Source organism: Janthinobacterium pasteuri, assembly GCF_051380775.1.
In the GTDB taxonomy this organism is placed as follows: domain Bacteria; phylum Pseudomonadota; class Gammaproteobacteria; order Burkholderiales; family Burkholderiaceae_D; genus Janthinobacterium.
In genome coordinates this window covers 166,303-222,758 of record NZ_JBNYXS010000005.1, presented here as the reverse complement: position 1 = coordinate 222,758, position 56,456 = coordinate 166,303, and the positions used below count along the sequence as shown (strand labels likewise).

Below are 56,456 nucleotides of genomic sequence, written 5' to 3'. Positions count from 1 at the left end.
AGGGTCGGCATGGCAAACTCGGCACCGGCCGCCGTGGAGGCCGGCCAGCGTTGCGTGACGCCCTTCTGTTTCGTGTAGAAACGCACCGATTCCGGGCCATGCGCGTGGTGGTCGCCAAACAGGCTGCGCTTCCAGCCGCCGAAGCTGTGGAAGGCCATCGGCACGGGGATCGGCACATTCACCCCGACCATCCCCACCTGCACCCGGTGCGTATATTCGCGCGCCGTGTTGCCATCGCGCGTGTAAATCGCCGTGCCATTGCCATATTCGTGGGCATTGACGAGATCGAGCGCCGTGGTGAAATCAGGCACGCGCACGATGCACAGCACGGGGCCGAAGATTTCCTCCTTGTAGATCGTCATCTCGGGCGTCACATGGTCGAACAGGCTGCCGCCGAGGAAAAAGCCGTTTTCATGGCCGGGCAAGACGAAACCGCGTCCGTCGGCCACCAGCTTGGCGCCTTCTTTTACGCCTGTGGCGATGTAACCGGCGATCTTTTCCTTGTGCACTTGCGTGACGACAGGCCCCATCTCGGCCGACAAATCCATGCCTTGCGTGATTTTCAAGGCTGCGATACGGGGCACCAACGCCTCGACCAGCTGGTCGCCCACATTGCCCACCGCCACGACGACAGAAATGGCCATGCAGCGCTCGCCGGCCGAACCGAAGGCGGCGCCCATCAGGGCGTCCACCGTTTGCGCAATGTCCGCGTCGGGCATGACGACCATGTGATTCTTCGCGCCGCCCAGCGCCTGCACGCGCTTGCCCTGCGCGCAGCCGGTGGCATAAATATACTCGGCAATCGGCGTGGAACCGACAAAACTGACGGCACGCACGTCCGGATGGCGCAGCAAGCCGTCCACCGCTTCTTTATCACCCTGCACGACATTGAAGACGCCGTCGGGCAAGCCCGCGTCCGTCAATAGCTGCGCCAGCAGCAGGCTGGCCGACGGGTCGCGTTCCGACGGTTTGAGTACGAACGTATTGCCGCAGGCAATCGCCATCGGGAACATCCACATGGGTACCATGACAGGGAAGTTGAAGGGCGTGATGCCGACGCAAACGCCCAGCGCCTGGCGGATGGACCAGGCATCGATGCCGCCGGCCACTTGCTCCGAGTATTCTCCCTTCATCATTTGCGGGATGCCGCACGCAAACTCCACCACTTCGATACCGCGCGTGACTTCCCCTTTGGCATCCGTAAACACCTTGCCGTGCTCGGCCGTGATCAGCGCGGCCAATTGATCCGCATGTTCTTCCAGCAATTCCTTGAACTTGAACATGACGCGGGCGCGGCGCAGGGGCGAGGTTTGCGACCAGGCGGGAAAGGCCGCGTGAGCAGCGGCCACGGCCGCGTTCAGCTCGGCGGCAGTCGCCAGCGACACCTTCGCCGTGACCGCGCCCGTGGCGGGATTGAACACATCGCTCGTGCGCTCGGAGCGTGAAGCCATGGGGTTGCCACCAATAAAGTGGCCAATCTGTTGCGTTGTCATAGCGAATTCCTTGATTATTTGGTATGCATCAGCCACTCATGGGCCGGGTCATTTTTAAAGTGCCACACGCGTTTCGGGCCGGCCATCACGTTCAGGTAATAGCCGTCGTAGCCATACGGCACGGTCACGGGGTGGTAACCCCTGGGCACCATCACCACGTCGTGGTTTTCCACGGCCATGGCTTCGTCGATGGAACGATCATCCGTGTAGACTCTTTGGTAGGCAAAGCCCTGCTGCGGATTGAGGCGGTGGTAATACGTTTCTTCCAGCGAACTTTCCAGCGGCACGTTGTCACTGTCATGCTTGTGCGGCGGATAGCTGGACGAGTGGCCGGACGGCGTGACCACCTCCACCACCAGCAAGCCATCGGCCTCTGCCGTCTGCGGCAGGATGTCGCACACATAGCGGGTATTGGCACCCTTGCCGCGCACGGAGCGCGTCATGCTGGACGGTTCGATCAGGCGCGCCGGACGATGCGTTGTGGCTGGCGCGCTGCACAGGGCCACTTCCGCAGCGCTCACGGCCGTAATGCTGACCATCGTATCGAGTGGGGCATACACGGCATACGGCGAACGCTCCTCGAAGACGCTGGCGCGCCCGCCGATGGCTTCCCAGCTCTGCTCGCCCGCCTGGACGGTGACCGTGCCCGTCAGCACGACGACGCACAGTTCGCGGCTGCCCGTCTCCAGGCTGATTTGCTCGCCAGCTGCCAGGCGGTGCGCGGCAAAGCCCACATGCGTCCAGCCGGCCGACTCGGGCGTGACTTCGACGATGGTGGAACCAGGCCGGGCCTTGACCAGCAGCGGGCTCATGCTGCCTCCCGGCCCAGGCGGGGAATGGCGTCGACGAGCTTGGCCAGGTAATCGTGGCCCATCTTCGCGTATTGGTAACTGGGCGCGACGGCCGGGTCCTGCTCCGCCTCCACCACCAGCCAGCCCTCGTAGCCGTGCAGATACAAACGCGTCAGGATGGCCGGAAAGTCGATGCAGCCGTCGCCAGGCACACTGAAGGCGCCATTGATGACGGCCTGCAGGAAACTCCATTGGCCATTGCGGGCCAGTTTCACCACGTTGGGGCGCACATCCTTGCAATGCACGTGGCAGATGCGATCGATGTGTTTGTTCAGCACTGCCAACGCGTCGCCGCCGGCAAAGGTGATGTGCCCCGTGTCGAACAGCAAACCGACCTCGGCCCCCGTCAGGGCCATCAATTGATCCACATCGGCCGCGGTTTCCACGTAGGCGCCCATGTGGTGGTGGTAGGCCAGCCGCACGCCATGCGCCAGCAGATGGGCGGCAAAGGCCGTCAATTTGTCGGCGTAGTCCTGCCATTGCTGTGCAGACTGAAAACGCGGGCGTTTGTACAGGGGGCGGGCTTCGCCCTGGATGGCGTCCGCTACTTCGCCGTAGACCATGACGCTGGCGCCGCTGTCGGCCAGCAGGCGCAAATGCGGACCGACGGCGGCGATCTCGTCTTCGACCGAGCGGTGCGCCAGGCGGCCCGAATACCAGCCGGAAACGCAGGCGAGATTGTATTTTCCCAGCACGGCGTTCAGGGCCGGGGCATCCTTGGGAAACTTGTTGCCCAGCTCGAAACCCACGTAGCCGATTTCGGCGCCCTCTTTCAGCGCTGTCTCCAGGGGCGTCTCGCCGCCCAGGCTGGGCAAATCGTCGTTCATCCATGAGATCGGGTTGATGCCGATCCTCACATTCCAGGTTGGTGCGTTCATTTTTGTTGTCCTTGGCGGTCAAGTTCATAACGGATGCGGGCAGCTTGCACGCTGGCTTGCGTGGAGACCTCGGGCACGGCCACTTCCCACCAGCAACCACCCTCTTCTGTCGTGCGCGTATCGTCGGTCTTGATGCAGATCAGATACGTGCGGCTGGCGGCGCGGGCGCGCAGCATGGCTTGTTCCAGTGCAGCAATCGAGTCCACGTGTTCGCTCAAGGCGCCCAGCGATTGCGCATGCAGGGCAAAATCGATCACGGGTGCGCTGTCGGGCAACATATTGTTGAACGAGGCATTGCCGCACGCCTGCTGCAATCGGTTGATGCAGCCATAACCGCGGTTGTCGAGCACGACGATGATGAGTTTTTTATCCAGCATGACGGAAGTGGCGATTTCCGAATTCATCATCAGATAGCTGCCATCGCCCACCATGACGATCACCTCGGCATCGGGCTTGGCCATCTTGACACCAAGGCCGCCGGCGATCTCGTACCCCATGCACGAGTAGCCGTATTCCATGTGGTAGCCGCCCGGTGTTTCCGTTCGCCACAGCTTGTGCAGTTCGGCTGGCAAGGTCCCGGCCGCACAGACGACGATGTCGCGGGTGGCGGAGTGCCTGGATGAACGCTGCACGGCGCCGATGACTTCGCCGTCGTACGGCAAGCCGGCCACCTCACGCTGGCCCGTAATCGCCGCCACTGTCGCGCGCCATGCGTGGCCCGCCTGTTGCGCACGGTCCAGCCATAGACCCGCGCTATTCCAGCTGCCCAGCAGTCGCGACAGTCCCTGCAAGCCCAGTGTCGCATCCGCCTGCAGGCCCAGGCCACGACGCTTCAAGGCGTCAAAGGCATTCACGTTCAGGCTGAGTAGTTGCGCTTGCGCAAACAGGGAGTTTGAGCCGGTGGTGAAATCCTGCAAGCGCGTGCCGATGGCCAGCACCACGTCCGCGTCCGCCGCCAGGCTGTTCGCGGCAGGCGAGCCCGTCACGCCGATTGCGCCCAGCTGCAAAGGATGGTTCCATGGCAAGGCACTCTTGCCCGCCTGGGTTTCCGCCACGGGAATGCCGTGGCGCTCAGCGAACGCCTGCAAGGCGGCGCTGGCCTTGCCGTACAACACACCGCCACCGGCCACGATCAGCGGCTGTTTGGCATTTTTCAATAGCAGCGCCGCTTCTTCCAGTTCGGATTCCACCGGCGGCACGGCGCGAAAACGCACGACTCTCGGTTCGAAAAAATCGGCTGGATAGTCATACGCCATCGTTTGCACGTCTTGCGGCAGAGACAAGGTCACGGGACCGCAGGCGGCCGGGTCCGTCAAGGCGGCAATGGCGCGCGGCAAGGCGGTGAGCAACTGTTCCGGATAAATAATGCGGTCAAAATAACGCGACAGCGGCTTGAAGGCGTCGTTCACCGACACACTGCCGTCGCTGGCATCTTCCAGCTGCTGCAGCACCGGGTCCGGTGCGCGCGAGACGAACACGTCGCCTGGCAGCAAGAGCACGGGCAAGCGGTTCACATGCGCCAGGGCGGCGGCAGTCAGCAGATTGGTGGCACCGGGACCGATGGAACTGGTGACGGCCATCATGCGCCGGCGCATGTGGGCTTTCGCATAGGCAATGGCCGAGTGCGCCATCGCCTGTTCATTATGCGCGCGGTAAGTGGGAAAGCTGTCCCGGTACTGGTACAGCGCTTCGCCCAGGCCCGCCACATTGCCATGGCCAAAGATGGCGAAGGCACCGCCAAACAGGGGCTGGCCGTCATCGGTACGCAATACCGACAGATAGCGCACCAGCGCCTGCGCCATGGTCAAGCGGACAGTGGCGCTCATGCTGCATGCTCCAGGTGTTTGCGCGTACGCTGCCACAGGCCAATAAGCTGTTCGAAGTTGGCGCGCACTGCGGCGATCAGGCCCGCATCGTCGATTTCGCCTGCCAGCCAGCGGCGGCTCGGTTCCTGGAAGATGGTGCGTCCCACCATGAAGCCGCGGCAGGTCGTGCTGGCACTGGCTTGTTCAAAACTGGCGGCGAGTTTTTCGATCGGAGCATTCAAGCCCAGCAAGACGACGCCACGGCAATACGGATCGCGCTCGTGCACCAGGGCATCGATGGCTTGCCATTGCTGGGCTGACATGCTTTCCAGCTTCCACCATTCCGGATAAATGCCCAGGTTGTACAGGCGCTTGACGGCGCGCCAGACGGTATCGTCGCGCTGCGGCAGGGATTCCGACGGTATCACTTCGAGCAACAGTTCGTGACCGCTCACTTGCGCCGCGTCATACAGGGCCTTGATCTGCGCTTCCTGTTCCAGCCGGTTTTCCACGGCATCATCGGGGTGCAGCTGCACCAGGCATTTGATCACGTGTTCCTTCGGCCAGCTGAGCAAATGCGAGCCGATGGAACGGCCCCAGTCGAATTGCAGCGGATTCGATCCCGGCAATTCCACGGGCCGCCCGATCCACCAGCCCCGCCCTGTCGCATCATTGAGCGCGTCGACGCCATAGCGGCCATCGATCAGCACGCCCGTCTTGCCGGATAACTGCAAGGCCGTTTCCGTCTGCGCCACGGCTTGCACCATCAATTGCTTCAGGGCTAAGATACGCGATTCGGCGGCGCCCGCTTGTTGTGCCAGCTCGAAGAACTGCGTGCGATGATCGAACGCAAACACGCACAACTCATCCCATTGCTTGCGCGCTACCGTCGTGCGGTGCAGGCGCGACAGGGTCGCATCCTGGTCTGGCTGCGTCAGTTTCGCCGCATTGGCCAGGAAATAGTCGAGTTCGACTGGCGACGGCATGGCCGGCGCGCAAGCGTGGCGCGACACGACGAGGGCGCCGCAGCCATTCGCGTAGCGGCAGCACGCTTCGTAATCCTCGCCGCGCAGCCAGCCCTTCAGGAAGCCCGAGAGAAAAGCGTCGCCCGCACCCAGCACGTTCAGCACTTCCACGCGCACGCCACGGTAGTTATACGCCGCATCGAGACTGTGCGGAATGGTCGCGTCGATGACGGCGCTGCCCAGCGGGCCCCGCTTGACCACCAGTGTGGCCAGGGTGGCGGCCCGCACGGCGCGCAAGCTGGCCATGATATCGGCACCGCCGCCGGCAATCATGAATTCCTCTTCCGTGCCGACGATCAAGTCGAACTGCGGCAGGATCGCTTGCAGGTGGCTGGTCACGCCGTCGTTCGAGACGAAGCGCGTTTCGCCGTCCGCCTTGCCCGACAAGCCCCACAGCACGGGCCGGTAGTCGATGTCGAGTACGGTACGCACGTTGTTGGCACGGGCCAATTTCAGCGCTTGCATACTGACGGCGTGCATGGCGGACGTGGAAAAATGCGTGCCGGTGATCAGGAGCGCTTTGCTCGAGGCAATGAAGGCCGCATCCACCGACGACTGGTCGATGGCCATGTCGGCGCAATTTTCCCTGTAGAAGATCAGGGGGAAAGTGTTTTTATCCTTGATACCCAGCATGACGAGGGCCGTCAGGCGGTCGCGGTCGATGCCCACATGGCTGACGTCGCAGCCCTCCTTCGACAAAGTATCGGTGAGGAAACGTCCCATGTGGTCGTCGCCCACTGTCGACAACATGGCGGACTTCAAGCCCAGCCTGGCCGTGCCGAAGGCGATATTCGCCGACGAGCCGCCCAGGTACTTGGCGAAACTCGTCACGTCTTCCAGGGTGCTGCCGATCTGCTGCGCATACAGGTCCACCGCCAGGCGGCCCAGGCAAATCACGTCCAGCGCGCGGCCCTGGGCAAATTGTGTCGGGTTATTCATGGTTATCCTTAAATCGTGACACCGTCGAGTTCAGCCATCAGCGTTTGCATTTCCGCACCGCCCGCCATCATGTCGAGTACTTCATCCTTGGAAACGGTTTCCTTGGTGTAAGTGCCCAGCGATTTGCCCCGGTTCAAGAGGGTGAACGAGTCGCCCACTGGGTAGGCATGATGCACATTGTGGGTAATAAAGATCACGGACAAACCCCGTTCGCGCGCCTTGTAGATCAGTTTCAGCACATTGAACGACTGCTTCACGCCCAGGGCCGCCGTTGGCTCGTCGAGGATCAGCACGCGCGCGCCGAAGTGGATGGCGCGGGCAATGGCGAGGCATTGCCGCTCGCCGCCCGACATGGTGCCCACGGCCTGGTGCGGGTCGCGCACCATGATGCCCATCTCGGCCAGCTTGTCGCGCGCCGTGGTGGCCGCGTACTCCATATCCATCACGGGCAGCACGCCGAACATTTTCCTGATCGGCTCGCGCCCCATGAAGAAATTGCGCGCGACCGACAGCAATGGCACCAGCGCCAGGTCCTGGTAGACGGTGGCTACGCCCAGGTCCAGCGCCTCTTTCGGCGAATTGAAGCTGACGCTCTTGCCGTCGACCAGGTAGTCGCCGCTGGTGGGCCGGTGCACGCCGGCCAGGGTCTTGATCAGGGTCGACTTGCCGGCGCCGTTGTCGCCCAGCAGGCAATGCACCTCGCCCGGTTTCAAACGCAGGGTGACGTTTTGCAGGGCGATGACGGAGCCGAAACGTTTGCTGATATTTTCCAGCGCAAGGATGTATTCGCTCATGGCTTATCTCGCTTCCGTGACACGGGCACGGACAAAGTTGTTGAACAGTACCGCGATCAGCAGCATGACGCCGAGGAAGACGCGGAACCAGTCCGAATTGATGTTGGTATAAGTAATGCCAATCTGCACCACGCCGAAGATCAGCGCACCGAAGCAGGCGCCGACGACGGAACCGTAGCCGCCCGTCAGCAAGGCGCCGCCGATGACGGCCGCGATGATGGCTTCGAACTCCTTTTGCATGCCGCGGTCGGCGGCGGCCGATCCCACGTCAAATACTTGCAGCGTGGCAAATAAACAGGCGCAGAAAGCGGTGAAGACAAACAGCGATACCTTGATGGTTTTCACCGGCACGCCCACATTCTTGGCAGCGTTGGCGTCGCCGCCGACGGCGAAAATCCAGTTGCCGATGCGGGTACGGGCCAGGACGAAGCCGGACACCAGCGCCAGGCCGGCCCACCAGACGATGACCTTGGGGATGCCCTTGACCAATGGCGCGCCATTGTCGAGCGCCGTGATCCAGCCCGCCTTGGCCATCCAGGCGAACAGCGAAGTGCCCACTTCGCCATGGAACAGCGTCAGGGCCAGCCAGTCGTCGGCGGCCAGCGCGCCGATGCCGCTGACGATGGTGCGGTTGGCAAACATGATGGAGAGGGCCAGGGTCAGGCCGCGCAGGATGAACAAAAAGGCCAGGGTGACGATAAACGACGGCAGGCGCGTCTTGATGACCAGGTAGCCGTTGAGCCAGCCCAGCGCCATCGACCCGGCAAAGGCGAACAGGATGGCGGCCCACACGGGCCAGTGGAAATAGACGGAGGGGATGGCGATCATCATGCCGGCAAAGCCGATCATGGAGCCGATCGACAGGTCGAATTCGCCGGCGATCATCAATACGCAGGCGCCGATGGCGATGATGCCCAGGTAGGCGGCCACTTGCGCCCAGTTGATCACGCCGTCGAGGTTGAACATGCCAGAGTCGCCGGCCGTCAGGATGAAGAAGGCGAACACCAGGATGGCGCCCGAGATCGAGGCGAACTCGGGACGGCTGAACAGCCGCTTGAGCCAACTGACCTGCCCCACGCGCTCATCGGCACCCTGTTTTTGCGGCGGCGTGCCCGAGGCGGCCATGCCACCCTGCTCCACGCTTAATTTCACGCTACTCATGCTATGTCTCCCTTGTTTTATAGCAACCTGCCAGCCTCGACAACAATTCCAGGGCGGCAGGACCCGCGCGCCGGCAAGCTAGGCCTGCGCGCGGGGAAAACGACCAAGAACACCTATCAAAATCTACTGCGCGTCGCGATTTGCGGTCTCCGATGCTCACTGCCTCGGCGGCCCCGTACATTCGCACAGTTCCGCTTCTCAACCACAACTCCCATCCGCTCGCTACGGTTTTGTTAGGCGTTGTAAGGTATTGATGGAATTGAAAAGCGGGGGCTTAACGGAACTGGCCGGCGTATTTCTCCACCTTGCCAATATTGTCCTTGGTGACATAACCAGGACCGGAACCGATATGGCGCGGGCCATACGATGGTGCCAGGCCATATTCGGCCAGGCGCGCCTTGAACTTGGCGTTATTGATCAGCTTTTCGCGGACCTTGGCCAGGTCCGTGGTCTTGTCCTGCTTCATGATGGCCAGCACGGCAACGGGAATATAGCCTTGCAGGTAGGGTTGCTGGTCGATGGCGAACTGGATGCTGCCATCCTTGATGCCTTTCGAGATTTCATCGGACAGGTCGAATGTGGCGAACCACATCTTGCCCTTCAAACCCATTTTTTCCAGCGCCTTCAGCGAGGCATGGGCCGAGGTGGGTCCCAGCGCCAGCACGGCCTGGGTTTTCGGGTTGTTGCGCAGATAGGCGCTCAACTTGCTTTCGATGGTGGTCGGATCTTCGCCCGCATCCAGGGTGGCGGCCTTGAAATCGACGCCGATGGCCTCGGCAAAGCCGCGGCAGCGCTCGAACGACGACGGGTTCGTCGCGTAATGGTTGACGCAGACGAAAGATTTGATGCCGGCCGCCTTGGCTTTTTCGCCGGCACCCTTGCCTGCCTCGTATTCAGGCTGGCCCACGTGCATCACGGCGCCCAGCTGCTCGCTTTGCGCCAGCGTGCCGGAATTAATCGTGACAAACGGAATCTTCTTGGCTGCCACCAGGCCCAGCGGTTTTTGCAGCACGCTGAAGTCGGCGATGCTGACGATCACGCCGTCGTAGTTGCGGGCGGCCGATTGCTCGACCAGGCGCGCCATGTCGGCCAGGTCGCCATTCGGCGGGTTGCGGTAGTCGACGGTGACATTGAAGTCTTCGCCTGCTTGCTTGACGGAATTTTTGATCGTATTCCACCAGGAATCGGAATCAGGCGCATGGCTGATCAATACGAATTTCTCGCCCGCCGCGTGGCTGGCGCTCATGCCCAGACCCAGTCCCAGGCCGAGGCCCAGCATGGCCAGGCTCTTCAGAAATCCCTTACGCTTATTGCTTTGCATGAATGTCTCCTTGAAGGATTAATTTTTATAGTTGCCAGCTTTTGTCGCGTGTCAGCGGGGAACCGGACAACCGGCAAGACCCGATGCACTGCGCACAGCTTAGGCCACAAAAAAGACAAATGCAATAAGATTTTCAAAATATATTTAAATAGAAAATCATTTCTATTTTCTGCATTCACTCCTATAATTCTCGCCAGAACCAGCCGTAGCAATTACGCGGCCCAGCAAGCACACAGAGGAAAAAACCATGGCAGCCACCGCCCCCATTGAACAGCTGATGCAGCACATTGCCGCCGAGTACGACAACCTGTCGCGCCAGTTGAAAGTCATCGCCCAATACATCGAAAAGCACCGCGCCAGCCTGATGCTTGAGCGCATCAGCGACATCGCCACCGCCTGCGATGTGCAGCCATCGGCCATCGTGCGCTTCGCGCAGCGTTTCGGCTACACGGGCTTTTCCGAAATGCAAGATGTGTTCCGCCAGGCTTATACAGACCAGGCCGGTGCCACGCCCGACTACCAGCAGCGCATCCGCAAGCTCATTTCCACGCGCGACGCCGCGCTCAGCGCAGGCGACCTGACACGCGAATTCGTCGGCGCCAGCCGTGCCGGCCTCGACGACCTGGCTGCCGGCCTCGACGACGCGCAGCTGGAAGCGGCCGTCAACCTGCTGTTGAAAGCGGAAAACATCTATGTGATCGGCGTGCGCCGGTCCTTTCCGATCGCCTCCTACATCGCCTACGCGCTCGAACACACGGACAAGCGCGTGCACCTGATCAGCGGACTGGGCGGCATGCACCGCGAACAGATGCGCAGCGTGCGCGAACGCGATGTGGCGATCGCCATCAGTTTCTCGCCTTACGGCAAGGAAACCCAGCAGTGCATCAAGGCGGCGCAAGACAAGGGCGCCAAGGTCCTGGTGATTACCGACAGCAAGCTGGCGCCGCTCGCGCGGACCGCCGACGCGCTGCTCACCGTCACCGAGGGCAGCGCCTTCGCCTTCCGCTCGCTGACCAGCACCATCTGCCTGTGCCAGGCGCTGTTCATCGCGCTGGCATACAAATTAGAGCTCGACATCGAAGAAATCCACACCCCAGGAGAACATGATGATTGAAGTAGCGTTGTTCGGCGCCGGACGCATCGGCAAAATCCACGCGGCCAATCTGGCTGCCCAACCCGGCGTGCAGTTCAAGTACGTGGTTGACGTCAACCAGGAAGCGGCCGCCGCGCTGGCAGGTCTGCACGGCGGCAGCAGCGCCACCGTGGAAGCGGCGCTGGCCGACCCGGCCATCAAGGCCGTCGTCATCGCTTCCAGCACGGACACGCACGCGGACCTGATCCTGCGCTCGGCCGCCGCCGGCAAGGCCATCTTTTGCGAAAAGCCCGTCGACCTGACCCTCGACCGCGCGCGCGCCTGCGCCGCCGCCGTCAAGGAAGCCAGGGTCATGTGCATGCTGGGCTTCCAGCGCCGCTATGATCCCACCTTCAATGCCGTCAAGACGCGGATTGAAGCGGGCGAAATCGGCACGCCAGAGTTGCTCATTGTCACCAGCCGCGATCCGGGCCCGCCACCCGTGAGCTACATCAAGGTCTCGGGCGGCATCTTCAAGGATATGCTGATCCACGATTTCGACATCTTCCGCTGGATACTCGACGATGAAGCCGTCAGCGTGCACGCCACGGGCAGCTGCCTGGTCGACCCGGCCATCGGCGAGGCGGGCGACCTTGACACGGCCGTCGTCACCATCCGCACGGCCAAGGGACGCTTGTGCCAGATCAATGCCTCGCGCCGCGCCGCGTACGGCTACGACCAGCGCTTCGAAGTGCTGGGCAGCGCCGGCATGCTGCAAGCGGGCAATCACAAACCGACGGAAGTGACGGCCTATGGCGCCATCAACGTCAGCGTGGACAAGCCGGAAGATTTTTTCCTGGAACGTTATCGCGTGGCCTATGCGCAGGAAATGGCGCACTTTTTTGATGCCCTCAGCCACGGTACGCCGCTGCGCACCACCGTGCACGATGGCTTGAAGGCACTGGAACTGGCCGAAGCGGCCACGCTGTCGTGGCGCGAACAACGCGTGGTCAATTTATAAACCAATAATAAAAAATATCTGGAGACAGCATGTCATCCCCAACATTAAAAGTCGGCATCGTCGGCCTGGGCCGGCTGGGCCAGCGCCACGCCATCAACCTGGCACAGCGCGTGCCGAATGCCGAAGTGGTCGCCGCCTGCAGCCCCGTGCCGGCCGAACTGGACTGGGCTGCCAGCCAGCTGGGCATCACCACCGGCTACGCCGACTACGACGCCCTGCTGGCCCATCCGGGCCTGGACGCCGTGTTCCTCGTCACGCCCACCTCGCTGCATGCGGAGCAGATCATCGCCGCCCTGCGCGCCGGCAAGCACGTGTTTTGCGAAAAACCGCTGTCGCTGGACCTGGCCGACTGCCTGAAGGTGGAAGCGGAAGCGGCGCGCCATCCGCAGCTGACCATCATGATCGGCTTCGTGCGCCGTTTCGACGCCAGCTACCACGACGCGCAGCAAAAGATCGCCCAAGGTGTCATCGGCAAGCCGTATCTGGTGCGTTCGCAAACCTGCGACCAGAACGACCCCAGCGGCGCCTTCATGCGCTTCGCCCCCACCAGCGGCGGCATCTTCCTCGATTGCAGCGTGCACGATATCGACCTGGCGCGCTGGCTGCTGGGCAACCCCGTGCCCAAACGCGTGTATGCAAGCGGCACCAACGCCATCCACACGGGTTTGCAGGCGTTCGGCGACGTCGATAATGGGCTGGCAACGGTCGAGTTTGCCGATGGCAGCATGGCCAGCTTCATGGCGTCGCGCACCATGGCGCATGGCCATGAAACCCTGACGGAAGTGTTCGGCACGGGCGGTCGCCTGGCCGTGGGCAGCAATCCGCGCCTGAACAGGGTGGAAATTTCGGATGCGCATGGCGTACGCAATGAATGCACGCCAGACTTCTATGCCCGCTTCGCCGACGCTTTTCTGATCGAGGCGCAGGAGTTCACGGATGCGGCACTGGGCCGGCGTACCTTGTCATTGACCTTGCACGACGCGACGGAAGCGACGCGCATCGGCCTGGCCATGACGCAAGCGATGCGCGAAGCGCGGCCCGTGGAATTCTAGGCGTTTGCAAACAGCTCAGGCAGCCGGCGCAGGAAACGGTTGCCTGGGTTCCACGGCCAGCCGCAGGCCCATGGCATCGAGGATGGCCGTCAAGGTGCTCAAAGAAGGATTGCCATCGGGCGACAAGGTGCGGTACAGCTGGGTGGGATTGAGCCTGGCCGCCTGCGCCACGGCCGGCACGCCGCCAAAGGCACGCGTCAATTGACGCAGCATGGCCAGCAGTTCGCCGTGATCGCCATCGACGAGGATATTGTTGATCAATTCAAGGGCGAAGGCGGGATCGTCGCGGTACAGTTCGGCCATTGCCTCGTCATGCGAGCGGTCTCTTGCTGGTTTGCTCATGACCTGTTTCACATCCTCTTGCATGTCCTCTCTCCTTCCAGTCGTGCCAGCAGGCACAGGCGTACTCGATATATTTCGATTGCGTACGTTTGCCTCCACCGCACAGCAATAAAATGATCTGCTCGCCGGCAAGGGCATAGTAAATACGGTAGCCGGCACCCACATCGATGCGCAACTCACACACGCCGTCATGGCAGAACTTGTGGTCGCCAAAGTTGGCCGCTATCAGACGCAACACGCGCCGTACAATGGCCACTTTAGCCGTGCTATCGCGTTGCCGCTTCAGCCATTCCGTATATAAATCTCTGCCCGATGATGTCAGGTAGTGCCGGATCTCGTACATCATATTCGTCCATAAACGAATAAAAATCAAGGAAAAAATCACGCGCCCATGCAAAAAAGAAGATCACGTCATCTTGCTACCAAAACCGCACGCGCAAGCCGCGAATGCCGGGTTCACTGAGCTACATCAAGGTGTATTTCTCTCATTGTTATAAGGAAATGATGTCGCGAACGCGTGACGCACCCCGGGCTTAATGCGCTATACAATAAGCGCCTGCCCAAGCGCAAAAACAGGCCGCCATGACGAACAACGACAACAACTCCCCTTCCCTCGCCGGCGTGGCCGAACGCTACGTCAAGCTGGTCCTGGCCATGGGCCAGCACGATGCCTCGTATGTAGACGCCTATTACGGCCCGCCCGCATGGCAGGCTGAAGCGGTCGAGCAGCAACAGGGTTTGAGCGACATCAAGGCTGCTGCGAATGACGCGCTGGCCCTGCTGGCTGACGGACACTGCCTGCGCGCCCACAACCTGCGTAAGCAGTTGCAAGCCGTACTGGCCAAGGCAGACATGCTGCAAGGCGCATGCCTCGATTTCGATACGGAAAGCGCGCGCCTGTACGATGCCGTTTCACCCCACCACAGCCGCGCATACTATGAAGAACTGGTGGCGCAGATCGACACCCTGCTGCCCGGTTCCGGCACCGTCAGCGAGCGCGTGAACGCGTTGCGCGCGCAACTCGTCATTCCCGCCGACAAGCTGCGCGCCGTCATGGAGGCAGCCATCCGCGCGGGCCGCGAACGCACCTTGCAGTACATCGCCCTGCCGGAAGGCGAAGATTTCGTGCTGGAATTTGTGACAGATAAACCCTGGAGCGGCTACAACTGGTACAAGGGTAATTACCAGAGCGTGATCCAGATCAATACGGACTTGCCCGTGTATATCGATCGCGCCGTCGACCTCGGCTGCCATGAAGCCTATCCGGGCCACCACGTCTACAATGTGCTGCTCGAACGCGACCTGGTGCGCGGCAAGGGCTGGATGGAATACTGCATCTATCCGCTGTATTCGCCGCAATCGCTGATTGCCGAAGGCACGGCCAACTACGGCATCGAACTGAGCTTTACGGATGCGGAGCGACTGGACTTCGAACAGCAGGTGCTGTACCCGCTGGCCGGTCTGGACCCTGCTCTGGCGCCCCGCTATGCGCAACTCAATGCGCTGCTGGCCAAACTCGGCTATGCCGACAACGACATCGCGCGCCAGTACCTGGAAGGCGGCATCACGCGCGAAGAAGCACTGGAATGGCTGGTCAACGTCAGCCTGTATCCGGCCGAGAAATCCGCGCAGCGCCTGCAGTTTTACGATGCCATGGGTGCTTATGTCATCAACTACAACCTGGGCCAGGACATGGCGAAAGCCTATGTCGAACGCCAGGGTGCCACGCGCGCCGCCCATTGGACCGCCTTCCGCGACCTGATGTCTTCACCGCGCGTGCCCAGCGCGCTGCTGGAATGAAACGCTGGCGATAAAGGAGAAACGCATGCCCCACTACACCACGCACACTGCCAGCGCCCTGCTGCTGGCCCTGTCCTTCAGCAATGTGGCGTGGGCCAAGGATGTGGACGTCGCCACGGCACCGGCGCTGAATGCGCGCCAGCAGGCGCTGATGGCGACAGTCGTGGGCAGCGCCGCCCATCCGCGCATCCTGCAGGTGCGCCTCGATGAACTGCATCCCACCCAGCCGGCCATCGGCTACGACCAGGTGTACTACAAGCTGGGACGCTATGCGGCCGAAGAAAAGCACATCGACGACATCGCCAAGCCGAAGAAATTTGCCGACCTGTGTGTAGCCAATGGCCAGGGCGACGTCTTGCCCAACACGGCCAATGTACCTGGCGCCACCCTGGCTGCGCCACCGGCCAGCTACCGCTGCAAGGCGGCCGTGGGCAGCCGTCCGGGCGACATGAAGAGCGTCGTCATCGGCCCGCGCGGCAGCGTGTACCTGACCGATGGCCACCACACTTTTTCCACTTTCCGGGATGCCGATGGCGGGCGCAATCATCAATTGAAGGTCTGGGTCAAGGTCAGCGACAATTTCAGCGCCTTGAGCGTAGCGGCCTTCTGGGCCCGCATGCGCGAAGAAAACAAGGTATGGCTGAAAAATGGCCGGAACCAGGCCATCACGCCGCAGCAGCTGCCGTCTGCCATCGGCTTGCGCACGCTCGGGGACGACCCGTACCGCTCGCTGGTCTACTTTACGCGCGAGATCGGCTACGAGCCACCCGACAAGGCCACGGAATTTCTCGAGTTTTACTGGGCCGACTGGCTGCGCCAGCAGGCCGGGGTTGACCTGGCAAGGACCGACAAGGGCGATGTCGCCAGCTATCTGGCCACCATCAGGACCGCATCGGTCGCGATGACGGGCCTGAAAGCCACGGACATCGTCAGCGGCGGCAAGACAGCGCAAGCGCTGGGCTGGACCGGCGTCTTCAACCAGGCCGCGCTGAACGAGCTGGTCACGCCAATGGGCAAGCTCAGCTACGCCATCGCGTACAGGAAATCGCTGGCAAAATAATCGCCCTGCATCAACAACAACGGCCCGATTGTCACCTGGACAAGCGGGCCGTTTTCTATGGCAGATGCTGCTTACGCGATGCGTTCGCCATTGGCCGGATCAAACATGGCCGCCTTCGACAGGTTGAACGACAGCTGCATGGTCTGCCCCGGCAGCACCGCTTCGCGCGGATGCGTGCGGCAAGTCACGGCGGCGCCATTCAAACGCGTCGTCAGCAAGGTATCGGGGCCGGTCGGCTCGACCAGGTCGATCAGGCAGCCCAGTTCCTGGCCCACGTCGCCGTGCGCACTGCTCATGTCCGTGATCTGCTCCGGGCGCACGCCCAGGATCACGTCGCGGCCCGCATAGCTGCGCAGCTTGTCGGCGGCAAACGGCAGGGCCAGGCGCATGCTCTTGCCCGCATTCTCGATGGAGACAAACACCTCGCTGCCCTCGATGACAGGCTTGACGGTGACGAAGTTCATCGATGGCGAGCCGATGAAGCCGGCCACGAACAGGTTGGCCGGATTGTCATAGATTTCCTGCGGCGTGCCCAGTTGCTGCACCACCCCATCCTTCATGACGGCGATCAGGTCGCCCATGGTCATCGCCTCGATCTGGTCATGCGTGACGTAGACGATGGTGGCCTTCAGGCGCTGGTGCAGCAGCTTGATTTCGGCACGCATTTCCACGCGCAGCTTGGCGTCCAGGTTCGACAACGGTTCGTCGAACAGGAACAGCGAAGGCTTGCGCGAAATGGCGCGGCCCATGGCCACGCGCTGGCGCTGGCCGCCCGACAGCTGCGCCGGACGACGGTCCAGCAAATGCGTGATCTGCAGGGTTTCGGCGACACGGGCGACGATTTCTTCCTGCTCGGCCTTCGGTACTTTTTTGACATTCAAGCCAAAAGCGATATTCTCGCGCACCGTCATCGACGGGTACAGCGCGTAGGACTGGAACACCATGGCGATGTCGCGGTCCTTCGGCGGCAGGTCGTTGACCACCTTGCCATCGATGAGAATTTCGCCCGAGGTGACGCTTTCCAGGCCGGCCACCATGTTGAGCAAGGTCGATTTGCCGGAGCCGGAGCCGCCGACAAGGATCAGGAACTGGCCATCCTTGATCTCGATGTCGATGCCCTTGAGGACTTCGACGCCATTCGTGTACACCTTGCGGATACCGCGTATCGATAAACTTGACATATTATTTCCTTAACCTTTGACTGCGCCTGCGGTCAGACCGCGCACAAAATAACGGCCTGCGACCAGATAGACCAGCAGGGTAGGCAGCGCGGCAATCACCGCAGCGGCCATGTTGACGTTGTATTCCTTCACGCCCGTGGACGTGTTGACCAGGTTGTTCAAGCCCACCGTGATCGGCTGCGAATCGCCGCTGGCGAAGACGATGCCGAACAGGAAGTCGTTCCAGATCTGCGTAAATTGCCAGATGATGCAGACGACGAAAATCGGACCCGAAATCGGCAGCACGATCTTGCGGAAGATCAGGAAGAAGCCGGCACCGTCGATGCGCGCCGCCTTGATCAATTCTTCCGGCACGCCGATATAGTAGTTACGGAAGAACAGGGTCGTGAACGCCGTGCCATACACCACGTGCACGAAGACCAGACCCGTGGTGGTGTTGGCCAGGCCGAATTCGCCCAGCAGGCGCGCCATCGGCAGGATCACCACCTGGAACGGGATGAAGCATCCCACCAGCAAGGCGGCAAACAGCATTTCCGAACCACGGAAGCGCCAGTGCGCGAACACATAGCCGTTGAAGGCGCCCAGGAAGGTCGAGATCAGCACGGCGGGAATCACCATCTTGATCGAGTTCCAGAAGAACGGCTGCATGCCGTCGCAGGTGACGCCCGTGCAGGCTGAAGACCAGGCCTTGGACCAGGAATCGAACTGCCACACGTGCGGCAATGCCAGCAGGTTGCCGCTGCGGATCTCGTCGAGCGACTTGAATGACGTCGACAGGGTCACGTACAGGGGCACGATGTAATACACCGCGAACAGTATCAGCAGCAGGTATACCACCACCCGTCCCAGGGTGAGTTTGTTGTTACGTGTAGGAGTGTGTGTCATCTCATCGCCTTTGCGCTGCGCGTTTCCAGGTACATCAGCGGCACGAGCACGGCCACGATGGTGGCCAGCATCATCATGGCTGATGCAGAGCCCAGGCCCAGCTGGCCGCGGGTGAAGGAAAACTGGTACATGAAGATGGCTGGCACGGACGACGAGTTGCCAGGTCCGCCAGCCGTCAATGCGATGACCAGGTCGAAGCTCTTGATGGCGATATGCGCGAGGATCAGCAGCACGCTGAAGAACACGGGACGCATGGCGGGAATCACGATGCGCCAGTAGATCGTCGGCAGGGATGCGCCATCGACTTGCGCCGCCTTGATGATTTCATCATCGATGCCGCGCAGGCCGGCCAGGAACAGTGCCATGACAAAGCCTGACGACTGCCATACGCCGGCGATCACCACCGTGTAGATGGCCATGTCGGAGTTCACCAGCCAGTCGAAGGTGAACGACGTCCAGCCCCAGTCATGCATGACCTTTTCCAGGCCCAGGCTGGGATTGAGCATCCATTTCCAGGCCGTGCCGGTGACGATGAAGGACAGCGCCATCGGATACAGGTAAATGGCGCGCAGCGCGCCTTCGGCGCGGATTTTCTGGTCCAGCAGGATCGCCAGGAACAGGCCGATGGCGATGCTGCAACCGATGAACAGGACACCAAAAATGCCCAGGTTCTTGAGCGAGGTCCACCAGCGCTCATTGTCGAACAGCTCAATGTATTGCACCAGGCCGGCGAACTCGTAGTTCGGCATCAGCCGCGATTCGGTCAGCGACAGCCAACCGGTCAAAAAGATAAAACCATAGACGAATACCAAGCTGGCGATGAGCGTGGGGCCCAGCACCATCTGCGGTATCCATCGGTCGAATTGCTTGCGTATGGACATAAGAGAGCCGTAGAGAAAACTGCGTGTGGCGCCGGCCTGGTCGAACGCCAGGGCGGGCGCCTGCGATGCATGCGATGCAGCGGGCGCCGGCGGGAATGCCGGCGCCGTCGTGATTACTTCACTTTTGCCGCTTTGGCCAGGGCAGCAACCGCATCTTTCGAGCTCATGTTGGTATTCATGAACTTGGCGATGACGTCGGTCACGGCGCCTTGGGTGGCCGATGGCAGCGCCATGCCGTGGGCGAACGATGGCACCAGGCCGCCGGTCTTGTTGGTGGCGTCCATGTCTTCCATCGATTTCAGGGCACAAGCGTCAAACTTGTCCTTGGAAACGCCGGAACGCACGGGGATGGAACCCTTGTTCAGGTTGAAGATCGACTGGAACTTCGGATTCATGATGGCGTTGGCCAGAGCGATCTGCCCTTTCTTCGCATTCGCATCCTTTTGCGTAAACATGGCAAACGAATCGATGTTGAAGGTGTAGGCCTTGTCCGTGCCAGGCGCTGCCACGCACAGGTAATCCTTGCCCGGCACCTTGCCGGCAGCCGTGAACTCGCCCTTGGCCCAGTCACCCATGAACTGGAAGCCGGCCTTGTTGTTGATGACCATGGCGGTGGCCAGGTTCCAGTCGCGGCCTGCCGCATCCTTGTCGATGTAGGTCTTTACCTTGCCCAGGGTGTCGAACACCTTGAGCATGGTCGGGCCGGTCAATTCCTTCTGGTCCAGCTTGAGGATGGCTTTTTTATAGAATTCGGTACCGCCCACGCCCAGCGCGACGGATTCAAACACGGTGGCGTCCTGCCAAGGCTGGCCGCCGTGGGCGATCGCGATGCCGCCCGATTTCTTGATTTTCTCGGCCGCGTCGAAGAACGCATCCCAGGTGGTCGGGGTGGTGGCCACGCCGGCTTTTTTCAGCACTTCCGGGTTGACCCACATCCAGTTGACGCGGTGCACGTTGACAGGTGCGGCAACGTAGTGGCCCTTGTATTTCATGATGTCGGCGACGACTTTCGGCAGCACGGCATCCCATTTGCCTGGAATGGCGGCATCATCGATATTGGCCAGCACGCCTTCCGCGCCCCACTCCTGGATCGATGGACCCTTGATCTGGGCGGCCGTTGGCGGGTTGCCGGAAATGACGCGGGTTTTCAGTGCGGTCGCGGCGTTTTCGCCAGCGCCACCAGCCACGGCGAAGTCTTTCCAGCCGAAGCCGCTTTCCTTCACGATTTGCTGCAACTGGCCCACGGACTTCGCTTCGCCGCCGGAGGTCCAGTAGTGCAACACTTCCACGTCGGTCGCAAAGGCGCTGCCGGCAAATGCCAGGGTGGTCAGTGCGGCCAGTTGGGTAATCTTGAATTTCAGTTTCATCTCCACATTCCTTTTTTGATCAAGCTTTTAGGGGGCTTCGGCATACGGGGGCCGAAAAAGGTGAAATCTGCGCCTGTATCGGCGCTCTTGTGCTCAGACCCGCTTACAAACGGGCATCATCTTCAGTGAAAAGACGGCGCCGTGATCCATGACATGCCTACATTGTATTTATATCACGGGACGGCGCCAAAAACGCATCCGCGAAGGATGCGCCAGGTTGATTTAGACTGACAACGCCTGCAAACTTAGAACCAAGTTTCCACTTGGAAACCATACGACGTGCCGCTGGTATTGTTGTTGTAGATCGGGCCGCCGTTGTTCGACGCATTGACCGACGCGGTCGCCGCATCGTTCCATTTGCCGTAGGTCACGAAAGCGCGCAGTTCAGGACGCGACCACAGGCCAGGACCAGCCGAGATCGTCGGCGCGATGGTCAGCTTGGTCAGCCGCTTGGCTGGCAGGCCGCCCGCTTGCGTCACGCGATCCGTACCCAGTTCGCCCACCAGCTTGAAGTTGTCGGTAAACGCGTACACGGGGCGCACGCCGACCGAGGTCCAGGTCGAGGAACCTTTGGCATTCGATTCGTCTTTTTGCCACAGGGCGACGAATTCCATGCCGAAATTGGCCATCGGCTGGATCGCCATGTCATTGAAGATGCGCGTGCGTTTCACGTCCGAACCGAAATTGGTGTCGCCCGAAGCGCCGAACTGCGCGCCATTGCCGGTGCCAGGGCCGACGCCGTACTGCACGCCGAAGGTGTTGCCGCCGCCGAACACTTTACCTTGACGGTGGAAGGCCGACAGTTGCCAGCCGTTATTGCGCTTGCCAGTGGCGACATCATCCTTGCCTTCGCCGATGATGTAGGTCGCAGCCAGGTCCAGCGTGCCGTTTTCATTGACGGGAATCTCGCCAAAGATGAAGTTCTGACGCACGGCAGACTTGGTAGTGACGACGCCGGTCGGCGACACGGTGCTGATATCGTTGTCCTTGAAGAAGGCATACGAGAATTTACCCGGGCCGGCAGGAATGCGGTCCAGGCCGGCGCCCGTGCCGTTCATATTGATGTATTGCAAGTCCAGCATGTGGATGTCAGGACGGTAGTAGAAACGTTTACCGACCCAGGCCGTGCCGCCGTTCAGGAAATCGAGTCCCTGCGCTTCGACATAGGCTTTGACGATGCCCAGCTTGTTGCTGCCGAAATCGGAGTTTGGCGCGTAAGCGTTGACCCAGATCGTGGCCAGGTAGTTCACGCCGCCGGACTTGGCGACGGACTTGGTGTAGCCGAATTCCGTGTAGGCGTCGCACTCATTGCCCAGACGGTATTTCATGGTATTGCCACCCAGGCCGAAGCAGCCTTGCGAACCGCCGCCACCCGAAGTATTGCTGCCGGCGCCAGCGCGCAGGTAGCCGTGGAAGCCTTCGGAGTCGGATGGGTACATAGGGTCGGCGACAGCGGAACCGCTGGCGATGGCTAAGACGATGGCAGCTGGCAGTGTCTTCAACACGGCCTTCAACATGGTGCGATGCAGCATGGTAAGTCTCCTCAGTAATTTATTTTTTATCTAGTCATTCGTGGCCGAATGTACTGGCCAGAATTCTTTCCAGCAGAGACATAGTAACTATACTACGAACAAATATCAACATATTATGTTGTAATCCTACGACTACTCTGCGACACTTTATTTGCGTACTGATGTGCGAGTTGACTGCCCTGTTTTTTCCGCTGCCGCCACCCTATCTGGCACTGTGAACAGGCATTTGCGCAGGCATCCTGCATTTTTCGGCACGCGGCACGTATACGAATTAAAATCCTTGGTTTTTGCCCATAACGACAGTGCGCCGCCACGACCGCGCACGCAAACGAGACAAAGCACCGCCATGAAAATTGATGAAAAAATGGAAGTAGCAGGCAGCGATCCGGCGGAGCGTTTCAGTGAAGGGCCACGCCTGCTGGCCGACATCGGCGGCACCAATGCCCGCTTCGTGCTCGAAACGCGCCAGGGCCACCTGGAAGCAGTGGCCGTGCTGCCCTGCGACGACTACGCTTCGCTGCTCGACGCCATCACAGCGTACATGGATAGCAGCGAGGCACGCGCCGCCGGTTCGGCGCGCGTGCGCCATGCAGCCATCGCCATCGCCAATCCCATCGACGACGACAATATCCGCATGATGAACCATCACTGGTTCTTCTCGATCGAGGCGATGCGCGCCGCGCTGGGCCTCGACACGCTGCTGGTGGTGAACGACTTCACGGCGCTGGCCATGGCCCTGCCCTATCTGCGGCCCGACCAGCGCTTGCAGATCGGTGGCGGCATGGCGCGCGCCGACAGCGTCATCGGCCTGCTCGGTTCGGGCACGGGCCTGGGCGTGTCGGGCATGATCCCGGCCGAAGACCGCTGGATCGCGCTGGGCAGCGAAGGCGGTCACGTCAGCTTCGCCCCCTGCGACCAGCGCGAGATGGATGTGCTGTCCTTCGCCTGGCGCGAACTGTCGCACGTCTCGGCCGAGCGCCTCGCCTCCGGGCGCGGGCTGGAACTGATCTACCGCGCCTTGTCCGACCGCGCTGGCCGGCATGACGTGCCGCCGCTGCTAGCGGCCGACATCACCAGCCGCGCCCTGAACAATGAATGCGATGTATGCCTGGAGGCGGTGGACTGCTTTTGCGCCATCCTCGGCTCCATCGCCGGCAACGTGGCCATGACCCTCGGTGCGCTGGGTGGCATCTATATAGGCGGCGGCATCGTGCCGCGCCTGGGCCACCTGTTTGAACAGTCGCAGTTCCGTGCGCGCTTCGAACAAAAGGGCCGCCTGAACGACTACCTGGCGCAGATCCCCACCTTCCTGATCACAGCCGAACTGCCGACGTTCCTGGGCATCGCCGCCATCCTCGCGCAAAAGCTCAAGCGCGCCCATTCCGGCGCACCCGTGCTCGAATCGGTGCGCCAGGCGCGCGGGCGCATGAGCCCCTCGGAATGCAAGGTGGCCGACTGGGTGCTGAAGGAGCCGAACGCCATGCTAACGCTGCCGATCGCGGAAATCGCCCAAAGAGTCGGCGTCAGCCAGCCGACCGTGATGCGCTTTTGCCGCTCGATCGGCGTGCAGGGCCTGGCCGATTTCAAACTGAAACTCGCTTCCGGCCTGACGGGCGGCGCCATCACGGTGGCCCACTGCCACGTGGAGATTTCGGACTCCGACGCCGAACTGGCGCGCAAGGTGCTGGGCAATAATGCCTCGGCTGCGCTGGCACTGCGCGACATGCTCGACGTGAAGGCGCTGACGGCGGCCATCGAACTGCTGCGCGGCGCGCAGCGCGTGGAATTGCTGGCCGTGGGCAGCGCCCGCGTGGTGGCCGACGACATGCAGCAAAAGCTGCTCAACCTGGGCATCGTCAGCAGCTTCTTTGCCGATCCGCAGGCGCAGGAAATGAGCGCCGCCATGCTCAAGCGGGGCGACGTCGCGCTGGTCATTTCCCGCTCGGGTGCCCTGCCCGAGCTGCTGCGCACCGTCAAGGTGGCGCAGGGCTGCGGCGCGCGCGTGCTGGCCATTACGGCCAGCGGTTCGCCGCTGGCCAAGCTGGCCGACGTGCTGCTGACATTGAACCACCCGGAAGGCAACCTCAATTTCGTGCCCATGATCGTGCGCCTGCTGCAGCTGATGATGCTCGATATCCTGTCGGTGGGACTGGCGCGGCGCGACACGGCACAGCGCACCAGCGCCGCCGAACTGGAAGAGGGACAATTACACGGCATGCGCATCAGCGGCAAGCTGAAATTCGGTGGCCACCTCGAATAAGGCGGCGCACGCCGCCCCCGATACGGCCAGCGGCGCCACCGTGCATGACGTGGCGCGCGTGGCTGGCGTGTCGGCCATGACGGTGTCGCGCGTGATCAACGGGCGCGCCAGCGTCAGCGCGGCCACGCGCGACAAGGTCGAGGCAGCGATCGCCAGCCTGCACTACCAGCCCAACCTGGCGGCCAGGGCGGCCCGCACGGGCACCCTGCGCATCGGCCTGCTATACAGCAACCCCAGCGCGGCCTTCCTCAGCGAATTCCTCGTCGGCGCCATGGACCAATGCCGCCAGGGCGGCGGCCAGTTGCTGCTCGAACGCTGCGAAGACCTGGATAGCCAGCGCGCCGGCATCGCCTGCCTGGTGGCGGCCGGCGTGGATGGCATCCTGGTGCCGCCGCCCCTGTGCGATTCGCCGGAGGTGCTGGCGCAGCTGAATCAGATGGGCATCCCCGCCATCGCCGTGGCCACGGCGCGCCCCTCGCCCGATGTGTCGGCCGTGCGCATCGACGATTACGAAGGCGCGCTGGCCATGACGCGCCATCTGCTCGCGCTGGGCCACTGCGACATCGGCTTCATCGAGGGCGATCCGGCGCACACGCCCGCCCTGCTGCGCCGCCAGGCCTTCGAGGACGCCATGCAGGATGCGGGCTTGCCGGTACCGCCGCACAGGGTGGCGCAAGGCTATTTCACGTATCGCTCGGGGCTGGACGCGGCGCGCCAGTTGCTGGCGCAACAACCGCCCCCCAGCGCCATCTTCGCCAGCAACGACGACATGGCTGCCGCCACCCTCGCCGTGGCGCACGGCATGGGCTTGCAGGTGCCGGCCGAGTTGAGCGTGTGCGGCTTCGACGACACGCCCGTGGCCACCACCGTCTGGCCCGAGCTGACCACCATCCACCAGCCCATCGCCGACATGGCGCGCGCCGCCGTCAGTCTCGTCATCGACGAGATACGCCAGCGCCGCGCGGGGGAACCGGCGCCCGCGACGCATCGCCTGATGGAATTTACCCTGGTAGAGCGGGCATCGTCGGGAAGGTATGCTCCGCCGGCGGCAAAGGGCCAACGCAGACCTTGACTCTGCCAGAACAGGTGTACCCTACACTCGCATTGCCTGCACGCCCGCTCCTACAGCGCCTCGGTCAAGGCGGGGCTGCCGACCGAAGTGATGGCATAACCGTTGCGGCCAGCGCTTTTTGCCCTGTAGAGCGCCGTATCGGCCGCCGTCAATAATGCCCCTGGCGTCGTATCGCCTTGGGCGCTGAACGCCAGGCCGACACTGGTGGCGACATGCAGGCCGATGCCGCCGCAATCAAAGTGCACGGCCATCTCTTGCACGATTTTCTTGCCCAGTAACGCGAGTTCGGACTGATCCGTCAGTTGTTCAAAAATGATGACAAACTCATCGCCTGCAAGGCGCGCTACCGTATCCGAGGCCCGGACGCAAGCTTTGAGCCGCTGGGCAAACTCAATCAATACCAGGTCTCCGATGCCATGCCCGTATGTATCATTTATTCTTTTAAAATAATCGATATCCAGATAGGCCAGCGCCAGGCCCGCACCAGCGCGCCGGGCGCGCGTCAATGCCGCGGCCAGCGCCTCGTCAAACATGCGCCTGTTGTGCAGGCCGGTCAGCATGTCAGTACGCGCCAGAGCAGCGAGGTTGCTCTCCGCAGCCTCCCTCTGCAGCGACAGCGCATAAAATGCACGGCTGAGTTTTCCGAACTCGTCTTTGCGGGCGATATTAAACACCTCAATATCGGCATTGCCGGAGTGTATGCTCGTCACATGCCGGCCCAAATCGCCCAAGGGACGCAAGAGCAGCATCACCGCGAGCCAGCCAGCGCCACTGGCCAGCAAGGCGACGCCTGACGAAGCAATGATGACTTTGGCATAAATATCGGTGATCGGCGTGAATGCCTCGCTTTCAGGGTAGACGGCGCCGATGATCCAATCGGCTGCACGCAAATGCTTGTACGTGATAATGGCCTGCACGCCCAGTTTGGTTTTACCCTGCATCCAACCGTCAAAACCACGCAATGCGGCCAGCGTGGAAGGCGTAACGCCGCCCTTTTCCTCATCCACCCGCTTCAGGACGCGCACCGGGTCAGGATGGTGGAGTATCGTGCCATCGTCGGACACCATGAACAGATAACCGCTCTTGCCCGGCTTGAGCTGCTCCCACTGGCCAAAAAACGTGGGGCTTTGCAAATTGATACCGCCAGCGATCACATACAGCAATTTGCCGGCTTCGTCATAGATCGGTTCGGTTACCAGCACAATGGGCTTGCCCGACAGCTGGCTCTTGAAGGGACGCGATATCACGCCTTCCCTGAATTTGACGGTATCGATAAAGTATTCGCGCGTGGCGAAATTGAGCTTGCCGACCACGCTCCGGTCATTCATGCTGGCAATCAATTTCCCCGTAGCATCAAAGGCGACAAGATTGAAAAATTCCTCGCGCAGGCTTGGATGATTTTCAATAAATGCCTGCATGCGCTGCGGATCTTGATACACATCCGCGGGTAGCCCTTCCGCCAGCACCTTGAGCAGGGCCTTCTTCGCATTCAAGTCGTCGTCGATATATGCCGCCGCGCTGGTCAGCAAGGCATATTGCTGATTGCCGATGACGGAGGCCATCTGCCCTTGCGCGACAGAGAGCGCAGTGAGCGCAACAGAACCCGCCGCGCACAGCACCAGCACGCCCACGAGCACAGCCATCTTGAATTTGACACTCCTGGGATTGAAAAATTTCCAGATCTTATGCATGCGGACTTCCTTCTCAGCGCCCATGCTCTGTAAAGCGCACCGATCCGGCCAGCTGGCGCCATGCACGGCAATGGGAGGAACGGCATATTGTCAGCGCATGGCCCAGAGCCTATCCTCGCAGATAAAGACACTTCCAGCACAGGCGCTTGACATGGCAAGTGAGCAAATCTTACGCCTATTATTGCAAAAAGGGCGCGCTGGCGCCCTTAATGCACACTGCATGCGCACATCATCCCAATATAGTGCGCTCCAGCAACGATACCACCAATTGCACCGAGGGCGGCGAACCGCCGGCCGCCAGGCAAGCGCCCGCGCCCGCCGCAACGGCAAAACGCAAATGCTGGCCGCCATCGGCATCGGGCCGGTTCATCAGACTGTACAGCAAGCCGCCGATGCTGGCATCGCCCGCCCCCACCGAGTCGATCACCTCGATGACGGGCGGCGCTGCCTGCCATGCTTGCTCGCCCTGGTACAGCGCCGCGCCCTGCGCACCACGCGTATACAAATACGTGGCGTGCCGATTCCAGCTGCGCAGGATGGCAAACGCGCCATCGATGTCGTCATGGCGGAACAGGCCCGCCAGGTCTTCATCCGATACTTTAACCACGTCGGCCAGTTCCACCATGCGGCGCAGGGTGGCATCGTAGCGCTCATCCATCATGATGCGGAAATTCGGGTCGTAGCTGATCTTCACGCCGGCCGCCTTCAATTGCTGCGCCAGCGCCACCAGCTTGCCCGCCAGCGGTTCGCGCGCCAGGCTGATGCCGCCGAAATGCACCCATTGCGCCCCCTGCATCCAGCCGCTGGGCAGCTGCGCCGCGTCAAAATGCAGGTCGGCGCTGTCGTCGCCGATAAAGTAATAGGTGGGCGGATGCAGTTCATGCACGATGGCCAGCAACGGCGACTTCGCACGGCGCTGCAAGAAACGCATGTCCAGGCCCGCCGCCTCGGTGGCAGCGGCCAGCGCGTCGCCGAAGACGTCGAGGCTGACGGCGCCCGCAAAGGCGCTGGGCACGCCCAGGCGCGCCATCACGCGCGCCACGTTCCAGGTCGAGCCGCCCACCTGGCTGCTCCAGGAATCCGCGCCCGTACGCAGCATGTCCGTCAGCGCTTCGCCGGCCGAAACAAAGCGTGGAAAATTGGCGGCACTCATGCGACACCGCCAAGCACGTTCAGCACTTCATAGCAGGCGCCCATGGTGTGATAATCGACCTTGCCGGCCGGGCTTTTCTCGTCGCTGATCTTGCCGTTCTCGGGCGTCAAAATACGGTACCAGGCGCCGTGCTCATGGTCGACAAAGTGCGTCCAGCTGTAGTCCCAGATCTTGTCGTAGCTGCGCCAATAGGCTTCGTCGCCCGTGCGCGCGGCCAGCACTGCGGCGGCCGCAAAGCTTTCCGCCTGCACCCAGAAGTATTTGTCGCCATCGCAGATCTCGTCCTGCGGGCCGAAACCGTAGTGGATGCCGCCATGCACGCCATCCCAGGCCTTGGACAGCGCCGTGTCGTACAGTGCGCGCGCGCGCGGCAGCAGCCAGTCGGACGGACCGGCCATGAATCTGGCGTGGCGCTCCATGAGCAGCAGCAGCTTGGCCCATTCCGTGAAGTGGCCGGGCTGGTAGCCCCACGGGCGGAAAATATTGCTCTTGTCGTGCAGGTTGTAGTCCCAGTCGATCGACCAGTCGGGTTTGTAGTGCTCCCATATCATGCCGTTCGCCAGACCCGCCTGGCGCACCGTGATATTGTGCGCCAGCGTCTCGGCGCGGTGCAGGTAGCGCGCCTCGCCCGTCGCCTCGAATGCGGCCAGCATGGCTTCGCAGGCGTGCATGTTGGCGTTCTGGCCCCGGTAGCCGTCAAGCGTCGCCCAGTCGGCGCTGGCCACGTCCGCATACAGGCCGTGTTCGGGCAGCCAGAAGCGCTGCTCCATCAGTTCGAAGGTCTCGTCCAGATACGCGCGCGCTTCCGACATCCCCGCCTGCAAGGCGTGGGCATAGGCCAGCAGCACGAAAGCCAGGCCGTAGCAGTGGTTGGCGCCGTCTTCCACCGTCTTGACGCCGTCTTGCCATTTCAATTGCCAGGCGTAGCCGCCCGTGGCCGGGTCGCGGTGCACGTCGCGCAAAAAGGCCACGCCGTGGCGCAGCGCCGCCTGGTAATCGTCGTCACCAAAGTGGCGGTAAGCCATGGCGTAATTGAAGATGAAGCGCGTGCTGCTGACCAGATGGCGCGTGCTGGCGTCGTAGACGGTGCCATCATCGCGGAAGAAGTGATAGAAGCCGCCGCTCGCATCGATGGCGCGCGGGTGATAAAAGTGCATCGTGTGCAGGATATGCTTGTCGAGCATTTCCCTGGAGCGGAAATCGGGATTCATCGGTCTCTCATAATATTGTTATCGATAACAATGATGATAGCATGCCGTTTCCGCCCCGTCTCTCCCATTCAGGGAGCCTTGGCCAGGCGGAGCTTTTCACGCCACATTGCCGCCTGCACAGGGTCGGCCGCCTGTTCCAGCTCGCCCTCATCGTACACCTTGACCAGCCGTTCCATGGCTTCCACGTCGCCCTGCTTCGCGGCCAGCAGATACAGCGCGAAGGGCTTGGGCGCCGGCCCCTGCCGGGTGGGTCCGCCACGGCCCTGCTCAAGCAGCCGCGCGAAGCCCGTCTGCCCCGGCGGGCTTTTCGCGATGGCCGCCATTTCGTACCAGCCCAGAGCCGCCTCGTCGCTCTGCGGCACGCCCTGCCCCACCTCGTACGAGTAGGCGACATTGTTCAAGCCTGAGGGATCGAGCACCTTGGCCGACTTCATGTACCAGCCGAATGCTTCCTTGCGCTGCGCGTCAGCGTGCGCCGTCATCATCAGACGGTAGCCGATTTCATTGTAGGCGGGGATGAAACCCTTTTCGGCGTAAAACTTCAGCCAGTGCAGCGCATGCGCCTGTTCTTCCGCGCTGCTGTGGATATTCTCAAAGTGCATGGCCACCGTGAAGTTGGCCAGTTCCACGCCTTGCGCGGCCCCCTTGCGCGACCAGTATTCGCCCAGCTTGCGGTCGATTGCCATGCCCTGGCCCAGCGTGTAGGCCACGCCGAGGAAAGCCTGCGCCGGACAATAGCCGCCTTCGGCCGATTTTTGCATCCACGCCAGGCCGGCGTCGACGTCGCGCGGCGTGCCTTCGCCGTCGTGCAGCATCTGCGACAGCTCCAGCTGGGCTGCCGTGTCGCCCCCTTCTGCCGCGCGGCGTGTCTTCTCGAAGGCAGCGACCTTGTCCGGCGACAGATCGGCCGGACGGTTGATCACCGCTTGCACTCTAGCGCGCATGTCGTCGAGGCCGGACATATCGAATTCGGCCAGCGCCGGATGCTGGCGTGGCGCTGGCGCGGCGACTGCCTGGGCCAGCACGGGCTGCGCCAGCGTCAGGCTCAAAATGAACAGGATAGTCTTCATTTATTTTCCTTTTCAGCCAGCTTGCCGCGCCATTCGGCCCACTCATACCAGACCATGGCCCACTGGTCCGACTGTTTCACGCCCAGACCCAGCTCGTGCGCGCGGGCCAGGTTGCGCATGCCGGCTGTATCCTTTTCACGCGCCGATCGTTGATACCAGGCGAAGGCCTCGCTGCGCTGTTCATCGTCCGTGGCCACCCGCATCAGGCGCTCGCCCAGCGCGTTATAGGCAGGAACAAAGTGCTGCTCTGCCGCCGCCTCCAGCCATTTGATGGCCAGCGCCTGTTCTTCGGCACTGCTGTCGCCGTCGATGAATTCCAGCGCCAGAATGGTTTGCGCCAGTACGTCGCCTTGCGCCACGCCCTTGCGCAGCCAGGCCATCGACTGCGCCGTGCTTTGCGGCGCGCCGACGCCCAACTGCAGCTTGCGCGCCAAGTCCAGTTGCGCCACCACATCGCCCGCTTCGGCCGCACGCCGTGTCTGGGCAAATGCGGCGATATTGGCCGGGTCCCTGGCCGGCGCATCGGCACGCGCTGCGATGGCCAGCAACTGCAGGTCGAGCAAAGTGGGCGAAGGTTGCGCCAGAACGGATAGCGGCAGTAGAAAAGGGATCAGCAAGAGTAATTTCCTGGGCATGCGATGGTGTCGGGAAGAAGAAAACACGCATGGTAGCCGATGCCCCGCACCGGAGGCGCGCACTGCACGGGAAGTTTGACAGGGCACGCCGGCGGGCTTACATTGCATCCACTAAACCAACCTGCCCAGGAACGCCATGAATCGCCTATCGAAAACCGCCTTGACCTTGCTCGTCGCCCTCGCCGCCAGCGCCAGCACCACTGCCAGCGCCGCCGACACCCAGCTGGCCGGCTGCGCCGCCAAGCGCGAAAGCATCCGCAGCGAATTGCGCCAGGCGCAGGAACAGGGCCTGTCCGACAAGGTTGCGGGCCTGACGCGGGCGCTCGACGAAGTCAATGCCCACTGCCGCGACAATGTGCTGGCCGAGCGTCACAACAAGAAGGTGCTGAAGGCGCAGGCGAAGGTGAATCAGACGGAGCGTTCGCTGCGCCTGGCCCAGGAAGCGAACAAGCAGCCGAAAAAAATCGCCAAGCTGGAAGGCAAGCTGGAAAAAGCCAGGGCGGAACTGGCTGCCCTGCAGGCGCAGCAGCCTTAAGCTTGCTCCCCCAGCAGTTGATAAATGCTGGAAAAATCCAGCGCGCCCGCTCCCGCCTTGCTGTGCAAACTATATAAATTGCGCGACAGCGCGCCCAGCGGCACGCTCGCGCCGCTGGCCAGCGCGCTTTCCACGGCCAGGCCCAGGTCTTTCAGCATCAGGTCGACGCCAAAGCCGCCCGTGTAGCCGCGCGACGCGGGCACGTTCTCGGCCACGCCCGGGCAAGGGTTGTACACTTCCAGGGTCCAGTTGCGGCCCGAGCTTTTCGCCATCACGTCCGACACCACCTTCGGGTCAAGCCCGTTGGCCACGCCCAGGCGTATCGCTTCGCTGGTGCCGATCATGAGTATCCCCAGCAGCATGTTGTTGCAGATCTTGACCGTCTGGCCGCAGCCCGAGCCGCCCGCGTGGAAAATCGCCTTGCCCATGATCTCCAGGTAAGGCCGCGCCGCCGCCAGCGCCGCCTCTGCGCCGCCCACCATGAAGGTCAGGGTGCCGTTGCTGGCGCCCGCCGTGCCGCCCGAGACGGGCGCATCCAGCATGGGCAAGCCCTTCTCCTGCGCCGCGCGGCCCACCTGGCGCGCCGCCTCGGTGGAAATCGTCGAACAGTCGATCAGCAGGGTGCCGGGCCGCGCCTGCGCCAGAATGCCAGCGTCCCCCAAATACGCCCCCAGCACGTGGCGGCTGGCCGGCAGCATGGTGATGACGATGTCGGCGCACTGGATCGCTGCCGCCTGGTCATCGGACACCAGGCCGCCGCCGTCGGCAAACTGCTGCACGCTGGCCGGCAGCAAGTCAAAACCCGTGACCGCGTGGCCGGCGCGCACCAGGTTTTGCGCCATGGGCAGCCCCATGTTGCCGAGGCCGATAAAAACGATATTGGTACTCACGCTCATCCTTGCCCCTTATTTCATCGAAATGGTGGTATTGACGCCGCTGCCGCCATCGTCCGGGGCGAACCAGCGCGCCGTGACGGTCTTGGTCTGCGTCCAGAAGTACAGGGCTTGCTTGCCGTTCGGGCCCAGGTCGCCCAGTTTCGACGCGCGCGACCCCGTGAAGCTGAAGTAGGCGACGGGCACGGGTATGGCCACGTTGATGCCCACCTGCCCCACGTCGATCTCATTCTGGAATTTGCGCCCCGCCCAGCCGGACGAGGTGAAGATCGAGGTGCCGTTGCCGTTCGGGTTGGCGTTGATGAAGGCGATGGCCTGGTCCAGGTTGTCCGTCTCGACCACGCACATGGCGGGACCAAAGATTTCCTGCGTGTAGACGGAGTTCGACGCTGCCACCTTCGAGAAAATCGTCGGGCCCATGAAGTTGCCGCCCTCGTAGCCGGCCACCTTGTGGCCGCGGCCGTCGAGCAGCAGCTGCGCGCCTTCGTCCACGCCCGCCTGGATCAGCTTTTCCGCGCGCTGCATGGCCGCTTTCGATACCATCGGCCCCAGGTCGGCCGTGCGGTCGCTGCCCGGCCCCACCTTCAGCGCCTGCGAGCGGGCGACGATTTCCGGTAGCCAGGAACGGGCTTCGCCCACCAGCACTACGACGGAATTGGCCATGCAGCGCTGGCCGGCCGCGCCGAAGGCCGCGCCGATCAGGTTATTGATCGCCTGTTCCTTGTTGGCGTCAGCCAGCACCACGCAATGGTTTTTCGCGCCCATCATCGACTGCGCACGCTTGCCCGACTCGCTGGCGCGGCGGTACACATGCGTGCCCACGTGGGTGGAACCGATGAAGGAGACGGCCTTGATGTCGGGATGGTCGCACAGCATGTTAACGACGTCCGCGCCACCATGCACGACGTTCAGCACACCGGCCGGCAAGCCCGCCTGGTACATCAGTTCGACCAGGTACATGGTCGACGACGGGTCCTGCTCCGACGGTTTCAGCACGAAGGTATTGCCGCAGGCGATAGCGATGGGGAACATGAAGCACGGCAGCATGACGGGAAAGTTGAAGGCCGTGATGCCGGCACCCACGCCCAGCGGCTGGTAGATATTGTAGACATCGACGCCCGTGGCCGCGTTTTCAGCAATTTCTCCCAGCTGCAGGGTGGCGATCGAGCACGCGTGCTCCACCACTTCCAGGCCACGCATCACCTCCCCTTCCGCGTCGGGCAGTGTCTTGCCATGTTCGCGCGTGATCAGTTCCGCCAAGGTAGCGATGTTTTCGCGGATCAGGTGCTGGTACTTGAGCATGATGCGCATGCGTGCGGCCAGCGGGGTATTGCGCCACGTCTTGAACGCTTCCTTGGCCGTGGCGACGGCGAGGTTGACTTCGTCCCGAGTGGAAAACGGCACCTTGGCGACGATTTCCTGCGTGGCCGGGTTGACGACGTCGCGCCATTCGCTGCTGCTTGATGCGTGGTGCTTGCCGCCGATGTGCAGCGCGATGGAAGGGATTCGAGTGAGGGATTGGTTCATTTTTTTAGGCTCCGTTAATTCGATATGCGAAAGTCCCGTCACAGCAGCGGAAATCTGGGATCAGACCCGCCGGGGGAATTTCCCCCAGTGGGGGAAATTCCGATTCCGAAGGAACTGACCCCGGCACTCTGCTGCTCAGCCGAAAATTATTTCTTGACCAGGTTGCACGCCGCCGCATCCATCGGCTTGAAGGCCTGGTCGGCGGGGATGGTGGACAGCACCTTCAGGTAATCCCACGCGCCTTTCGATTCGGCCGGGGTTTTCACCTGCACCAGATACATGTCGTGGATGACGCGGCCATCGGGACGGATGGAGGCGTTGTTCATGACGGCATCCTTGATGGGCAGCTCGCGCATTTTCTGGGCGATGATTTTCGAATCGTCGCTCTTCGCGGCCGCCACCGATTTCAGGTAGTGGTAGACGCTGGAATACACGCCCGCTTGCACCATGGTTGGCTTGGCACCTTTGTTGAGCGCCTCGAAACGCTTGGCGAAAGCGCGGCTGCGGTCATCGAAATCCCAGTAAAAGCCGTCCGCGTAGACCAGGCCCTGGGCCGTTTCCAGCCCCAGCGCATGCACGTCGGAGAGGAACACGAGCAAGGCAGCCAGGCGCTGGTCCTTACCGCTGCCGATACGGAACTCGCGCGCCTGCTTGATTGCCGAGACGACGTCTGCGCCGCCGTTTGCCAGCCCGATCACCTGCGCTTTCGAGCCTTGCGCCTGCACCAGGAAGGACGAGAAGTCGGAGGCGTTGAGCGGGTGGCGCACGGCGCCCAGCACCGTGCCGCCATTGTGCTTGACGACTTCGCTGGCATCCTTTTCCAGCGAATGGCCGAACGCATAATCGACGGTGACGAAATACCACGATTTCTGCCCTAATTTAGTCAGTGCCGCCGCCGTGCCGGCCGCCTGCGAATAGGTGTCGAACATCCAGTGGAAGCCGTTCGGCGAGCAATCCTCGTTCGTCAGGCGCCCGGTGGCAGGGCCGCTGAACATGGCGATGCCGCCCTTCTCTTTCATCAGCTTTTGCACGGACAGGGCCACCGAGGAATTGGTCAGGTCGGCGATGGCGTCGACCTTGTCGCGGTCTATCCATTCGCGCGCCTTGGAGGCGGCGATGTCGGCCTTGTTCAAGTGGTCGGCCGAGAGGATTTCGATCTTCATGCCCTTGCATTCGGCCTTCATGCAATCCTCGACGGCCATCTGGCTGGCGACGACGGAACCGCGCCCACCCATGGCCGAATACGGGCCGGACATGTCGGTCAGGATGCCCACCTTGACGACGCCATCGGAAATTTGCGCGTGCGCGCCGCCAAAGGAAAGGGAAAGCGCCAGCGCGCCCATGGCCAGAACGGTTTTTTTCATGCGTGTCTCCAGGTGAATGGGTTTTCTTATATGTTTAGATGCATTCTGCATGTGTAAAAATATGCACTCAAGTGAAATTAATGCATAATTCCTTTGCAAAAATGCACAAGGAGGGGTTGCCATGCTCGATTGGGACAATGTACGGGTCTTCCTGGAACTGACGCGCAGCGCCGGCCTCGTCGATGCGGCGAAAAAGCTGGGCATCGACCATTCCACCGTATCGCGGCGCATGCGCAAGTTCGAGGAGCAGGTGGGCACGCAGCTGTTCGACCGCAATTACGTGGGCTACCAGCTGACGCCCGAGGGCCACCGCCTGATGGAATACGCGGAAACGATGGAAAGCACGGTATTTGCCGCCACCGAGGAACTGGGCGAACACAACCGGCTGCTGTCGGGCCAGGTGCGCCTGGGCGCCACGGAAGGCTTCGGCGCCATCGTGCTGGCGCCCCACCTGGCACAGTTTTGCGGGCGTTACCCGCACATCAGCGTGGACCTGATCGCCGTGCCCCGTTTCGTCAGCCTGTCCAAGCGCGAGGCGGACGTGGCCATTTCCATCGAGCGCCCCCTGTCCGGCCCGTATGTGGTGACGAAATTGTCCGACTACCGCTTGAAACTGTACGCCACGCCAGCCTACCTGGCGCGCCATGCGCCCATCACCAGCGTGACGCAACTGGCGCAGCACCCGATCATCGGCTACGTGGACGACCTGGTCTTCAGCGCCGAGCTGCGCTACATGGATAACGTGGCGCCCGATTCGCTGCGCGCGTTTCGCAGCACCAGCGTGATCGCCCAGTACCACGCGGCGCGCGCGGGCCAGGCGCTGGCGATCCTGCCCTGCTTCGTGGCCCAGCAGTCGAACGAGCTGGTGCCCCTGCTCGACGGCGAGATCGATTTGCTGCGCGCCTTCTGGATGATCTCGCCGAGCGAGCGGCGCAACATCGCGCGGGTCAGCGCCCTGTGGAATTACCTGCGTACCGCCATCGACCTGAATCACGCCTACCTGATGGGCGAAACGGCCACGCCCAGCTGGCCAGCTTAAGCAAGCCGCAGCGAGCTACACTGTCGCCACCTACCGATTAAAGGAGAATGCCATGCTGATGGATGCGAACCAGGCTGTTTTGGTCATTGTCGACCTGCAAGGCCGCTTGATGCCGGCCATCCACGATGCAGGCCTGGTGCTGGCGCAAAACCTGCGACTGGCAAAGATCGCCCGCCTGCTGGACGTGCCCGTGCTGGGCACGGAACAGAACCGCCAGGGCCTGGGGCCGAACGTGGAGGAAATCGCCGCCCTGTGCGAACGGACCTTGCACAAGACGCATTTCGGCGCCTGTGCCGACGGCTTGCAGGATATGCTGCCCGGCGGGCGCAGACAGATCGTCGTCACGGGCTGCGAAGCCCATGTATGCATGCTGCAGACGGCCATCGGCCTGCTGCAGCTGGGGTATGAGGTGATCATCGCCATCGACGCCGTCGGCTCGCGCCAGGCCGCCAGCCGCGACGCGGCGCTGGCCCGCCTGGACAAGCTGGGCGCCCATCTGGTGACGGTGGAAATGCTGGCTTTCGAATGGCTGCGCGATTGCAAGCATCCGCGCTTCCGCGAGGTGCTGGCGCTGATCAAATAGCCATTCTCGCGCAACAGACTAGCCTAGAAGTAGCGCACCCATGCCTGCTGCGAGGTCCGCTTGTAGTTGGCAAACGCGCGGCAGGGAAAGTACAGCACGGGCATCAGCAGCAAGGCCAGCATCCAGACTTGCCAGATATGTTCCACGCCATAGCGGGCACCGTGGTTGGCGCCCAGCACGGCCGTCAAGGTGAGGCTGATGAGCAGCAGCAGATATAGATGCAGCAAGTAATAAAACATGGGCGCGCCGCCAAACGTGGCGCAAGCCCGCGTGAACCAGTTATTGGCGCTTTCCAGCCAGGCCAGGCCCAGCAGCCCCAGGCCCAGGGTGAAGAGTAAAAAGTCCAGCGAAGGCGGATACTTGGTGAAGTTCAGCACGCTCATGGCCGTGCGCAGGGCCGTGTCGCCCGCCACCCATGGCAGGGTTTCGCCATACAGATTAAAGCCACGCAGCACGGCCAGCAGCAGCAGGCTGCCGCCGCCCATCGCCAGCAGCCAGCGCCGCCTGGCCTCGGCGCTGAAGGTGCGCGCATACAGGGGACCGGCCGCATAGCCAAGCACGATCACGCCTATCCACGGCAGCAGCGGATAGCTGACCTTGATTTTCATGGCGCCATCGGCCACCAGATAACCGCGTTGCAGCAGCAACGTCAAACCATAATAAGCCAGGCTGCCCTGCTCCGCGTGCAAGCCCGTGAGCAGATGCTGTCCCGCGATGATCGCCACGCCCAGCACCATCAATAGTTTCAAAGGCAACCGGTGCAGCACGGCCAGCGCCATCATGGCCAGGCCGATGACCCAGATCACCTGCAAGTACAGCACGGCGGGAGGAAACGCCCCGCTCCAGGCGACATTGACGAATATGAGTTCCAGCACGACCAGCAGCAAGCCCCGCTTGAACAGGAAGCCGCTAGCACTGCGGGGACCGGCCGCCGGATGCGCATACAGCCAGGCCGAGAGTCCTGTCAGGAAGACGAACATGGGCGCACAAAAGTGTGCGGCCATGCGCGTGAAGAACAGGGCCGGATCGACGTGGGCCGCATCCATCGGGTCGCTGACCTGGTGGTGTAAAAACACGGTTTCGCGCACATGGTCGAACAGCATGATCAGCATGACGAGGCCGCGCAGTACGTCGATGACGGCGATGCGGGTGCGCAGGGTGGCGGGGGAATTGAGGGATGTGGAAACAGTCATTAGTTTATGTCTATGTATTGGTGCCTTGGTGCGTTGGAGTGTCGTAGGCGTCACTTGCCGCACAGGCAAAAATCCGGGGTCAGACCCGTCGGGTCTGACCCCAGCTTTATGCTGCTGGTTCTCAACACTGCCCCGGCATTGTGCAAATCAAAACCTGTAATGCGCATTCAGGGTCAGCCTGCGCTCGGCCCCCGGCGCCACCCACAACTGGCTGTAGGAACTCGCATAGTAGCTGCGGTTGAACAGGTTTTCCACGCTCAAGGCCAGGCGCAGTTTCGCGGTCGGCGCATACGATGCCAGCAATCTGGCTGTCGTGTAGGCCGGCAAGGTAAAGCTGCTGCTGACGGCCACGTCGCCCTGGCGCTCGCCCACGTACTGCACACCGCCGCCCACGCTGGCCGTGCCCGCGCCCAGCGCGAATTGCTGCGTGGCCAGCAGGTTGGCGCTGTGGCGCGGCACGTTGGCGAAGCGGCTGCCCGTGACGATGGTGTTATCGCCGCGCGTGACGGTGGCGTCGGTGTACGCATAGGCGCCCGAGACGCGCAAGCCGCGCGCCATTTCGCCCGACACGTCCAGCTCCAGGCCCCGGCTGCCTACCTCGCCCGCCGCAATCGCGAAGTCCGTGTTGGCGGGATTCGTCGTCAGCACATTGCTCTTGCGGATGTCGTAGACGGCCACGGTGCCCGTCAGCTTGCCCGTCTCCAGCTTCGCGCCCAGCTCATACGAGCGGCTGCGCTCGGCCGGGAAAGCCTGGTTGGCGATGCTGATGCCGCTGTTGGGCCGGAAGCCCTTGGCCGCACTCGCATACAGCGACCAGGTTTGCGACGGCTGGTAGACGAGGCCCGCGCGGGGGCTGGTGGCCGACAGCGACTGGCTGTTGTTCGTATTGAAGCGATTATTCGTCACGTCCTGCGTGTACGTATCGTGGCGCACGCCGACCAGCGCCTTCCATTGCGCGCCCAGCTCGAGTTGATCTTGCACATACAGGCCGCGCGCCTGTTGCCCTTCCTGCGTGTCGATGGACAGGGCCAGCGGAGCGGCCTTGCCGCCGTACGCGGGCGCAAGAATATCGATGGCATACGCATTCGCGGCGGTGGGATTGCGGCGCAGCTGTACCCGATGGTCGTCGAAGTGATAGGCGTCGACGCCGGCCAGCACTTCGTGCGCCAGCGCCCCCGTCCTGAACTTGCCCAACAACTCGACCCGTGCCGACACGTCGGTGGCCGAGAAATCGCGGTAGCGGCGCTGGCGATTCAGAGTGCGCCCATCGGCCAGCAGCTTGTTCGCCTCGGTCGAATAGCCTGTCAATTCGCTGTCGCGGTAAGAAGCTCCCGCCTGCACCGTCCAGTCGTCGGACAGCGCGTGATGGATAAATAACTGCTGCCCCAGCGACTTGACCGTCATGGGGCCATCGTCCGGTTCGCCCAGGAAGCGCGAGACGGGTACGGCCCCCAGCTTGCCATTCACGGCCAGCACGCCCCGGTCGAACGGCGCGCGCTGCCGCACCGCTTCGATTTCGTAGGACACGGTCGTGTGCTCGCCCACCAGCCAGAGGAACGAGGGAGAAAACAGGCTGCGCTCGACTTTCACGGTATCGCGGAAGTTGTGCCCTTCTTCATGCGCCGCGTTCAAACGGTAGGCAAAGCTGTCGCCCAAGGGCCCCGTCAAGTCCAGCGCGGCGCGGCGCGTCTGGAAACTGCCGAGGGAAACGTCGGCGGCGTATTCCGGCGCGAACTTCGGCTTTTTCGTCGTGATGTTCACCGTGCCACCCGGCTCGCCCCGGCCGTACAGGGCCGAGGCGGGGCCTTTCAGCACTTCGACCGTCTGCGTATTGCCGGCATCGCGCATGCCGTTGTAACCGCGGCTGGAACTGAAACCGTTGACCATGTAGTCGGATCCGAAATTCGGGTCGCCCGTAAAGCCGCGCATGGCATAGCTGTCCCACAGACCGCCCAGCGGGCTTTGCTTCGCGATGCCGCTGGCCAGGTCCAGCGCGCCGGCCAGGGTCGTCACGCCCGCGTCGCGCAGCAGGTCGCCAGTCAGCACGCGCACGCTTTGCGGCAAGTCCATCAGCAATGCGTCCGTCTTGGTGGCGCCCGTGGCGGACAGGCTGCGGTAATGCTGGCGCTCGGCGCTGACGGTGACGACATCTTGTGCAGCGAGTCCGTCCGCCAGGGCCAGCGGACTGGCGGCGGCCAGCAGCAGCGCCATCGGACGCGGTAAAGAGTGGAGCATGGAGATTCCTGAAAGAGATTTAAATGCAGATGAATTGCATTATAAATGATAATCAACTCTCATTAAAAGACTTGCCTGACTCAATTGCCGCCCGACTAGCGAACCAGCCTGCTTACGCCGCAGCACCGCAGATGGACAAAAAGTCAGCGCATAGGCTGAGTACTGCAAGCCACCGATAGCTTGCGGACAAACGCCCCAGGCATTAATATACAAGAAATAACTTGCATATTAATCTGGAGCCGGGAATGCGTGAAAAACTGGAAAAACTGCTGGCGCAGGGGCGCGACAGCGCCCTGCTGCGCTTTGGCCTGGGAGATACTTACCTGAAAGAGCATGACGCCGAGCAAGCCGCCCTGCATCTGGCGCAGGCGACGCAACAGCAAGCGGGTTATTCCGCCGCCTGGAAACTGCTGGGCAAGGCCTTGCACCAGCTGGGCCGGCTGGAGGAAGCGCAGGCCGCCTGGACGACGGGCGTGACTGTGGCCCAGCAACAAGGCGACCTGCAAGCCGTCAAGGAAGTGACGGTGTTCCTGAAACGCCTGCAAAAACAGCAGCAGGCGGCAGAGTAAACCAGATTAATTAATGCGCGTGCGCTGCACCCTTGGCTTCAAGAGGCGCCGCCTCGCCACGCTCTTTCGCCAGGCGCTTGGCCAGCAAGCCGCCCGCCTCGGCCGCATAGGCGCGGCAGGCATTCGCGTCGATCAGGGGATTGTCCGTGCCGCTGCGCTTGGCCGCCTTGCCCAGCACGTCCGTCGTGCCCGGATGCACGGGGATGATGATGTCGCATGGCAAGGCGGACACCTTGGCGATGCTCGCTTCGAACGAGGACGAAATGTCGGGCGTGCCGCCCTTGCCCGTGTAAGTAAAATCGCCGCTGGCATACGGGTTCAGGCTGTCCGCGTACACCACGTTCACGCAGCGCGCCCCTTCGCACGAGGTCCAGGTCCACGTCGTGCCGCCGGGCGTGTGGCCCGGCGTCATGTGGGCCGTCAGCACCAAAGGCCCCACCTTGACGGTATCGCCCTCGCCCACCAGGCTGACCTTGGCCACTTTGGCGACATGCACGACGGGATTGGCCTGGTATTGCGGGTCATCCTTGCCATTGGTGCCGCTTTGCAGCACCGGGGCGGCCGCTGCGCTGGCCACCACCGTGGCGCCACTGACTCGTTGCAGCGCGGCAATGCCGCCCGCATGGTCCCAATGAGCATGCGAATTGAGAATATATTTCACATCTTCGATGCGAAAGCCCAGCGCCTTGATGCTGGCGATGATCAGGGGCGCCGATTGCGGCAGCGCGCCGTCAAGCAGGATGTGGCCCTGCGGACTCGTCACCAGCACGGCGGAAAGACCGGCCGTGCCCACATACCAGCTATTGCCATGGATATTGAACGGCTTGACGGGCGCATTCCATTCCTTGCAATTATCGCAATTAACAGGTTTATCCTGCATCGGTGCCGGCGCCTTTGCCTGCACCGTACCTGCCGTCATGGTCGCAACCGTAGCCAGCATCAACTTCGCCAATAGTGTCATCTTCATCTCCAGAGTGTAAAAAAGGGCGCCCTCGGTGGCGCGCCCGGGGGGGGGGTATCAATGCATGCGGCCAGTCCTGTCGGCCAGGCTGTCGCGGATGTGGCCGGCGTCGAGCGAGCGCCGCTGCGCGCCGGCGGCGTCCAGCAGCACCACGGTGACGTGCTTGTCGCCGCTGCGCATGCGCATGGTCAGGCAGCTGCCCGCCTCGTGGCTGCTGCCCGTCTTCGACAGCAAAATGTCCCAGCCCTTGCCACCCACCAGCGCATTGGTATTGTGCAGAGTGCGCGTCTTGCCATTGACGGCCACGCTGGCCTGGGGGTGGCTGGTGATGCGCGCGATGTCCGGGTAGCGCGCGGCCGCCGCCACGATCTTCGCCACCTCGCTGGCCGTGGACGTATTCGCCGGCGAACTGCCGACGGGGTCCGTCAGGGTGGTGCGCGTCAGGCCCAGGTGGCGGATCTTCGCCTGCAAGGCCTGATGAAACGCCGCGCTGCCGCCCGGATAGGTGCGCGCCAGCGCGGCGGCGGCGCGGTTCTCGGATGGCAGCAGCGCCAGTTGCAACAGCGCGCCGCGCGACACGGCCACGCCCTCGGCCAGCAGGCTGTGGCGCTGCAGCGAAGCATCGCCATCGGCGCGCACAATGCGCAGCTGTTCGTCCGGGTCGAGGCCCGCGTCCAGCACCACCATGGCCGTCATCAGCTTGGTGATCGAGGCAATCGGCACCACGGCATCGGCATCCTTCGCCATCAACACCTGGCCCGTGCTGTCGTCAAATACCAGCATGTGTTTCGCGCTGACGGGCAACTCCAGCATGCTGGCGGCAGCCTCGGCCAGCATTGCCCCGTTGACTGCGGGCTTTTCCTGCACCTGCAGCAAGAGGGTGGCGCAGGCCAGCAGCAAGGCGGGCACGGCCAGTTTCCAGCCGGCCGTGTCGGGGCCCGGCGCCATCAGACGTTCGATGCGCGTCAGCAGCGCCCCTCCCCGTGCCGACATCAGCAAGCCGGAATGCTGCGGCACAGCCGTGTACAGCGATAGCGCATGCAGCGCCGTGGCCAGCTGCTGCGGGTCTTGCAGCGCTTGTGCAGCCAGCGCATCGGCCACCTGTTCCCGTTCGGCCCGCATGCGCGCCGACAGCCACCAGACGACTGGATGGAAAAACAGCAGCGCCTCGGCCACGCTTTGCAGCAGATTGACCAGATAATCCCAGCGCCGCACGTGGGCCAGTTCATGCGCCAGCAGCGCTTCCAGCAAGGCGACGGGCATGCCGCTCAGCAAGGCCGCCGGCAGCAGGATGACGGGACGCCAGAAACCCACGGTCACGGGGCTGGCCAGTCCCGCATGCAGCTGCAGCGGCGGCCGCCGGTGCAAGCCCATGCGCAGCGCCAGCGTATCGAGGCGCGCCTGCCAGATGGCCGGCGCCGCCACTGCCTGGCGGCGCAGCTTGCCCACCCATGCCAGGCCCAGGCACAGGCGCAAGCTCATCAAGCCAACGCCGGCACTCCAGCCCAGCACCAGGGCCGGCATCCACGCTTGCAGCGCAGCGCGCCAGGCGGGCGGCGCGAGCATCGACAGCCGGGCCGGCGATGCGTCCGGGGCCGACAGGAGCGACAGCAGATGGACGGTGGGAATACACAGGCACAGCAGCAACGCCAGCGCGCAGACGGCATAGCGCCAGCGCGCGCTGGCGTGGCGCAGCAGCCAGAACAGGACAGCGGACACGGCGCCGACGATCACGCCCTGCCAGACAAAATACAGCAAGACCCAGCCCAGCGCCGGCACGAAGTTGCCCAAATCTATGCCCAAGCGCATGTCCAGGTTCATGGCGCGTTGCCGTCCTTGCTGCGCAGGATTTTTTCAATTTCCAGGCGCTCAGCGTCGCTCACGTGCTCGCGCAGCGCCGTCAGCACGAGCGCCTTGCCGGAACCGGAAAATACCTTGCCGATCAAATCCTTGAGCAAACTCGTTTGCAACTTTTCCTGCGCGTCGACGGCGGCATACAGCTGCGGCCGCTGGCTTTCATCGCGGCTCAGCAGCCCCTTGCCATGCATCAGTTGCAGCTGGCGCAGCACGGTGGCGTAGCTGGCGTCGGCACGCTCATCGGCCAGGGCGTCGTACACGGCGCGGGCGTCGGACGGACCGCGCCGCCACAGGATGCGCAGCAAGTCCAGCTCGGCAGCGGTGGGATGGGGAGTGGAGGTATTTTTTAACATGCAGCTAGAATACCCATTCTAGAACCTCATGTCTAGAACTTTTTTTCTAGAGTGTGGAAGCGGCTAAAATTCGCGCAAGCGGTCGAACAAGGCATACAGCGCCGCAACATCCGGCAGCTGCGTTTGCGTCAGCACCTGCTCCAGCGCCACATAGATTTCATCGCGCTCCACCGTCTCGATGATGCTGGAGCGCCGCTCGATCTGGTTGAACACGCCGACATAGGCAGTGACCAGCTCGTGCGCCATGGTTTGCGCAGTCTCGGCATCGCTCACCGCGTCAAGCGTGCGCACCGTGGCCGACAGCTTCTTGTACGCCTGCGCGGCCTTTTTGGCATATGCCGCCGAAATATGTGCGCGGCCATCCCAGTCGCGGAAAGCGTTGTGCAGGTTTTCCGCCAGCCATTCCGGCTTGCGCGGCCGCGTCACCGACAGGTCCAGGCCCAGCGCCGCCGCCTTTTTATAGCTGGCCTTGATAGCCTTGGCAGCGTCCAGCGGCAGGCTGGTCAGGCACAGGCTGGACAAGGCCGGCAACTGCGTCGGCGCGGGGAAGTCATCGGGACCGTAGCCGAACAGTTCATCCGCGGTGAAATCCTGCAAGCGGGTCAATTTGGCGATGCTGGCCACGTTCGACGCCAGCCCCGGCTTGCCCCATACGGTCAAGTCAGTCAACGCAGGGAAACGCTGTGCCACCACATCGAAATCGACGGCCGGCATGGCGCTCAGCGACAGGCGCGCCAGCTGATCGAGACCATGGAATGGCGCGACGGCGCCGGACAACTGCAGGCGCAGGAAGCGGCCCGCATGCGGGTCGTCGATGTGCAGCGATGGCGACGGCGCGCCATTTAGTATCAGGGATGCCAGGCCCTCGTTCAGGCGCAGCGATTGCAAGCATTCGGAATACACGATGAGGCGGCTGACATTGCTGTTGCGCAAGTCGAGCTCCTGGACCGTCGACGACTGCCAGTGCACTTCATTGATGATGGGGTTGCCATTGATGTAGGCGGCCAGCGCCGCACTGCCGTGGCGCGTCTCGATGCTCGTCAGACAGGGCAGCTGATCCAGTTCGGACAGATCACCAAGCGCCTGCAGGATGCCGTCGTCGATGCGGTTCGTCTTCTGGCACACGGTCTGACTGCCTATGCGCACTTCCTCGCTCGATGCCGCCCTGAAACGCCGGCGCCTGGCCGGGTCGACCCGCTCCCAGCGGCGCTGGCGGTAAACACTGTCGCCCATGTGCCAGCCGCCGCTATAGCTTTTCACTGCCGTATCGACCAGGGGCGCGACATTGGCCACCAAGGTGTAATGGCGCGGCACCCTGGCGTTGGCAAAGCTGTGGTCGTGGCGCTTGTTCCAGAAATAGTAGTCGCATACCAGGGGGCGCATCGCTTGCACGGCGTCCGCATCGGGCAAGGCATCGCCCGTCCAGTCCAGCTGCAAAATGGCGGCCAGCGGGGGCCTGCCGGACGACGCCTTGTCCTCGATGGCCGTGACCTGGCAAGCGACATACTGCTGTAGCCTGGACGAGAAGACACTGTAAATATCTCCAACTTTAGCAAGCACTGTCTATCCTTGTGTCGAACGGTGAGGCCCGCACGATAGCAAAGATTGGCGGTGCGCGGCGTACGCGCCGCCGGCTCAGTCCGTGTGCAACTTGTGATGCATGCGGCGCAGCCCCAGCCAGACGCCGGCCGCCACGAACGGCACCAGCGCGCCGACGAGGATTTCCGGGTTTACGGGCAAGCCCATCACCTTGGCCGCCTTGCCCGTGTAGCTGAACAAACCGATCACGTAATACGAGATGGCGGCCACCGACAAGCCCTCCACCGCTTGCTGCAGCCGCAGTTGCTGCGCCGCGCGGGCGTTCATCGATTGCAGGATTTGCCGGTTTTGCAATTCCTGCACGATGCCCACGCGCGTGCGCAGCAAGTCATTCGTGTTGGCGATACGCTGCGCCATCGCTTCCTGGCGGCTGGCCATCGCCTCGCAGGTATTCATGGCGGGCGTCAAACGACGGTCCATGAATTCCTCGACCGTGGGAATACCCTCGATGCGCACTTCGCGCAACTCCTCGATACGCGCCTTGACCAGGCCCATGTACGCTTTCGAGGCAGAAAAACGGTAGCTATTGTCGAGTGACAGCTTTTCAATGCGGGCCGCCAGGCGCGTGATGCGGTCAAGCAAGGCTTGCTCGGCAACGCCCTCGTCGGCCTTGGCCAGGCCCGGCGCATCATCCGTGTCGACCATGGCGGCGGCCAGGGTCGCCAGTTCATTCTCGATGGCATTCAACGACGGCGCCGCCTGCATGGCGTAGGGCAAGCCCAGCAAGGCCATCATGCGGTAGGTTTCGATTTCCAGCACGCGCTGCACCAGGCGGCCTGACTGCTGCGAGCGCATGCCCGCGTCGCGGATGACGAAACGGCTGAAACCGTCGGACTGGATCGTAAAATCGGTCCACAATTCGCCGCCCTGCAACACCTTGCTGCCGGCCAGGGTGTTGCCCTCAAACACGCGCGACAAGCCCTGCATGAAGATCTCGGCCGGTTCAGTTGCCTGTTCCAGCACCACGTGGGCAGCCACCATCAGCTTGCCCTTCAAGCCCACCAGCCATTGCTGCGGCAACTGCTCCAGCGGCATGCGCTCGAACGCCTGCGCCAAAGGCAAGGCAGCGGCCGGGCGCTCGGCAAAGGTAAACGTGGCAAATTCCGTGTGGCATTCCCATTTCAGGCGGAAGCGGCCAAAGTCGTAATAAAAATACTTGGCTTCGGCGGCGGGCGGCGTGACGCCGAAATGCGTGCACAGGGCCGCCAACGTAGCGTGCTGAGCCGCCACATTCGACGCACCGGGCGCCGCGCTGTCATCCTTGTAGACGGCCAGATGGGTGATCAGCTCGGGCGCATCGAGCTGCAAAAACGGCCGCGAGTGAATTTCCGCAGCCAGCGGCACGCGCAAGGCGTGGTTCAAACTGGAGTTAATCAAGTGCATGATAGCCAAAGGTAAAGTTGCAAAACTGCTTAGACCCGCGCGCGTGCAGCTGTGCCCGCAGCACGGGTCTGATGTCACAGTGTAACAAAGCAGAAAGCATGCCACTCTTTTCCAAGGCCTGTCATGTTGTTTTGATCATTACAGATGCGCCCTGCCCCGCTGCCTGGCGGCTGCCCAGCCACCAGAACACGGCGGCCAGCGCCACGGCCGAAGCCTGCCCCAGCGCCAGCTTGAAAGCGCTGTCGAACAGCAGCGGTGCGACAAAACCGGACACCAGTGCAAACACCAGCATTTGCACGAAGTTTTGCAAGGACGCGGCCAGGCCCCGCATCTGCGGGAAAATATCGAGCGTGGACATGGTCATGCCCGGCAAGGCCAGCGACATGCCAAACGCATACAGCATCACGGGCACGACGGCAAACGGTATGCTGGCGCTAAACCAGTGGTTATAGGCAATGTTAATCGCGCCCGTGGCCGCCATGGCCAGCAAGCCCCAGCGCACCAGCACGGTGCTTTTCACCGCATGGGCGAGCTTGCCCGACAGCGCCGAGCCCAGCACCAAACCCGCCACCATGGGGATGAACATCCAGCCAAACGCCGTTTCCGGCAGGCGCAGCAATTCCAGGATGAAATGCGGCGCGGACGCGATGTACAGGGCGAAGCCGCCGAAGGCGAAGGCCACGGCCAGCGATCGCAAGAGGAATGCCCGGTGGCGCAAGGCCAGCCAGTAATTGCGCGCGATGTGGCCTGGGTGAAAAGGCTGGCGTTGCTCGGCAGATAAACTTTCCGGCAAGCCTTTCAGGCAGGCGAGCAACAGCAGCACCGTGACGGCAAAGGTGAATACGAACGTCGATTGCCAGCCGTAGGCCACGTGCAGCCAGCCGCCGATGATGGGGGCGATGGCGGGCGCGATGCCGAACACCATCATGATGTTGGCCAGCATCTTTTGCGCGGCCGCACCCGACAGGGTGTCGCGCACGATGGCTTGCCCGATCACCCTGCCCGCTCCCGCCGAGGCGCCCTGCATGCCGCGGAAGAACAGCAGCCAGCCAAAACTGGGCGCAAACGCGGCGCCGATGGAGCCCACGGCAAAGATCAACAGCGAGGCGAGAATCACCGGACGGCGGCCAAAGGAGTCGGACAAAGTGCCGTAGAACAAGGTCATGAAGGCGTAAGCGGCCAGGTAGACGCTCAGGGTTTGCTGCACCAGCACGCTGCTGACGTCGAAATGCGTGCCGATCGCGGGAAATGATGGCAAGAAAGTATCGGTGGCGAACGGGCCCAGCATGGCCAGGCCAGCCAGCACCAGGGTCAGGTTGCGCGCCTTCATGCATGCACCTGCACATCGTCATATTGGCGGCGCAAGCCAGCTAAGGCCGCCAGCGAGAATTGCGACACGTGACGCGCGATGCTGGCGATGCCCGCCTCGTCATACGCGAGTTCCGGCGCCACCAGTTCATGCACGATGCGCGAACGGGCATAGAACACGGCCTGGCCGATCACGCTGAACACGCATTTCTGCACCACCTCCACCGGCATGGCCGGCCCCACCACGCCACGGATCAAGCCCGTAAACAAGGCATGCTGGGGCCGCACATTGCGCTCGGCCAGCTTGTGGATAGCGGCCGTCGGCTCGATCAGTTCGCGCGCCACCAGGCGGCTGAAGAGCGATGCCGGGCCAGAGCGCAGCATGTCGGACACCAGCGCCTCAATAGCCAGGCGCAACTGTTCCACGGGCGGCAGCTGTGCCTGCGCGCTGGCGGCAGCCACGTCGGCGGCCGAAGCCCGCGCCAGCGCGCGCGCATGGTCGAAGGCGGCAAGGTGCAGCTCTTCCTTGCTATGAAAATAGTAATTGACCATCGCCACATTGACCCTCGCCGCCTCGCATATGCGGCGCACGGAGGTGCCCTTGTAGCCCTCCTCGGCAAACAGCTCAGCCGCCACTTGCAGAATGCGCGCGCGCGCCGGTTCGCTTTCTTTCTCGCTTTCCTTTTCTTGCTTCATGCCATTCCCATCTTTTAAACAGTTGTTTAATATTCTTCGAGATTGTATCAAACAGCTGTTTAATTTTCAAATGAGCGCAAAAAAGCCCGGCGAACCGGGCTTTTCAGGGGTGTAGCGGCGGGCTTAATGCTTCATCGCTGGCATCGGGGCCGAGGCAGTCCCCAGCGGACGGGCCACGGCATTGACTTCGATGGTTTCGCGGCGCTTGTCGTCGCCTTCGACGACCAGGGTCAGCGGGATCTTGTCGCCCGCCTTCACTTGCCCTTTGAGTTCCAGCAGCATCACGTGGTAGCCACCCGGCTTCAGCTCGATGGCTTTGCCGGCTGGCAAGGCGATTTCCTTGACCTGGCGCATGCGCATCATATTGTCTGCCATGCTCATTTCATGGATTTCCGCCACGCCCGCCACGGGCGAACGCACTTCCAGCAGGCGCATGGCTTTTGGCGCCGTGATCTGCATGAAGGCGCCCGTGGCTTTTTGCTGGGGCACGGTGGCGCGCACCCACGGGTCGGAAATTTGCACGCTGCTTTGTGCGATGGCGGAGAAGGACAGCACGGTCAGGGCCGTGGCCAGCAGGTTTTTCAAATGGGTCATGATTATTTCCTCGGTGTCGTTATAAAGTGTATTTCGATTGCATCAGGGTCTTGATGTCTTGCACGCATTCATCGCCCGTCAACTGGTGTTTCAAGCCCAGGCGCATGCGCCCCTCGGTATCGAGCACATAGCTGATGGCCGTGTGGTCCATCGTGTACGAGCTGCCGCTCGGCACGCGGCGGTAGAAGACCTTGTAGTTGAAGGCCGTCTGCGCCGTCGCCTGCGGGTCCGTGCGCAAGCCCAGAAAACTGGGGTCGAAAGCGCGCATGTACTCGCCCAGCAACTCGGGCGTGTCGCGCTCGGGATCGATGCTGATGAAGATCACTTGCAGTTTATCCCCATCGGCGCCCAGTTTCTGGCGGATTTCCAGCGCGCGCGACAGGGCTGTCGGGCACACGTCCGGGCATTGCGTGAAGCCAAAGAAGACCATCACATACTTGCCCTTGAAATCGGCCAGGGTGTAAACCTTGCCGTCGGGGCCGCTCAATTTGAAGTCGGGCTTGTAATCGCCTCCCGTCAGGTCCAGACCGTTGTAATGGGGTTTCGGTGCTTGTTCGCAAGCGGCAAGCGTGAGCAATCCCGCCGTGCCGGCGAGAAGAAAAAGACGACGTTTCATGGTAATTCCGGCCCAATGGGCGTAGTTGAGACAAGTTAGGATGTAGAAGGCGTGACTGGTGCGTTCAGGCATTCAAAGGCGGGCCGCGCGGGCTGGCGCCCAGCCACGCGAACTGGGGCCGGGGCGCCTGGTAGAACAGCGGTGGATACCCGTCGTGGCCCGTGATGACGGTCAGCGGTGATGACGAAGATGGCGGCAAACCCACGCTGCCCGCGTGACTCATGCAGAACGGGCAATGCTCGATGTGGTGCAGTACGGAATCGGTGGTGGATTTGACGGCTGGCGCCAGGTCCGCTTGCGTGTAGACGGCGCCGCTGGCCGAGCAAATTTCGACGCCAGCGCTGTTCGCGTTCGCGTGCAGCGAGGCAAACGCATACGACAGGGAGGGCGACAGCGCATTGAGCAGTATCGCCAGGCAGGCGAACCACAGATGCCACTGTTTGCGCTTGAAGAAAGATCCCATGCCGCCGATTATAGCGGAGTATGGCTTTCGCGTTGCGCAAGCGCGCCCGCCTGGCCGCGCAGGAACAGGCTGGGGCGTACGCCGGCCACGTCCACGCAGGCGTCGCAAAACGCGGGGATCGAGGCAAAGCCGGAGCCGGCCGCCACTTGCGCCAGGTCGCGCTCGCCGTGCACGCCGTCGGCGTCCGCTTGCGCCGCCGTGTGCAGCGCGTGCGCCAGGCGCTGCTCGCGCACCAGGCTGAGCAATGCCTCGCCCTCGGCAAACAGGCGCGCCCTGGCCTTGTGCGGCGTCACTTGCCACAGGGCCGCCAGGCGCGCCGCCGTCCATTTGCCTTGCGGCGTATCAAAGATGTGCTGCGCCAGCGCCTGGCTCCAGCGCTTGCCGCCGCCGTGGCCGCCCTCCGGCGCGTCACCTTCCAGCGCCAGCGTGAACACGGCCGGCTTGCCTCGCCCCGGCATCACGTCGCAGGCAAAGCGCAAGAAAGCGGGCACGACAAAGCTGTCGCCGCTGGCCAGCTTCTTGGTGGTGATTTCATTATGCAAAGTCACAAAACCCTGACGCACGGTCACGCGCAGCCTGAGCGGAAAGCGCAAGCCCAGCAAGTGCAAGGGATGATCGGAAACGAGGGCCATGCATCAGGTCAATCTGGTGAACGAGCCATCAGCATGCCACATATCGCGCAAGCAGTCTGTCATCACAGCGACGCTACGCCGTAGCGGCGCAAGCCATCGAGGTCCACCACGCGGATGGATTGATAGGCAATGCTGATCAGTTTTAATTCGGCCAGGCGACCCAGCGCCAGTTTCACCCGCTGACGCGAAATGCCGGTCAGCAAGCCGATTTCTTCCTGCGACAGCTCAAGCACGCTGGAAGTGCGCGGATATAACATGGGATGGAACAGCTGCGCGATGGCTTGCGCCACTTGCGCATCGACGGCCAGCAGGCGCTGGTTCTGGATGGTGGCGATGAATTGCCCCATGCGCTCGTTCAACTGGCGGATGACGAAGGCATTGAACGACAGGCTCTCGGCCAGCAGCAGATGAAACAGCTCCACCGGCACCAGGATGATGTTCGCGGCGCGCACGGCCACCACGTCGTAGCGGCGCAGTTCGCGCTTGAGCACGCTGCCCTCGCCACACCAGCCGCCCGCCGGCACGCCGGAAAACGTGGCACCGCGCCCATCGGCGTTGTAGACGGCCAGCTTGATCAAGCCCGTGTGCACGCCGATCCAGTGCGCCGACGGTTCGCCGCGCCGCGTGATGAAGGCGCCCGCCTCGTAATGCCGGAGCACGCTGCCGGCGCGCAACAGCGCCTGATGTCGCGTATCGAGGGCCTTGAACCAGTCGTGGCTATCGAGTTCTGGCACCGCACGGTCTACACTATCGTTGCTATCCATTCCATCCTTCAGACTTGTCACTAAGATGACAGTGATTTCCAAGTGCCGGTGCTATGCTGGCCGGTATCAATCCCGAAACAGGGAGCTACAGAATTCCAGTATCAATATTATTTACCAGGAGACAAGCATGACTGCTGATTTCAACACCGGCCTCGGCAAAAACAGCGCCAACTACGCCGCCCTCACCCCGCTCGACTATATCGCCAGGGCAGCGGCAGTATATGGCAATCGCCTGGCAATTGCACATGGCGCCGTGGGGCAGACGTGGCAACAAACCTATGCGCGCACGCGCCGCCTGGCCTCCGGCTTGATCAAGCTGGGCGTCGGCACGGGCGACACGGTGGCAGTGATGCTGCCCAACACGCCCGCCATGGTGGAAGCGAGCTTTGGCGTGCCCATGGCAGGCGCCGTCCTCAACGCCCTCAATATCCGCCTCGACCTGGCCTCCTTGACCTTCATGCTGCGCCACGGCCAGGCGAAAGTATTGCTGGCCGACACGGAATTTGCCGAACTGGCGCGCCAGATGGCGGCGCAGATTCCCGGCCTGCGCGTGATCCAGGTGAATGACGTGCTGGGACCGGAAGTGGAGGCTTTTTCCGACCTTGACTACGAAAGCTTGCTGGCCAGCGGCGACCCCGATTACGACTGGCAGCCGCCTGCAGATGAGTGGGATGCCATCGCCCTCAACTACACGTCCGGCACCACGGGCGACCCGAAAGGCGTGGTCTACCATCACCGGGGCGCGGCCCTGAATGCCCTGTCGAACATATTAGAGTGGGACATGCCCAAGCATGCCGTGTATTTATGGACCTTGCCGATGTTCCACTGCAATGGCTGGTGCTTCCCCTGGACCATCGCCGCCCGCGCCGGTGTCAACGTCTGCCTGCGCAAGTTCGAGCCCAAGCTCGTGTTCGACCTGATGCGCGAATTGCGCATCACCCACTATTGCGCCGCACCCATCGTGCACGCGGCCCTGGCCAACGCACCCGCCAGCTGGCGCGACGGCATCGACTGGACCGTGCGCGGCATGGTGGCCGGCGCGCCGCCGCCAGCGGCCATGGTGGCGAAGATCGAAGCCATGGGCTTCGACTTGATCCACTCATATGGCTTGACGGAAGTGTACGGCCCGGCCGCCATTTGCGCCGAGCAGGATGCGTGGGCGGCCTTGAGCCAGGAAGAGCGGGCGGTATTAAAGTCGCGCCAGGGCGTACGCTACCATTTGCAAAGCGCGGTCGCCGTGATTGACCCGGAAACCATGCAGCACGTGGCGGCCGACGGCGAGCAGATCGGCGAGATCATGTTCCGCGGCAACATCTGCATGAAGGGATATTTAAAGAATGAAAGGGCGACGCAGGAAGCGTTCGCCGGTGGCTGGTTCCACACGGGCGACCTGGGCGTGATGTATCCGGACGGCTATATCAAGCTGAAGGACCGCAGCAAGGACATCATCATTTCCGGTGGCGAGAATATTTCCAGCGTAGAAGTGGAAGATGCGCTGTACCACCACCCGCAAGTGCTGGCCGCCGCCGTCATTGCCCAGCCGGACGAAAAATGGGGCGAGACGCCGTGCGCGTTCGTCGAGCTGCGCGAAGGGGCCACCGTGACGGCGGAAGAACTGATGGCCTTCTGCAAGAACAATCTGGCCGGCTTCAAGGTACCGAAAGCCATTTATTTCGGCCCCCTGCCCCGCACGTCGACGGGCAAGATCCAGAAGTTCGAATTGCGCAAGCGCATGCAGTCGGACAAGGCCATCGACGTCTAAGGCCAGACCAGTCAGTCGCGCTTGCCAGCCAGCCACTCCGGCTGCGCCACCACCAGGCGGGAAAAGCTGGCGATGCTGGCCACGGCGGCGAATCCTGCCGCCAGACACAGCGCATAGGTCGTGCCCTTGGTAGCGGAAACGGTAAAACAATACGCGACCAGCGCCGCACCCGTGGCCTGTCCGATCAGGCGCGAGGTGGCCACCACGCCGCTGGCGCCGCCAGCCCGTTCGGGCGGCGCGCTGCCCATGATAGCTTTCAGATTGGGTGCCTGGAAGAAGCCGAAACCGATGCCGCACAAGGCCATGCGCCAGCCGATGTCAAAAGCGCTCGGGTGGGCCGGTATCCACACCAGTGTCAGCAAGCCGCCGGCCAGCGCCGCCAGGCCGATGCCACCCAGCACGCCCGGTGAATAACGGTCGCTCAAACGCCCGGCCACGGGCGCCATCACGGCCACCAGCGCGGCCCACGGCGTCATCAAAAAACCCGTCTCGACGGGTGAGCGGCCCAGTGTCACTTCAAAATAGAATGGCAGCGAGACGAACGCCAGCCCCTGCGCGGCAAACGTGCAGATGGCCGTCAGCGACGACAGTAAAAACAGGGGGCGGCGAAACAGGTCGATGGGCAGCATGGGTGCCGCATGTCCCGCCTGGCGGCGCAGCAGCAAGACAAAGAACACGGCCACTGCCGCCAGTTCCGGCAGCAGGACGGCGCTGGACGCGTGATGGGCGGCATCGCCAAACAGCAAAATGAGCATGCCAAAGGCGCCCACGTTGTACAGCGCCGTGCGCGCATCGAGCGTGTGCCCGGACAGTTTTGTCGCCGGCAGCATGCGGCTGGCGAGGAAAAAACCTGCCACGCCCAGCGGCACATTGATGGCGAACAGCCATGGCCAGGAGGCCGTCGCCAGGATCAGCGAAGCGGCCGTGGGCCCGATGGCGAACGCGACAGCCACCACCAGCGCATTATTACCGAAGGCGCGTCCCAGCAAGTGTTTGGGGTACAGGGCGCGCAGCAGCGCCGTGTTGACGCTCATCATGGCGCTGGCACCGACGCCCTGGAACAGCCTTGCCACCACCAGCGACGGCAAGGACCACGCCAGTGCGCAGGCGAGCGAGGCCAAAGTAAACAGGAACATGCCGGAGATAAACACGCGCCGGTAGCCGGCGATTTCACCGAGGGCGGAAAACGGCAGCAGGGTCGCCACCATGGCCAGCTGATAGACATTGACGATCCAGACGGAGGCGGCGGGCGTCGTGTGCAGCTCGCTCGCGATGGCCGGCAAGGCCGTGTTGGCAATCGCCGTATCGAGCGAGGCCATGCCCACGCCGATGGCCAGCGCCAGCATGGCCCATAAACGGGCACCGGGCGGCAAGCCGTCCTCGCCCACCGGGACGCCTTGCTCCCTGGCCTCTACCCTGCCTTGCTGCTGCATCATCATTTCTGACAGTCGATGACCTTGTAGTCCTTCGAATAGCAAATGCGCAATTCGCCCGTATGCTGTTCATAATTGAGCCAACGGCCCTTCAGTTGCGGGTTGTGCTGCTTCATCCACTGGAACAGCGCGTTTTTAGGCATGCTGCTGTCCGGCAATTTCAAGGCCTGGAACAGTTCGCGCTCTTTTTCGAAATACTCCCTGGCCGTAGCGAAATCGCAGGCGCCATGCTTTTCCCATTCGCCCTGCAGCAAGGCTTCACCGGGCTGCATGCACATGTACGGCAAAATGTCCGACGGCGCCAGTTTTGGCAAGTTGCCCTTGCAATAGCGCGGATGCAGTTCCGTCTTGCGCGGCGGTGTCACGGAAATGTCTTCGCAGGTGGACGGATTGGCCGACTGTGCCCACAAGCCATGCACGATCCAGCCGAAGTGATTACTCTCGGCGCACTGGAAAGCGGCTTTTTTTGAGACTTCACCACGGCGGCGCTGGCTGTCGCAAAAACCGGGTGACCACGACAGCGCCAGCATGAAGTAATCGGTGGG

At 62.5% G+C, this 56,456-nt stretch carries 51 protein-coding genes (2 of these 51 only partly in view); 12 read left to right on the top strand and 39 right to left on the bottom strand.

Annotated elements, in window-relative coordinates:
* The 8 genes from ACQ4WN_RS08125 to ACQ4WN_RS08090 all read right to left on the bottom strand — a co-directional run.
* A protein-coding gene (locus ACQ4WN_RS08125; protein WP_436551068.1) for a CoA-acylating methylmalonate-semialdehyde dehydrogenase crosses the window boundary here: on the bottom strand, nt 1-1,493 show its 5' portion. 7 nt of this gene lie to the left of the window's left edge; the window shows 1,493 of its 1,500 coding nt (coding positions 1-1,493); the start codon lies at nt 1,491-1,493; its stop codon lies off the left edge, out of view.
* Nucleotides 1,494-1,507: 14 nt separating this feature from the next.
* The gene (gene iolB / locus ACQ4WN_RS08120; RefSeq protein ID WP_436551067.1) at nt 1,508-2,305 is read right to left on the bottom strand and encodes a 5-deoxy-glucuronate isomerase; all 798 of its coding nucleotides are present in this window, start codon (nt 2,303-2,305) and stop codon (nt 1,508-1,510) included.
* Complete coding sequence (gene iolE / locus ACQ4WN_RS08115; protein WP_436551066.1) at nt 2,302-3,222, bottom strand: myo-inosose-2 dehydratase; 921 nt, start codon at nt 3,220-3,222, stop codon at nt 2,302-2,304. The genes iolB and iolE overlap by 4 nt, the downstream gene beginning before the upstream one ends.
* Nucleotides 3,219-5,048, bottom strand: coding sequence for a 3D-(3,5/4)-trihydroxycyclohexane-1,2-dione acylhydrolase (decyclizing) (gene iolD, locus ACQ4WN_RS08110; RefSeq protein WP_436551065.1), 1,830 nt, complete (start codon nt 5,046-5,048; stop codon nt 3,219-3,221). Before iolD ends, iolE begins: the two co-directional genes overlap by 4 nt.
* Complete coding sequence (locus ACQ4WN_RS08105) at nt 5,045-6,991, bottom strand: bifunctional 5-dehydro-2-deoxygluconokinase/5-dehydro-2-deoxyphosphogluconate aldolase (protein WP_436551064.1); 1,947 nt, start codon at nt 6,989-6,991, stop codon at nt 5,045-5,047. The genes iolD and ACQ4WN_RS08105 overlap by 4 nt, the downstream gene beginning before the upstream one ends.
* An 8-nt stretch (nt 6,992-6,999) precedes the next feature.
* Nucleotides 7,000-7,785 carry an ATP-binding cassette domain-containing protein gene (locus ACQ4WN_RS08100; RefSeq protein WP_436523842.1) on the bottom strand — a complete coding sequence of 262 codons (786 nt, stop codon included), beginning with the start codon at nt 7,783-7,785 and terminating at the stop codon, nt 7,000-7,002.
* Between the two features lie 3 nt (nt 7,786-7,788).
* Nucleotides 7,789-8,910, bottom strand: coding sequence for an ABC transporter permease (locus tag ACQ4WN_RS08095; RefSeq protein WP_101484474.1), 1,122 nt, complete (start codon nt 8,908-8,910; stop codon nt 7,789-7,791).
* A 310-nt stretch (nt 8,911-9,220) separates the two neighbouring features.
* On the bottom strand, nt 9,221-10,225 hold the full coding sequence (locus tag ACQ4WN_RS08090; protein ID WP_092802645.1) for a sugar ABC transporter substrate-binding protein: 1,005 nt from the start codon (nt 10,223-10,225) through the stop codon (nt 9,221-9,223).
* A gap of 289 nt (nt 10,226-10,514) precedes the next feature.
* Here ACQ4WN_RS08090 and ACQ4WN_RS08085 point away from each other — a divergent pair, with 289 nt between their 5' ends.
* From ACQ4WN_RS08085 to ACQ4WN_RS08075, 3 genes are read left to right on the top strand one after another with little or no spacing between them, the layout of a single operon-like run.
* Nucleotides 10,515-11,381, top strand: coding sequence for a MurR/RpiR family transcriptional regulator (locus tag ACQ4WN_RS08085; RefSeq protein WP_436551063.1), 867 nt, complete (start codon nt 10,515-10,517; stop codon nt 11,379-11,381).
* Nucleotides 11,374-12,360 carry an inositol 2-dehydrogenase gene (iolG, locus tag ACQ4WN_RS08080; RefSeq protein ID WP_436551083.1) on the top strand — a complete coding sequence of 329 codons (987 nt, stop codon included), beginning with the start codon at nt 11,374-11,376 and terminating at the stop codon, nt 12,358-12,360. Before ACQ4WN_RS08085 ends, iolG begins: the two co-directional genes overlap by 8 nt.
* 29 nt (nt 12,361-12,389) lie before the next feature.
* Nucleotides 12,390-13,412 (top strand): Gfo/Idh/MocA family oxidoreductase, encoded by a 1,023-nt coding sequence (locus ACQ4WN_RS08075; protein WP_436551062.1) that lies wholly within the window; start codon nt 12,390-12,392, stop codon nt 13,410-13,412.
* A 15-nt stretch (nt 13,413-13,427) separates the two neighbouring features.
* On the opposite strand, the gene ACQ4WN_RS08070 is transcribed toward ACQ4WN_RS08075, so the two are convergent.
* Nucleotides 13,428-13,754: a helix-turn-helix domain-containing transcriptional regulator gene (locus tag ACQ4WN_RS08070; RefSeq protein ID WP_436551061.1), complete on the bottom strand. Its 327-nt coding sequence runs from the start codon at nt 13,752-13,754 to the stop codon at nt 13,428-13,430.
* Nucleotides 13,723-14,100, bottom strand: a complete 378-nt coding sequence (locus tag ACQ4WN_RS08065) for a type II toxin-antitoxin system RelE/ParE family toxin (protein WP_436551060.1) — start codon at nt 14,098-14,100, stop codon at nt 13,723-13,725. The genes ACQ4WN_RS08070 and ACQ4WN_RS08065 overlap by 32 nt, the downstream gene beginning before the upstream one ends.
* Before the next feature lie 236 nt (nt 14,101-14,336).
* Here ACQ4WN_RS08065 and ACQ4WN_RS08060 point away from each other — a divergent pair, with 236 nt between their 5' ends.
* Together ACQ4WN_RS08060 and ACQ4WN_RS08055 are read left to right on the top strand one after the other, a co-directional pair.
* Nucleotides 14,337-15,554 carry a hypothetical protein gene (locus tag ACQ4WN_RS08060; RefSeq protein ID WP_436551059.1) on the top strand — a complete coding sequence of 406 codons (1,218 nt, stop codon included), beginning with the start codon at nt 14,337-14,339 and terminating at the stop codon, nt 15,552-15,554.
* 25 nt (nt 15,555-15,579) lie between these two features.
* Nucleotides 15,580-16,614, top strand: a complete 1,035-nt coding sequence (locus ACQ4WN_RS08055) for a ParB/Srx family N-terminal domain-containing protein (RefSeq protein WP_436551058.1) — start codon at nt 15,580-15,582, stop codon at nt 16,612-16,614.
* A 71-nt stretch (nt 16,615-16,685) separates the two neighbouring features.
* Here ACQ4WN_RS08055 and ACQ4WN_RS08050 read toward each other — a convergent pair whose 3' ends face one another.
* The 5 genes from ACQ4WN_RS08050 to ACQ4WN_RS08030 form a co-directional block, all read right to left on the bottom strand.
* Entirely contained in the window at nt 16,686-17,795 is a 1,110-nt protein-coding gene (locus ACQ4WN_RS08050) for an ABC transporter ATP-binding protein (protein ID WP_436551057.1), read from the bottom strand.
* 9 nt (nt 17,796-17,804) lie between these two features.
* Nucleotides 17,805-18,680, bottom strand: coding sequence for a carbohydrate ABC transporter permease (locus ACQ4WN_RS08045; RefSeq protein ID WP_289948784.1), 876 nt, complete (start codon nt 18,678-18,680; stop codon nt 17,805-17,807).
* Complete coding sequence (locus ACQ4WN_RS08040) at nt 18,677-19,561, bottom strand: carbohydrate ABC transporter permease (RefSeq protein WP_086140640.1); 885 nt, start codon at nt 19,559-19,561, stop codon at nt 18,677-18,679. The genes ACQ4WN_RS08045 and ACQ4WN_RS08040 overlap by 4 nt, the downstream gene beginning before the upstream one ends.
* 113 nt (nt 19,562-19,674) lie before the next feature.
* Nucleotides 19,675-20,928 carry an ABC transporter substrate-binding protein gene (locus ACQ4WN_RS08035; protein ID WP_035817882.1) on the bottom strand — a complete coding sequence of 418 codons (1,254 nt, stop codon included), beginning with the start codon at nt 20,926-20,928 and terminating at the stop codon, nt 19,675-19,677.
* Nucleotides 20,929-21,173: 245 nt separating this feature from the next.
* Complete coding sequence (locus ACQ4WN_RS08030; protein WP_436551056.1) at nt 21,174-22,460, bottom strand: maltoporin; 1,287 nt, start codon at nt 22,458-22,460, stop codon at nt 21,174-21,176.
* Nucleotides 22,461-22,806: 346 nt separating this feature from the next.
* Here ACQ4WN_RS08030 and ACQ4WN_RS08025 point away from each other — a divergent pair, with 346 nt between their 5' ends.
* Together ACQ4WN_RS08025 and ACQ4WN_RS08020 are read left to right on the top strand one after the other, a co-directional pair.
* The gene (locus ACQ4WN_RS08025; protein WP_436551055.1) at nt 22,807-24,720 is read left to right on the top strand and encodes a glucokinase; all 1,914 of its coding nucleotides are present in this window, start codon (nt 22,807-22,809) and stop codon (nt 24,718-24,720) included.
* Complete coding sequence (locus ACQ4WN_RS08020; RefSeq protein WP_436551054.1) at nt 24,704-25,792, top strand: LacI family DNA-binding transcriptional regulator; 1,089 nt, start codon at nt 24,704-24,706, stop codon at nt 25,790-25,792. The genes ACQ4WN_RS08025 and ACQ4WN_RS08020 overlap by 17 nt, the downstream gene beginning before the upstream one ends.
* A gap of 50 nt (nt 25,793-25,842) precedes the next feature.
* Here the strand turns inward: ACQ4WN_RS08020 and ACQ4WN_RS08015 are convergent, their stop codons facing one another.
* The 5 genes from ACQ4WN_RS08015 to ACQ4WN_RS07995 all read right to left on the bottom strand — a co-directional run bounded on the left by ACQ4WN_RS08015 (nt 25,843) and on the right by ACQ4WN_RS07995 (nt 31,534).
* Nucleotides 25,843-27,483 (bottom strand): diguanylate cyclase domain-containing protein, encoded by a 1,641-nt coding sequence (locus tag ACQ4WN_RS08015; protein ID WP_436551053.1) that lies wholly within the window; start codon nt 27,481-27,483, stop codon nt 25,843-25,845.
* A gap of 229 nt (nt 27,484-27,712) precedes the next feature.
* A complete protein-coding gene (locus ACQ4WN_RS08010; protein WP_436551052.1) occupies nt 27,713-28,636 on the bottom strand; it encodes a carbohydrate kinase family protein in 924 nt (307 codons plus the stop codon).
* Nucleotides 28,633-29,847 carry an AGE family epimerase/isomerase gene (locus ACQ4WN_RS08005; RefSeq protein WP_436551051.1) on the bottom strand — a complete coding sequence of 405 codons (1,215 nt, stop codon included), beginning with the start codon at nt 29,845-29,847 and terminating at the stop codon, nt 28,633-28,635. Before ACQ4WN_RS08005 ends, ACQ4WN_RS08010 begins: the two co-directional genes overlap by 4 nt.
* A gap of 68 nt (nt 29,848-29,915) precedes the next feature.
* Nucleotides 29,916-30,917 carry a tetratricopeptide repeat protein gene (locus ACQ4WN_RS08000; protein ID WP_436551050.1) on the bottom strand — a complete coding sequence of 334 codons (1,002 nt, stop codon included), beginning with the start codon at nt 30,915-30,917 and terminating at the stop codon, nt 29,916-29,918.
* On the bottom strand, nt 30,914-31,534 hold the full coding sequence (locus ACQ4WN_RS07995; protein WP_436551049.1) for a tetratricopeptide repeat protein: 621 nt from the start codon (nt 31,532-31,534) through the stop codon (nt 30,914-30,916). The genes ACQ4WN_RS08000 and ACQ4WN_RS07995 overlap by 4 nt, the downstream gene beginning before the upstream one ends.
* Before the next feature lie 154 nt (nt 31,535-31,688).
* Between ACQ4WN_RS07995 and ACQ4WN_RS07990 the strand changes: the two genes are divergently transcribed.
* A complete protein-coding gene (locus ACQ4WN_RS07990; protein ID WP_436551048.1) occupies nt 31,689-32,087 on the top strand; it encodes a DUF1090 family protein in 399 nt (132 codons plus the stop codon).
* Here the strand turns inward: ACQ4WN_RS07990 and mmsB are convergent.
* From mmsB to ACQ4WN_RS07975, 3 genes are all read right to left on the bottom strand, one after another.
* Complete coding sequence (mmsB, locus tag ACQ4WN_RS07985) at nt 32,084-32,977, bottom strand: 3-hydroxyisobutyrate dehydrogenase (protein WP_436551047.1); 894 nt, start codon at nt 32,975-32,977, stop codon at nt 32,084-32,086. The two genes, ACQ4WN_RS07990 and mmsB, sit on opposite strands and share 4 nt — an antisense overlap.
* 15 nt (nt 32,978-32,992) lie before the next feature.
* Nucleotides 32,993-34,507, bottom strand: a complete 1,515-nt coding sequence (locus ACQ4WN_RS07980; protein ID WP_436551046.1) for a CoA-acylating methylmalonate-semialdehyde dehydrogenase — start codon at nt 34,505-34,507, stop codon at nt 32,993-32,995.
* 146 nt (nt 34,508-34,653) lie between these two features.
* Nucleotides 34,654-35,871 (bottom strand): ABC transporter substrate-binding protein, encoded by a 1,218-nt coding sequence (locus ACQ4WN_RS07975; protein WP_436551045.1) that lies wholly within the window; start codon nt 35,869-35,871, stop codon nt 34,654-34,656.
* A gap of 121 nt (nt 35,872-35,992) precedes the next feature.
* Here ACQ4WN_RS07975 and ACQ4WN_RS07970 point away from each other — a divergent pair, with 121 nt between their 5' ends.
* Nucleotides 35,993-36,910: a LysR family transcriptional regulator gene (locus ACQ4WN_RS07970; protein WP_436551044.1), complete on the top strand. Its 918-nt coding sequence runs from the start codon at nt 35,993-35,995 to the stop codon at nt 36,908-36,910.
* Between the two features lie 52 nt (nt 36,911-36,962).
* Nucleotides 36,963-37,493, top strand: coding sequence for an isochorismatase family protein (locus ACQ4WN_RS07965; protein ID WP_436551043.1), 531 nt, complete (start codon nt 36,963-36,965; stop codon nt 37,491-37,493).
* 23 nt (nt 37,494-37,516) lie between these two features.
* On the opposite strand, the gene ACQ4WN_RS07960 is transcribed toward ACQ4WN_RS07965, so the two are convergent.
* On the bottom strand, nt 37,517-38,686 hold the full coding sequence (locus ACQ4WN_RS07960; RefSeq protein WP_436551042.1) for an acetyltransferase domain-containing protein: 1,170 nt from the start codon (nt 38,684-38,686) through the stop codon (nt 37,517-37,519).
* Between the two features lie 147 nt (nt 38,687-38,833).
* Complete coding sequence (locus ACQ4WN_RS07955; RefSeq protein WP_436551041.1) at nt 38,834-40,921, bottom strand: TonB-dependent siderophore receptor; 2,088 nt, start codon at nt 40,919-40,921, stop codon at nt 38,834-38,836.
* Between the two features lie 245 nt (nt 40,922-41,166).
* Between ACQ4WN_RS07955 and ACQ4WN_RS07950 the strand changes: the two genes are divergently transcribed.
* Nucleotides 41,167-41,490 (top strand): tetratricopeptide repeat protein, encoded by a 324-nt coding sequence (locus ACQ4WN_RS07950; RefSeq protein ID WP_436551040.1) that lies wholly within the window; start codon nt 41,167-41,169, stop codon nt 41,488-41,490.
* A gap of 10 nt (nt 41,491-41,500) precedes the next feature.
* Here the strand turns inward: ACQ4WN_RS07950 and bla are convergent, their stop codons facing one another.
* From bla to ACQ4WN_RS07890, 12 genes are all read right to left on the bottom strand, one after another.
* Nucleotides 41,501-42,451, bottom strand: coding sequence for a subclass B3 metallo-beta-lactamase (bla, locus tag ACQ4WN_RS07945; protein WP_436551039.1), 951 nt, complete (start codon nt 42,449-42,451; stop codon nt 41,501-41,503).
* A gap of 57 nt (nt 42,452-42,508) precedes the next feature.
* Nucleotides 42,509-44,260 (bottom strand): M56 family metallopeptidase, encoded by a 1,752-nt coding sequence (locus ACQ4WN_RS07940; RefSeq protein WP_436551038.1) that lies wholly within the window; start codon nt 44,258-44,260, stop codon nt 42,509-42,511.
* Between the two features lie 8 nt (nt 44,261-44,268).
* Nucleotides 44,269-44,661, bottom strand: coding sequence for a BlaI/MecI/CopY family transcriptional regulator (locus tag ACQ4WN_RS07935; RefSeq protein ID WP_436551037.1), 393 nt, complete (start codon nt 44,659-44,661; stop codon nt 44,269-44,271).
* Nucleotides 44,662-44,724: 63 nt separating this feature from the next.
* Entirely contained in the window at nt 44,725-46,221 is a 1,497-nt protein-coding gene (locus tag ACQ4WN_RS07930; protein WP_436551036.1) for a hypothetical protein, read from the bottom strand.
* A gap of 75 nt (nt 46,222-46,296) precedes the next feature.
* Nucleotides 46,297-47,643 (bottom strand): DUF3422 family protein, encoded by a 1,347-nt coding sequence (locus ACQ4WN_RS07925; protein ID WP_436551035.1) that lies wholly within the window; start codon nt 47,641-47,643, stop codon nt 46,297-46,299.
* Nucleotides 47,644-47,764: 121 nt separating this feature from the next.
* Nucleotides 47,765-48,973 (bottom strand): multidrug effflux MFS transporter, encoded by a 1,209-nt coding sequence (locus tag ACQ4WN_RS07920; RefSeq protein ID WP_436551034.1) that lies wholly within the window; start codon nt 48,971-48,973, stop codon nt 47,765-47,767.
* Nucleotides 48,970-49,647, bottom strand: a complete 678-nt coding sequence (locus tag ACQ4WN_RS07915) for a CerR family C-terminal domain-containing protein (RefSeq protein ID WP_436551033.1) — start codon at nt 49,645-49,647, stop codon at nt 48,970-48,972. Before ACQ4WN_RS07915 ends, ACQ4WN_RS07920 begins: the two co-directional genes overlap by 4 nt.
* A gap of 123 nt (nt 49,648-49,770) precedes the next feature.
* A complete protein-coding gene (locus ACQ4WN_RS07910; RefSeq protein WP_436551032.1) occupies nt 49,771-50,241 on the bottom strand; it encodes a copper chaperone PCu(A)C in 471 nt (156 codons plus the stop codon).
* A gap of 19 nt (nt 50,242-50,260) precedes the next feature.
* A complete protein-coding gene (locus ACQ4WN_RS07905) occupies nt 50,261-50,857 on the bottom strand; it encodes an SCO family protein (RefSeq protein WP_436551031.1) in 597 nt (198 codons plus the stop codon).
* A 64-nt stretch (nt 50,858-50,921) separates the two neighbouring features.
* Nucleotides 50,922-51,320 (bottom strand): DUF2946 domain-containing protein, encoded by a 399-nt coding sequence (locus ACQ4WN_RS07900; RefSeq protein WP_436551030.1) that lies wholly within the window; start codon nt 51,318-51,320, stop codon nt 50,922-50,924.
* An 8-nt stretch (nt 51,321-51,328) separates the two neighbouring features.
* Nucleotides 51,329-51,952, bottom strand: a complete 624-nt coding sequence (locus tag ACQ4WN_RS07895) for a helix-turn-helix transcriptional regulator (RefSeq protein ID WP_436551029.1) — start codon at nt 51,950-51,952, stop codon at nt 51,329-51,331.
* A 62-nt stretch (nt 51,953-52,014) separates the two neighbouring features.
* Entirely contained in the window at nt 52,015-52,716 is a 702-nt protein-coding gene (locus ACQ4WN_RS07890) for a Crp/Fnr family transcriptional regulator (RefSeq protein ID WP_436551028.1), read from the bottom strand.
* 127 nt (nt 52,717-52,843) lie between these two features.
* On the opposite strand from ACQ4WN_RS07890, the gene ACQ4WN_RS07885 reads away from it, so the two are divergent.
* The gene (locus tag ACQ4WN_RS07885) at nt 52,844-54,478 is read left to right on the top strand and encodes an acyl-CoA synthetase (protein WP_436551027.1); all 1,635 of its coding nucleotides are present in this window, start codon (nt 52,844-52,846) and stop codon (nt 54,476-54,478) included.
* 11 nt (nt 54,479-54,489) lie between these two features.
* Here ACQ4WN_RS07885 and ACQ4WN_RS07880 read toward each other — a convergent pair whose 3' ends face one another.
* Together ACQ4WN_RS07880 and ACQ4WN_RS07875 are read right to left on the bottom strand one after the other, a co-directional pair.
* Nucleotides 54,490-55,917, bottom strand: coding sequence for an MFS transporter (locus ACQ4WN_RS07880; protein WP_436551026.1), 1,428 nt, complete (start codon nt 55,915-55,917; stop codon nt 54,490-54,492).
* A protein-coding gene (locus tag ACQ4WN_RS07875; protein WP_436551025.1) for a ribonuclease T2 family protein crosses the window boundary here: on the bottom strand, nt 55,914-56,456 show its 3' portion. Its footprint extends 174 nt past the window's final position; 543 of the gene's 717 nt are visible here — the last part of the coding sequence; the start codon falls outside the window, past its right edge; the stop codon is at nt 55,914-55,916. The genes ACQ4WN_RS07880 and ACQ4WN_RS07875 overlap by 4 nt, the downstream gene beginning before the upstream one ends.

Excerpts from the sequence above, each read along its gene's own strand:
- ACQ4WN_RS08025 (WP_436551055.1), top strand. The coding sequence starts at position 22,807 with ATGAAAATTGATGAAAAAATGGAAGTAGCAGGCAGCGATCCGGCGGAG.
- ACQ4WN_RS08005 (WP_436551051.1), bottom strand. The coding sequence starts at position 29,847 with ATGAATCCCGATTTCCGCTCCAGGGAAATGCTCGACAAGCATATCCTG.
- iolD (WP_436551065.1), bottom strand. The coding sequence starts at position 5,048 with ATGAGCGCCACTGTCCGCTTGACCATGGCGCAGGCGCTGGTGCGCTAT.
- ACQ4WN_RS08105 (WP_436551064.1), bottom strand. The coding sequence starts at position 6,991 with ATGAATAACCCGACACAATTTGCCCAGGGCCGCGCGCTGGACGTGATT.
- iolG (WP_436551083.1), top strand. The coding sequence starts at position 11,374 with ATGATTGAAGTAGCGTTGTTCGGCGCCGGACGCATCGGCAAAATCCAC.
- ACQ4WN_RS08045 (WP_289948784.1), bottom strand. The coding sequence starts at position 18,680 with ATGACACACACTCCTACACGTAACAACAAACTCACCCTGGGACGGGTG.
- ACQ4WN_RS07950 (WP_436551040.1), top strand. The coding sequence starts at position 41,167 with ATGCGTGAAAAACTGGAAAAACTGCTGGCGCAGGGGCGCGACAGCGCC.
- ACQ4WN_RS07935 (WP_436551037.1), bottom strand. The coding sequence starts at position 44,661 with ATGTTAAAAAATACCTCCACTCCCCATCCCACCGCTGCCGAGCTGGAC.
- ACQ4WN_RS08090 (WP_092802645.1), bottom strand. The coding sequence starts at position 10,225 with ATGCTGGGCCTCGGCCTGGGACTGGGTCTGGGCATGAGCGCCAGCCAC.
- ACQ4WN_RS07910 (WP_436551032.1), bottom strand. The coding sequence starts at position 50,241 with ATGACCCATTTGAAAAACCTGCTGGCCACGGCCCTGACCGTGCTGTCC.
- ACQ4WN_RS08065 (WP_436551060.1), bottom strand. The coding sequence starts at position 14,100 with ATGATGTACGAGATCCGGCACTACCTGACATCATCGGGCAGAGATTTA.
- bla (WP_436551039.1), bottom strand. The coding sequence starts at position 42,451 with ATGACACTATTGGCGAAGTTGATGCTGGCTACGGTTGCGACCATGACG.
- ACQ4WN_RS08015 (WP_436551053.1), bottom strand. The coding sequence starts at position 27,483 with ATGCATAAGATCTGGAAATTTTTCAATCCCAGGAGTGTCAAATTCAAG.
- iolE (WP_436551066.1), bottom strand. The coding sequence starts at position 3,222 with ATGAACGCACCAACCTGGAATGTGAGGATCGGCATCAACCCGATCTCA.
- ACQ4WN_RS07895 (WP_436551029.1), bottom strand. The coding sequence starts at position 51,952 with ATGGCCCTCGTTTCCGATCATCCCTTGCACTTGCTGGGCTTGCGCTTT.
- ACQ4WN_RS07980 (WP_436551046.1), bottom strand. The coding sequence starts at position 34,507 with ATGAACCAATCCCTCACTCGAATCCCTTCCATCGCGCTGCACATCGGC.
- ACQ4WN_RS07900 (WP_436551030.1), bottom strand. The coding sequence starts at position 51,320 with ATGGGATCTTTCTTCAAGCGCAAACAGTGGCATCTGTGGTTCGCCTGC.
- ACQ4WN_RS08075 (WP_436551062.1), top strand. The coding sequence starts at position 12,390 with ATGTCATCCCCAACATTAAAAGTCGGCATCGTCGGCCTGGGCCGGCTG.
- ACQ4WN_RS08000 (WP_436551050.1), bottom strand. The coding sequence starts at position 30,917 with ATGAAGACTATCCTGTTCATTTTGAGCCTGACGCTGGCGCAGCCCGTG.
- ACQ4WN_RS07885 (WP_436551027.1), top strand. The coding sequence starts at position 52,844 with ATGACTGCTGATTTCAACACCGGCCTCGGCAAAAACAGCGCCAACTAC.
- ACQ4WN_RS07890 (WP_436551028.1), bottom strand. The coding sequence starts at position 52,716 with ATGGATAGCAACGATAGTGTAGACCGTGCGGTGCCAGAACTCGATAGC.
- ACQ4WN_RS07965 (WP_436551043.1), top strand. The coding sequence starts at position 36,963 with ATGCTGATGGATGCGAACCAGGCTGTTTTGGTCATTGTCGACCTGCAA.
- ACQ4WN_RS07915 (WP_436551033.1), bottom strand. The coding sequence starts at position 49,647 with ATGAAGCAAGAAAAGGAAAGCGAGAAAGAAAGCGAACCGGCGCGCGCG.
- ACQ4WN_RS07970 (WP_436551044.1), top strand. The coding sequence starts at position 35,993 with ATGCTCGATTGGGACAATGTACGGGTCTTCCTGGAACTGACGCGCAGC.
- ACQ4WN_RS07905 (WP_436551031.1), bottom strand. The coding sequence starts at position 50,857 with ATGAAACGTCGTCTTTTTCTTCTCGCCGGCACGGCGGGATTGCTCACG.
- ACQ4WN_RS07955 (WP_436551041.1), bottom strand. The coding sequence starts at position 40,921 with ATGCTCCACTCTTTACCGCGTCCGATGGCGCTGCTGCTGGCCGCCGCC.
- ACQ4WN_RS07960 (WP_436551042.1), bottom strand. The coding sequence starts at position 38,686 with ATGACTGTTTCCACATCCCTCAATTCCCCCGCCACCCTGCGCACCCGC.
- ACQ4WN_RS08070 (WP_436551061.1), bottom strand. The coding sequence starts at position 13,754 with ATGAGCAAACCAGCAAGAGACCGCTCGCATGACGAGGCAATGGCCGAA.
- ACQ4WN_RS07975 (WP_436551045.1), bottom strand. The coding sequence starts at position 35,871 with ATGAAAAAAACCGTTCTGGCCATGGGCGCGCTGGCGCTTTCCCTTTCC.
- ACQ4WN_RS07880 (WP_436551026.1), bottom strand. The coding sequence starts at position 55,917 with ATGATGATGCAGCAGCAAGGCAGGGTAGAGGCCAGGGAGCAAGGCGTC.
- ACQ4WN_RS08030 (WP_436551056.1), bottom strand. The coding sequence starts at position 22,460 with ATGCTGCATCGCACCATGTTGAAGGCCGTGTTGAAGACACTGCCAGCT.
- ACQ4WN_RS08060 (WP_436551059.1), top strand. The coding sequence starts at position 14,337 with ATGACGAACAACGACAACAACTCCCCTTCCCTCGCCGGCGTGGCCGAA.
- ACQ4WN_RS07940 (WP_436551038.1), bottom strand. The coding sequence starts at position 44,260 with ATGCGCTTGGGCATAGATTTGGGCAACTTCGTGCCGGCGCTGGGCTGG.
- iolB (WP_436551067.1), bottom strand. The coding sequence starts at position 2,305 with ATGAGCCCGCTGCTGGTCAAGGCCCGGCCTGGTTCCACCATCGTCGAA.
- ACQ4WN_RS07920 (WP_436551034.1), bottom strand. The coding sequence starts at position 48,973 with ATGAAGGCGCGCAACCTGACCCTGGTGCTGGCTGGCCTGGCCATGCTG.
- ACQ4WN_RS08040 (WP_086140640.1), bottom strand. The coding sequence starts at position 19,561 with ATGTCCATACGCAAGCAATTCGACCGATGGATACCGCAGATGGTGCTG.
- ACQ4WN_RS07990 (WP_436551048.1), top strand. The coding sequence starts at position 31,689 with ATGAATCGCCTATCGAAAACCGCCTTGACCTTGCTCGTCGCCCTCGCC.
- ACQ4WN_RS08050 (WP_436551057.1), bottom strand. The coding sequence starts at position 17,795 with ATGTCAAGTTTATCGATACGCGGTATCCGCAAGGTGTACACGAATGGC.
- ACQ4WN_RS08055 (WP_436551058.1), top strand. The coding sequence starts at position 15,580 with ATGCCCCACTACACCACGCACACTGCCAGCGCCCTGCTGCTGGCCCTG.
- ACQ4WN_RS08010 (WP_436551052.1), bottom strand. The coding sequence starts at position 28,636 with ATGAGTGCCGCCAATTTTCCACGCTTTGTTTCGGCCGGCGAAGCGCTG.
- ACQ4WN_RS08085 (WP_436551063.1), top strand. The coding sequence starts at position 10,515 with ATGGCAGCCACCGCCCCCATTGAACAGCTGATGCAGCACATTGCCGCC.
- ACQ4WN_RS08035 (WP_035817882.1), bottom strand. The coding sequence starts at position 20,928 with ATGAAACTGAAATTCAAGATTACCCAACTGGCCGCACTGACCACCCTG.
- ACQ4WN_RS08095 (WP_101484474.1), bottom strand. The coding sequence starts at position 8,910 with ATGGCCGCCTCGGGCACGCCGCCGCAAAAACAGGGTGCCGATGAGCGC.
- ACQ4WN_RS08100 (WP_436523842.1), bottom strand. The coding sequence starts at position 7,785 with ATGAGCGAATACATCCTTGCGCTGGAAAATATCAGCAAACGTTTCGGC.
- ACQ4WN_RS07925 (WP_436551035.1), bottom strand. The coding sequence starts at position 47,643 with ATGCACTTGATTAACTCCAGTTTGAACCACGCCTTGCGCGTGCCGCTG.